At 53.1% G+C, this 57671-nt stretch carries 43 protein-coding genes (2 of these 43 only partly in view); 17 read left to right on the top strand and 26 right to left on the bottom strand.

Translation table 11 applies throughout. The features are described from left to right. The 8 genes from EL633_RS18925 to EL633_RS18890 form a co-directional block, all read right to left on the bottom strand. Positions 1 to 504, bottom strand: partial view of a universal stress protein gene (locus tag EL633_RS18925; RefSeq protein WP_126628681.1) — the 5' end (the start) only. 783 nt of this gene lie to the left of the window's left edge; the window shows 504 of its 1287 coding nt (coding positions 1-504); it begins with the start codon at positions 502 to 504; its stop codon lies beyond the left edge, outside the window. A gap of 199 nt (positions 505 to 703) precedes the next feature. Continuing rightward, positions 704 to 1297, bottom strand: a complete 594-nt coding sequence (kdpC, locus tag EL633_RS18920; RefSeq protein ID WP_161982338.1) for a potassium-transporting ATPase subunit KdpC — start codon at positions 1295 to 1297, stop codon at positions 704 to 706. 31 nt (positions 1298 to 1328) lie between these two features. Beyond that, positions 1329 to 3461, bottom strand: a complete 2133-nt coding sequence (kdpB, locus tag EL633_RS18915) for a potassium-transporting ATPase subunit KdpB (protein ID WP_126628679.1) — start codon at positions 3459 to 3461, stop codon at positions 1329 to 1331. 4 nt (positions 3462 to 3465) lie between these two features. Next, positions 3466 to 5205: a potassium-transporting ATPase subunit KdpA gene (kdpA, locus tag EL633_RS18910; RefSeq protein WP_174845170.1), complete on the bottom strand. Its 1740-nt coding sequence runs from the start codon at positions 5203 to 5205 to the stop codon at positions 3466 to 3468. Between the two features lie 41 nt (positions 5206 to 5246). Then, the gene (locus tag EL633_RS18905; protein WP_126628678.1) at positions 5247 to 5342 is read right to left on the bottom strand and encodes a potassium-transporting ATPase subunit F; all 96 of its coding nucleotides are present in this window, start codon (positions 5340 to 5342) and stop codon (positions 5247 to 5249) included. Between the two features lie 87 nt (positions 5343 to 5429). Next, positions 5430 to 5858 carry a response regulator gene (locus tag EL633_RS18900; protein ID WP_126628677.1) on the bottom strand — a complete coding sequence of 143 codons (429 nt, stop codon included), beginning with the start codon at positions 5856 to 5858 and terminating at the stop codon, positions 5430 to 5432. Between the two features lie 589 nt (positions 5859 to 6447). Further along, complete coding sequence (locus EL633_RS37855) at positions 6448 to 8229, bottom strand: helix-turn-helix transcriptional regulator (RefSeq protein WP_281275897.1); 1782 nt, start codon at positions 8227 to 8229, stop codon at positions 6448 to 6450. A gap of 365 nt (positions 8230 to 8594) precedes the next feature. Then, entirely contained in the window at positions 8595 to 12152 is a 3558-nt protein-coding gene (locus tag EL633_RS18890) for a LuxR C-terminal-related transcriptional regulator (RefSeq protein ID WP_161982252.1), read from the bottom strand. Positions 12153 to 13256: 1104 nt separating this feature from the next. On the opposite strand from EL633_RS18890, the gene EL633_RS18885 reads away from it, so the two are divergent. The 8 genes from EL633_RS18885 to EL633_RS18850 all read left to right on the top strand — a co-directional run bounded on the left by EL633_RS18885 (position 13257) and on the right by EL633_RS18850 (position 24780). Continuing rightward, positions 13257 to 14363 carry a LacI family DNA-binding transcriptional regulator gene (locus EL633_RS18885; protein ID WP_126628674.1) on the top strand — a complete coding sequence of 369 codons (1107 nt, stop codon included), beginning with the start codon at positions 13257 to 13259 and terminating at the stop codon, positions 14361 to 14363. Positions 14364 to 14453: 90 nt separating this feature from the next. After that, complete coding sequence (locus tag EL633_RS18880; RefSeq protein WP_126628673.1) at positions 14454 to 16181, top strand: ABC transporter substrate-binding protein; 1728 nt, start codon at positions 14454 to 14456, stop codon at positions 16179 to 16181. Positions 16182 to 16364: 183 nt separating this feature from the next. Beyond that, on the top strand, positions 16365 to 17354 hold the full coding sequence (locus EL633_RS18875) for an ABC transporter permease (protein WP_126628672.1): 990 nt from the start codon (positions 16365 to 16367) through the stop codon (positions 17352 to 17354). Between the two features lie 3 nt (positions 17355 to 17357). Next, a complete protein-coding gene (locus EL633_RS18870) occupies positions 17358 to 18338 on the top strand; it encodes an ABC transporter permease (protein WP_126628671.1) in 981 nt (326 codons plus the stop codon). After that, entirely contained in the window at positions 18335 to 19510 is a 1176-nt protein-coding gene (locus EL633_RS18865) for an ABC transporter ATP-binding protein (protein ID WP_218027518.1), read from the top strand. The genes EL633_RS18870 and EL633_RS18865 overlap by 4 nt, the downstream gene beginning before the upstream one ends. Then, on the top strand, positions 19507 to 20589 hold the full coding sequence (locus EL633_RS18860) for an ABC transporter ATP-binding protein (RefSeq protein WP_126628670.1): 1083 nt from the start codon (positions 19507 to 19509) through the stop codon (positions 20587 to 20589). The genes EL633_RS18865 and EL633_RS18860 overlap by 4 nt, the downstream gene beginning before the upstream one ends. A 15-nt stretch (positions 20590 to 20604) precedes the next feature. Beyond that, on the top strand, positions 20605 to 22005 hold the full coding sequence (locus tag EL633_RS18855) for a GH1 family beta-glucosidase (protein WP_126628669.1): 1401 nt from the start codon (positions 20605 to 20607) through the stop codon (positions 22003 to 22005). 765 nt (positions 22006 to 22770) lie between these two features. Further along, complete coding sequence (locus EL633_RS18850) at positions 22771 to 24780, top strand: APC family permease (protein WP_126628668.1); 2010 nt, start codon at positions 22771 to 22773, stop codon at positions 24778 to 24780. Positions 24781 to 24857: 77 nt separating this feature from the next. Here the strand turns inward: EL633_RS18850 and EL633_RS18845 are convergent, their stop codons facing one another. Beyond that, positions 24858 to 25556 (bottom strand): response regulator, encoded by a 699-nt coding sequence (locus EL633_RS18845; RefSeq protein ID WP_126628667.1) that lies wholly within the window; start codon positions 25554 to 25556, stop codon positions 24858 to 24860. Continuing rightward, complete coding sequence (locus EL633_RS18840; RefSeq protein WP_126628666.1) at positions 25549 to 27234, bottom strand: ATP-binding protein; 1686 nt, start codon at positions 27232 to 27234, stop codon at positions 25549 to 25551. Before EL633_RS18840 ends, EL633_RS18845 begins: the two co-directional genes overlap by 8 nt. A 109-nt stretch (positions 27235 to 27343) precedes the next feature. Between EL633_RS18840 and EL633_RS18835 the strand changes: the two genes are divergently transcribed. The 4 genes from EL633_RS18835 to EL633_RS18820 all read left to right on the top strand — a co-directional run bounded on the left by EL633_RS18835 (position 27344) and on the right by EL633_RS18820 (position 30157). Then, positions 27344 to 28726 carry a TolB family protein gene (locus tag EL633_RS18835; RefSeq protein WP_126628665.1) on the top strand — a complete coding sequence of 461 codons (1383 nt, stop codon included), beginning with the start codon at positions 27344 to 27346 and terminating at the stop codon, positions 28724 to 28726. An 89-nt stretch (positions 28727 to 28815) separates the two neighbouring features. Next, the gene (locus EL633_RS18830; RefSeq protein WP_126628664.1) at positions 28816 to 29484 is read left to right on the top strand and encodes a DUF1684 domain-containing protein; all 669 of its coding nucleotides are present in this window, start codon (positions 28816 to 28818) and stop codon (positions 29482 to 29484) included. A 21-nt stretch (positions 29485 to 29505) separates the two neighbouring features. After that, positions 29506 to 29877 (top strand): nitroreductase/quinone reductase family protein, encoded by a 372-nt coding sequence (locus EL633_RS18825; RefSeq protein ID WP_126628663.1) that lies wholly within the window; start codon positions 29506 to 29508, stop codon positions 29875 to 29877. A 73-nt stretch (positions 29878 to 29950) separates the two neighbouring features. Then, on the top strand, positions 29951 to 30157 hold the full coding sequence (locus tag EL633_RS18820) for a hypothetical protein (RefSeq protein WP_126628662.1): 207 nt from the start codon (positions 29951 to 29953) through the stop codon (positions 30155 to 30157). Between the two features lie 234 nt (positions 30158 to 30391). Here the strand turns inward: EL633_RS18820 and EL633_RS18815 are convergent, their stop codons facing one another. The 7 genes from EL633_RS18815 to coaE form a co-directional block, all read right to left on the bottom strand. Then, positions 30392 to 31096, bottom strand: coding sequence for an ABC transporter ATP-binding protein (locus EL633_RS18815; RefSeq protein WP_126628661.1), 705 nt, complete (start codon positions 31094 to 31096; stop codon positions 30392 to 30394). A gap of 57 nt (positions 31097 to 31153) precedes the next feature. Next, a complete protein-coding gene (locus EL633_RS18810) occupies positions 31154 to 32029 on the bottom strand; it encodes an ABC transporter ATP-binding protein (RefSeq protein ID WP_126628660.1) in 876 nt (291 codons plus the stop codon). Positions 32030 to 32053: 24 nt separating this feature from the next. After that, positions 32054 to 34102 (bottom strand): branched-chain amino acid ABC transporter permease, encoded by a 2049-nt coding sequence (locus tag EL633_RS18805; RefSeq protein ID WP_126628659.1) that lies wholly within the window; start codon positions 34100 to 34102, stop codon positions 32054 to 32056. A gap of 46 nt (positions 34103 to 34148) precedes the next feature. Continuing rightward, entirely contained in the window at positions 34149 to 35090 is a 942-nt protein-coding gene (locus tag EL633_RS18800) for a branched-chain amino acid ABC transporter permease (protein WP_126628658.1), read from the bottom strand. 136 nt (positions 35091 to 35226) lie between these two features. Beyond that, entirely contained in the window at positions 35227 to 36576 is a 1350-nt protein-coding gene (locus EL633_RS18795) for a branched-chain amino acid ABC transporter substrate-binding protein (RefSeq protein ID WP_126628657.1), read from the bottom strand. 483 nt (positions 36577 to 37059) lie between these two features. Further along, the gene (locus tag EL633_RS18790; protein ID WP_161982251.1) at positions 37060 to 38094 is read right to left on the bottom strand and encodes an alpha/beta hydrolase; all 1035 of its coding nucleotides are present in this window, start codon (positions 38092 to 38094) and stop codon (positions 37060 to 37062) included. Between the two features lie 20 nt (positions 38095 to 38114). After that, entirely contained in the window at positions 38115 to 38723 is a 609-nt protein-coding gene (gene coaE, locus EL633_RS18785; RefSeq protein ID WP_126628655.1) for a dephospho-CoA kinase, read from the bottom strand. 796 nt (positions 38724 to 39519) lie between these two features. On the opposite strand from coaE, the gene EL633_RS18780 reads away from it, so the two are divergent. After that, complete coding sequence (locus EL633_RS18780; protein WP_161982250.1) at positions 39520 to 41379, top strand: tetratricopeptide repeat protein; 1860 nt, start codon at positions 39520 to 39522, stop codon at positions 41377 to 41379. Positions 41380 to 41706: 327 nt separating this feature from the next. Here EL633_RS18780 and EL633_RS18775 read toward each other — a convergent pair whose 3' ends face one another. Continuing rightward, positions 41707 to 41961 (bottom strand): hypothetical protein, encoded by a 255-nt coding sequence (locus EL633_RS18775; RefSeq protein WP_126628653.1) that lies wholly within the window; start codon positions 41959 to 41961, stop codon positions 41707 to 41709. Positions 41962 to 42024: 63 nt separating this feature from the next. Beyond that, positions 42025 to 43926, bottom strand: a complete 1902-nt coding sequence (gene abc-f, locus EL633_RS18770; protein WP_126628652.1) for a ribosomal protection-like ABC-F family protein — start codon at positions 43924 to 43926, stop codon at positions 42025 to 42027. Between the two features lie 329 nt (positions 43927 to 44255). Between abc-f and EL633_RS18765 the strand changes: the two genes are divergently transcribed. Further along, positions 44256 to 44927 (top strand): orotate phosphoribosyltransferase, encoded by a 672-nt coding sequence (locus EL633_RS18765; protein WP_246039169.1) that lies wholly within the window; start codon positions 44256 to 44258, stop codon positions 44925 to 44927. 581 nt (positions 44928 to 45508) lie between these two features. Here the strand turns inward: EL633_RS18765 and EL633_RS18760 are convergent. From EL633_RS18760 to EL633_RS18750, 3 genes are all read right to left on the bottom strand, one after another. Further along, entirely contained in the window at positions 45509 to 47374 is a 1866-nt protein-coding gene (locus EL633_RS18760; RefSeq protein WP_126628651.1) for a MutS family DNA mismatch repair protein, read from the bottom strand. Between the two features lie 79 nt (positions 47375 to 47453). After that, entirely contained in the window at positions 47454 to 47999 is a 546-nt protein-coding gene (locus EL633_RS18755) for a hypothetical protein (RefSeq protein WP_126628650.1), read from the bottom strand. A gap of 308 nt (positions 48000 to 48307) precedes the next feature. Continuing rightward, entirely contained in the window at positions 48308 to 49252 is a 945-nt protein-coding gene (locus EL633_RS18750; RefSeq protein ID WP_126628649.1) for an RluA family pseudouridine synthase, read from the bottom strand. Between the two features lie 622 nt (positions 49253 to 49874). Between EL633_RS18750 and EL633_RS18745 the strand changes: the two genes are divergently transcribed. Continuing rightward, positions 49875 to 50855 carry a PAC2 family protein gene (locus tag EL633_RS18745; RefSeq protein ID WP_161982249.1) on the top strand — a complete coding sequence of 327 codons (981 nt, stop codon included), beginning with the start codon at positions 49875 to 49877 and terminating at the stop codon, positions 50853 to 50855. Further along, the gene (locus EL633_RS18740; protein WP_126628647.1) at positions 50852 to 52282 is read left to right on the top strand and encodes an acetate--CoA ligase family protein; all 1431 of its coding nucleotides are present in this window, start codon (positions 50852 to 50854) and stop codon (positions 52280 to 52282) included. The genes EL633_RS18745 and EL633_RS18740 overlap by 4 nt, the downstream gene beginning before the upstream one ends. A gap of 135 nt (positions 52283 to 52417) precedes the next feature. Here the strand turns inward: EL633_RS18740 and EL633_RS18735 are convergent, their stop codons facing one another. The 4 genes from EL633_RS18735 to EL633_RS18720 form a co-directional block, all read right to left on the bottom strand. Next, positions 52418 to 53419, bottom strand: a complete 1002-nt coding sequence (locus EL633_RS18735) for an NAD(P)H-dependent flavin oxidoreductase (RefSeq protein WP_218027517.1) — start codon at positions 53417 to 53419, stop codon at positions 52418 to 52420. Positions 53420 to 53534: 115 nt separating this feature from the next. After that, positions 53535 to 54503: a S1C family serine protease gene (locus EL633_RS18730; RefSeq protein WP_161982248.1), complete on the bottom strand. Its 969-nt coding sequence runs from the start codon at positions 54501 to 54503 to the stop codon at positions 53535 to 53537. Positions 54504 to 54612: 109 nt separating this feature from the next. Then, positions 54613 to 55254: a TetR/AcrR family transcriptional regulator gene (locus tag EL633_RS18725; protein WP_126628645.1), complete on the bottom strand. Its 642-nt coding sequence runs from the start codon at positions 55252 to 55254 to the stop codon at positions 54613 to 54615. Further along, positions 55200 to 57026, bottom strand: coding sequence for an amidohydrolase family protein (locus tag EL633_RS18720; protein ID WP_161982247.1), 1827 nt, complete (start codon positions 57024 to 57026; stop codon positions 55200 to 55202). The genes EL633_RS18725 and EL633_RS18720 overlap by 55 nt, the downstream gene beginning before the upstream one ends. A gap of 181 nt (positions 57027 to 57207) precedes the next feature. Between EL633_RS18720 and EL633_RS18715 the strand changes: the two genes are divergently transcribed. Beyond that, positions 57208 to 57671, top strand: the 5' portion of a protein-coding gene (locus EL633_RS18715; protein ID WP_126628643.1) for a hypothetical protein. The gene runs 94 nt beyond the window's last position; the window shows 464 of its 558 coding nt (coding positions 1-464); its start codon is at positions 57208 to 57210; its stop codon lies off the right edge, out of view.

Raw genomic sequence — 57671 nt, 5'->3', positions numbered from 1 at the left:
CACATTCAGCGTAGAGACCACATCGATGCCCGCATCCAGAATATCCATGACATCCTGATAGCGCTTGGGATGTTTTGAGCCCGCCACATTCGTGTGGGCCAGTTCATCGACCAGCACAATCTGCGGATGGCGCGCAATAATGGCGGCGGTATCCATCTCCTTGAGTTTCACCCCACGATACTCCAGGATCTGCGGTGGGACAATCTCAAGATCCTTCAACTGAGCCTGCGTCTGCTCACGCTGATGGGTCTCCACATAGCCCACCACCACATCCGACCCCCGCTCCTTGCGGCGATGGCCCTCATTCAACATCGCATAGGTCTTCCCCACACCGGCGGCCGCCCCCAGATAGACCCGCAAGCGGCCCCGGCGCGGCTTACTATAGAGATCCTGAGAATTTTCCGTCTCTACATCCCGGTCCCGCAAATTATAACGTGCCAGCAAAGCCTCAGGATCCGGACGTCCATCTGCCTGCACCTGCTTTTCCGGATGTTGACTTGCCATGATTACCCTATCCCCTCGTAACAGCGAGTAGCGGCAGGTCTTGCACCTGCAACCTGTTCACGTACGTAATGTCCTGCAAACACGTTATCGTGCGAAGGCAAACCCATTTGCGTAGCTTATGTGCCTACCTGATCGTACGTCTACAGGTCGCAGGTACAAGACCTGCCGCTACTCGCTGTTATCTCAACAAGGCCCGAAGCTACTTTTTGGCGGCATCGAGGGCAAGGTTGAGGTCGAAGACATTGATGTGGTCTTCGCCAAAGATACCCAGGAAGCGGCCTTGTACATGATCCATTACAATTTTCTTGACATCATTCTGACTCATATTACGCTCTTTGGCAATGCGCGGAACCTGGAAGAGTCCCGCCGCCACCGAGATGTCGGGGTCGAGGCCAGAGCCAGAGGTGGTCACCAGATCGACCGGGACAGGGGTGCCGGGATTCTCTTTTTGGAGATCCTTAGTGCTCTGTTTAACTCTATCGATCAAGGTCGCGTTGGTTGGTCCCAGGTTGGAGGCCGCCGAGTTCTGGGCATTGTATGGCTGGCTCTTGGTTGAGTCCGTCTCCGAGACAGTCGCAGACGGACGACCATGAAAGTACCGCGCCGAGGTCCAGTATTGTCCAATGATGTCGGAACCAATCTGCTTACCATCCGAGGTCGTATGGATACTGCCATTGGCCTGATAAGGAAAGATTAATTGGGATAAGCCGGTCACAACCCCAGGATAGATAAAGCCGGTCAGGACGGTCAGGAGCAGCGTCAATACGATGGCTGGCCGAATGTTTTTTTGCAGAGTCTTCATGATATATTCTTCTCCATCCACACTAAGCCAGATGTAATATGACTAGCAGGAGGTCAATGAGTTTAATGCCGACAAAGGGAACGATCAAACCACCTAATCCATAGATCAACAGATTGCGCCTCAGTAGCGGTCCGGCTCCCAATGGACGATAGGCGACACCACGCAGGGCCAGCGGGACCAGGGCGATGATGATCAGGGCGTTAAAGATAACGGCCGAGAGGATCGCGCTATGTGGTGTGGCCAGGTGCATGATGTTGAGCGCCTCCAACTGGGGGAACGCTACCATAAACATGGCCGGGATAATCGCAAAGTATTTAGCAACATCATTGGCGATACTGAAGGTGGTCAGCGCCCCACGCGTCATCAGGAGCTGTTTACCAACCTCAACCACCTCAATCAACTTGGTCGGATTCGAGTCCAGGTCAACCATATTGGCAGCCTCTTTAGCCGCCTGGGTACCGGTATTCATGGCTACACCGACATCTGCTTGCGCCAGCGCGGGAGCATCATTGGTACCGTCTCCGGTCATCGCCACCAGGCGGCCACCGGCCTGCTGCTCCTTGATCAAGCTCATCTTGGTCTCAGGTGTGGCCTGGGCCAGGAAATCATCGACGCCAGCCTCACGAGCAATCGCGGCTGCGGTCAGGGGATTATCACCCGTGATCATCACGGTGCGAATACCCATCTTACGCAACTGGTCGAAACGCTCACGCATACCACCTTTGACGATATCCTTCAGCTCAATCACACCCAGCACCCGGGCATCCTGGTGGCTACCATCCTGACCCTGGACATGGGTCTCAGCCACGACCAGCGGTGTACTACCACTACTGGCAATCGTGGTCACTAACTTCTCCAGTTCCTCACCAACGCTACCGCCGGCCTCCTGTACATAGGTCTTGACCGAGTCGGCCGCGCCCTTGCGTACTTTATAGAGAGAGCCATCGGCATGGCCGTTCAGATCAACACCACTCATACGCGTCTGGGCCGAGAAAGGCACAAAGGTCGCGTTCTCAGCGGCCTCATCATGCAAGCCATAGCGCTCATTGGCCAGGACTACAATCGAGCGTCCTTCAGGTGTCTCGTCGGCCAGACTGGAGAGCAGTGCGGCCTGCGCCAGGGATTTCTCTTCGACGCCTTGCAGCGGTACGAAGCGGCTGGCCATACGGTTACCTAACGTGATCGTGCCGGTCTTGTCCAGCAGCAGGACATCTACGTCACCGGCCGCCTCAACGGCGCGACCACTCATCGCCAGCACATTACGCTGTACCATGCGGTCCATACCCGCGATACCGATCGCGGAGAGCAGGCCACCAATCGTGGTCGGGATCAGACAGACCAGCAGGGCCACCAGCGTCGTGATCGAGACCGGATTCTTCGAGTAGATCGCGAATGGTTCCAGCGTCACGACGGCCAGTAGGAAGATAATCGTCAGGCTGGCCAGCAGGATATTCAGCGCAATCTCGTTTGGCGTCTTCTGACGAGCCGCACCCTCGACCAGCGCAATCATGCGGTCCAGAAAGGTCTCACCAGGATTGGCACTAATCTGTACCACCACCCAGTCCGAAAGGACACGGGTACCACCGGTTACCGCGCTGCGATCACCGCCGCTCTCACGGATCACCGGAGCAGACTCACCGGTGATCGCCGACTCATCGACCGAGGCCACACCCTCGACGACATCACCATCACCCGGAATAACATCACCGGCCTCAACCAGGACCAGATCGCCCTTGCGCAGATCTGGCGCGGCCACCTCCTCGTAGTCCTCCCGACGATTTTGCTGCTTCAAGCGTTTAGCCTGCGTGGTTGTACGCGTCTTACGCAACGCATCCGCCTGAGCCTTACCACGACCCTCGGCCATCGCCTCAGCGAAATTGGCAAAGATCACCGTAAACCAGAGCCAGACCGCGACACCAAACACAAAGAACGCCTCACTGGCAGGGCCCGTAATCAGGTAGCGCACAAACTCTACCGTCGTAATCACACTACCAATCTCAACCACAAACATCACAGGATTCTTCAACTGCCAGCGTAGATCCAGCTTCCTTAAGGAGTCCAGCAGCGCACGGCGCAAAATGGGTCCATTGAAGATAGAATTGTCGCTTTTGCGGCGTGTCTTCCAGGACTTTGTCTCTAAGGTATCAGTACTCATCGCGTTAAAATCTCTTTCCTGCCAGCATCAACAGATGTTCAACCACTGGACCCAACGCATAGGCTGGGAAGTAGGTCAGGGCACCTACAATCAAAATCACACCGATCAGCAAGACCACGAACAGGGGTCCGGTCGTCGGGAACGTACCGGCGTTGACTGGTACAACCTTCTTCTTGACCAGCGCACCCGCCAGAGCCATCACCGGCACCACGAAGGCAAAGCGTCCAAACAACATCGCGATCGCCAGCGTCCAGTTATAAAATGGCGTATTGGCACTCAAGCCAGCAAAAGCCGAGCCGTTGTTACCAGTTCCGGATGTGTAGGCATACAGTATTTCAGACAGACCGTGTGGCCCTGAATTCAGGATCGAACCTGTGCCGGCAGGAATAACCGTGGCGATGGCGGTAAAGCCCAGGATCAACGCAGGCAAGATCAGGATTGCCAGCGCGGCCATCTTCATCTCTTTTTGCTCGATCTTCTTACCAAGGTATTCAGGCGTCCGGCCAACCATCAGTCCGGCGATAAAGACGGCCAGGACCGCGAAGATCAACATACCGTAGAGGCCAGAACCAACACCACCAAAGATGATTTCACCCAGCGCAATATTCAACATCGGCACCATGCCGCCGATCGGCGTAAAACTATCAAAGAAACCATTGACCGCACCACAGGATGCATCGGTCGTGATCGTACTAAAGAGCGCCGTCTGGGTGATCCCGAAACGTACCTCTTTCCCCTCCATATTGCCACCAGCCTGATACTGTGTCACCGCCTGGTTGGCACCCGCCTGTGTCAGGAAAGGATTGCCAGACTGCTCGGCTGGCAGAATAACAAAGACACCGATCAAGAACAGGATCGCCATCGCGGACCAGATGGCCCAACCCTGCTTTGTGTTACCAGCCATCTTGCCGAACACATAGGTCAGGGCCGCCGGAATAGCGAAGATGGCCAGCATCTCCAGCATATTAGTAATCACATTTGGATTCTCAAAAGGATGGGCCGAGTTCGCATTAAAGAAACCGCCACCGTTGGTACCCAGTTCCTTAATAATCTCCTGCGAGGCCACCGGGCCCTGCGCGATTACCTGCTTGACACCTTCCAGCGTCACGACCTGAGTATAGGCATTAAAGTTCTGCACCACACCCTGCGAAACCAGGACGAGCGCACCAATAATCGAGATCGGCAACAGAATATAGAGGATACAACGTGTCACATCAACCCAGAAATTGCCCAGATGTTGCGCGCTACGGCGGGTCAGGCCGCGCACAAAGGCCAGTGCCAGCGCGATACCGGTCGCAGCTGAAACAAAGTTATGGAAAGCCAGGCCAGCCATCTGTGTCAGATAGCTCATCGTCTGCTCGCCAGTATAAGCCTGCCAGTTCGTATTCGTAGTAAAACTGGCCGCCGTATTAAAAGCCAGCTGCGGCTCCACCGCACCTAAGCCCTGCGGATTGAACAGTGATCCATGCCACTGTTGTGTGCGCTCAAACAAAAAGAGCAACAACATGCCCGCCAGACTAAACAACAACATCGAAACAACATAGCCAGTCCACTTCTGCTCCTCAGCGGCATCCACTCCAGACAGCCGATAAAACAGCCGCTCAACCGGAGCAAAAACGGGGGTCAACCAGGTCTTCTCACCCGCAAACACCCGGGTCAGATAGAGTCCCAGGGGTTTAGTAATCAACAACAGGATTACCAGGTAGATCAGAATCTGAATGACGCTATTTGGCGTAATAGGCATCTCTCTTCCTCGATTTCAAAAGCTATAAAGAATGCAGAATATTAGAACTTTTCAGGTGCCAGCAAGGCAACAATCAGGTAAACCAGAATGGCCAGGGTCACAATCCCGACCAATATATACTCAATGGGCGTATTCATCGTGCGAACTCCTACAAACGTTCACAGGCGGCGGTAAAACCAATGCACAAAACAAAAAATGCAATGCTCACCAGAATAATTAAGATATCAAGCATGAAAACTCTCCTCTCCAGCGCAATTCTGGCGCCGGATCGCAGCTTCCGCTGCCAGCCGTAGTACCGCCTCCATCGGAAACGGTTTAGGCAAGTACGCAAGAGTATGAAACTCAGCCAGGCGCACAGGACTGACGCGGACCGCGGAAAGCACCACCACCGGTAACTTCCCCTCTAAGCCAGCATTCTGCCAGGCACACCCCGCCGCATCACTCTGAATAGCCCGCAAGATATCCCAGCCCGTCTGATCCGGCAAATTGATATCCAGCAATATAAGATCCATTGGCTGAGTGTGCAGATAATGAAGAGCGCGCTGCCCATCGGGCGCACTGAACACCTCATGTCCACGCGCCAGCAGATTACGCTCAACCACATTCCGCAGAACATCATCGTCCTCAACCAACAGAATTCGTGCTCCAGCCATACCAGCAACACCCTTTTTTACTAAGCTATCCAGAACTTTTTTTCATTTCTCATCACCACCAAAATATACCCCACTCTAGCTCAACACGTTGTAAAGAGAAGAAAGCTACTCCTCAATATATGCTCAAGAAAATTCAAGCTCCTTTTCCTCATACACGTTCCAGGATAACGCGGCACCAATAACCATGATTCGTGTAGGCGCCACAGCACTGCAAGTCGTTCATGCACGCTGGCCCACGAAAACGCAGCAGTGCGGCCTTGCGTGTGGCGCCCACTCGACGTACACTCAGCACCAATCATGGATAGCGATCCTGTTCGCTATGGGACGGCGTGAAAAGCGAGCCGAGCGTACGCCGAGTGGGCGCCACACGCAAGGCCGGCATGCGGCTTAATCAAGGGCGGGACGTGCATGAAAGCATCGCATGCCTGTGGCGCCTACACTCGTCATATTTCGTGATCAGGTTCGTCCAAGAACGGGGATAATGGGACGTTTTAAGATAACTCCCCATCCCACGGCAACGTTAGCGCGGGGTTGATTGCTGCCCTGGCGGACCCTGAGGTTGGGTTGGACCAGGGCAGTGATGGGTGGACTAGTGTGGGTTGACGAGGGATAGGGCGAGCGATTTAGCTACGGCCTGGGTGCGGCTCTGGACACCGAGTTTGTTGCAGATGTTGGAGACGTGCTTTTTGACGGTGCCTTCGCTGAGTATGAGGTTCTGGGCGATGTCGCGGTTGGAGGCGCCATTGACCAGGAGATGGAGGACGTCGCGTTCGCGTCTGGTGAGATTTTCTGGCATGTCCTGGGGTTTGGGTTGGCGTGGCAGCTGTGGCTCGTTACTAACACGGCTCTCTTCGCTGGTCGGTTGTTGCTCCCTGAGGAGTGCGGGCGAGACAAGTTGGAGGGTTAGCGGCGCTTCAGGGCGAGCTGGCCGATGGATGTCCTGCTGAGCATACCAGCTACTGACACGTTGTTGTAGGTCGGTTAGCAGGGCGGGCCGAGTACGCCGGAGTTGCTGGTAGAGTGCGTTTCTGAGTAACTGGGGATATTGATAGCTGTGCTCTTGCTTGTCCTCACTGATCAAATTGAGCTGCAGCAACTGGTCAATCCAGGATTGGCCATCCTCTTTTTCACGCAGCGAGTTACATAACGAGGCGTTCAGCCGGTGCGCAATGCTGGTCTGTAACAAGAATTCCTGCAGCTCGTCGCTCTGTTTGAAGAGGATCTCTTCACAGATATAGTCCATGATGTAGCGGTTACGGGTAGTATTTGTCTGCTCACGGCTATCATACAGATCTTGTTCTTTGATATGCAGCGCGTACAACTGGATACCAGCGATCCAACCCTCGGTCTGGGCGGCGATGGCCGCGCAGGATTCCGCAGAGATTGCCAGTCCAGGCATTTTTTGGAGGAGTCGGGTTGTCTCCTCCGGTGTAAAGCGCAGGTTGGCATTGCGCAGCTCGGTGAGCGCGCCCTCGACCCGCAGGCGGGAGAGCGGAAAGGATGGGTTTGTGCGGCTGGCGATAATCAAGTGCAGTCTGACGGGCAGATGCTCCAGCATAAAGGTGAGTTGCTTTTTTAATTCGGTGGATTGAATACAATCGTAGTTATCGAGAATCAGTACGCTATCTGTCGTGATCTGCTGGCAGGCGCTTAGCAGTAACTTGAGAAACTGCTCATCCTGTACATCATGCATGTGACGGATACGAGTCAGGATCTCATCAAATGTGCCGGCATGGGCTATGTTCAGCGCCGTCAGCAGATGGGTCCAGAAGTCGCGCGGCTCATTATCATGGATATCCAGCGAGACCCAGGCCAGCGGCCAATTGGGCGCATACTTGCTGCTACACCAACTACTAAGCAAGCTCGTCTTGCCCCAACCGGCGGCCGCCGAGAGTAATACCAGTTTTCCCTTTACGCCCGCCGTGATGCGCTGGAGAAGCTGTGGGCGCTCAATCGACTCGATTGCCGAACGTGGAATAGAGAATTTCTCATCCAGGACCGGACTGTGCAGGGGCGTGGTCGGCTTTTTATCGGCCGGTAGCTTGACTTCTTTGAGCGCAAGGACAGAGGCCGCATGTGCCAGTCGATCCTTCGTCAACTCCTTTGGCCGACCCAGATACGTCTTCAAAACCTGGCCGGCACGCTTACGATAGGCATACCAATACCACCCGCGCCGCTGACGCTCCTGGCGGGCCGTAAACGTACCACCGGCATGCTTAAAAGAGAAAGATGGATGCAGCCCATCGGCCAACCAGGCATACCAATCAGGCGAACCAACAAAAACAGTCTGAGTGGCGCTACTCATCTGATCTGGTATATATAAATATTCGTCAACGACGACTGGAATATGTTTGCGAATCGTGGGCATCATCCTCTCCTCTTTCTCCATCGAAATGAAAAGTACGTGTCCCATAAATGTACCTGATCAAGGCCCTCCCCTGCATCCGCGAAAAAACGTACTTTTGGGCCGTGCCCGGCACAATCTCAACAATGACCCGCCACGGAGCGTACGCACAATGGCTGATACAACGTTGAACTGACACCGTTGAGCCGCTCACTCGGCATCTATGTGCATATAAGGGGAGGGTGGACGGAGATGGTCGCTGAGCTAGACGTGGTGGGAGGTGAGCTCGTGGTGTGTGCGGCTACGCTCGATGGGGGAGGTTCGCAGCCACGAGGGCAGCCGCTACGACTTGTTTTATCTCTTCTGACGTTTATGAGCGGATGGTGGGGTGGTCAGGCGAGGTTTTGTTCGATGGCGTAGCGGGTGGCGGCGCTGCGGGTGGTGACGCCAATTTTGGCGTAGATGGTGCTGAGGTGGGTCTGGACGGTGCGCGGGCTGATGACGAGTCTGGCGGCGATCTGGATGTTGGTGAGGCCGTTGGCGAGGAGTTGGAGGACCTCTTTTTCACGGCTGGTGAGGGTGGCGTTCGGGGTGGGTGGCGCGATGATGGGTCTGGCTGGTTGGCCTTCAGGGGTCTCCGCGATGGGGGTGATGGATGGTTGCTCGATTGTGATGGGCGTGCGGATAGAGTCGAGGACCTCTTCGAGGGTCATGAGTTCTCCAGTTTTCCATTCGGCGCTGAAGCGTTCGGGAATGAGTTGCTGGCGTACAAGGGCGAGCGTCTGCTGGTAAAGGGTTTGCTCGATCGGGGGCATAGGCGCACCGATCATGGCACGCATGGTACAGGCGGTCCCCCAGAGTCTGGCGGCGTGGAGGGGTTGGCCTTGCATGGCGCTAACCTCGCCAAGGCGTTCGAGGCAGGAGGGGATAAACCAGCGATCACCAACACGCTGGCAGAGGGCCAGGCTCTCTTCTATGAGAATTTTGGCTCGATCGTGATTCTTTTGTTGGATCGCTAACAGGCCAAGGTCGGCCAGAAAATAGGCACGCGTCGATCCACTGCGCATCTCGCTGTTGATGTTGAGACCTTCGGTGAAGCGCTGCTGGGCCATGGCGTAATCGCCGGTGTGCAGGCTCAGGAGTCCGTGGATGTGGAGCGTCTGGGCGATATAGCGCGGGTCACCACTCTCTTGCGCGGCCTGCATGCTCTCTTCGATCAGGATACGGGCACGCGGAATATTGCCCTGGTTGAGCAGGATTAAGCCAAGTTGGCCCAAGCGTGAGGCAAGATGCCAGTGATCATCGATCTCGCGCGTGATGAGCAGACATTCCTCAAGGTGGATACGCGCACGATCATAGTTGCCTTGATGAGCCTCCACCTGTCCTTGCATGTTGTGGACCGCCGCCTTCATGACACGGTTACCAAGATGCTGAAATATGGTCAGGCTCTCAGAGAGGGATTTACGCGCATCGCTGAAGTTTCCTTGCGAAAAATCAATGCAACCGAGCGCGAATAATTTGCTGGCAATACCTTCATCGTTACCGGTTTCTTTAAAGATCGCAAAGGTCTCAGTCAGGATCTGACTGATGGGCGTACGTTCCGTGAACTGCAATTGCGGGAGATCCCGGGTACTGCCGGAACGGGCCAGATTGTGCTGATTGCCCAGTTCGCGGATCACGACACGGAACTCCTCTAGTAGTGAGTGGGCCGTACTGTAATCTCCTTGATAGAGCGTCACAATGGCCAGCGGCAAGAGCGCAAAGGCCAGACCGATGCGATCGCCGATCTCACGATGCAACATCAGACATTCGCGCAAGTGCTGGTTCGCCTGAGGATAATCACCAAGATGGGCCGCGATCTGTCCCAGACTCTCCAGGCAATAGGCGATACTACGCCGATCCTCCAGGCGACGACAGATCACCAGCCGTTCTTCAAAGGTGGCACGGGCCTCGGTCAAGAAGCCAAAGGCAAAGGATTCCTGGGCCAGCGATTCTAGCGCGTCGGCAACCCCATAGTCGTCCATGTGCAGGCGGGCCAGACTCAGGCTGCGCTCGAAAAGCGTATGCGACTCCACCGGTGCCTTGCGGGCCGTGGCCGTACCCAGTTTATTGAGCGTGGCCGCCACACCAACCTGATCATCAATTTTCGCATAGATGGCCAGACTACGCTGCCAGAGTTCCACACTACGCTCATAGTGCTCCTGACTATCCGCCAGGGTCGCCGTGGCAAAGTACGCTTTAGCCTGTAAGGCCGGAGAGACATGGGCACTATGCAGTAGCGCCTTTTCCGCCCACTGATAGCCTTCCTGCTGACGATTACGGATCAGCCAGAAACGCCAGAGCGCGGCACACAAGCGTAGCGCCGCCTCCTGGGACTCGGGATCCGACTGGGCACTAAACCACTGTAGCGCAGCGCGCAAATTATCATTCTCCTGATCCAGGCGTTGCAGCCATTGAGCCTGCGTAGCCCGCCGCAACTCCGGTTCAGCCTGCTCGGCCAGCGCCAGATAATGAAAAGCATGCGTCCGCGCAGCCTTATCCTGTTCGCCCGCGGCCTGCAAACACATCTGTCCATATTCCTGAATCGTCTCCAGCATACTCAGCCGCATCTCCCCATCCGCCTGCTCACGCTGCTGGAGGAAACTTTTGTCGATCAAGGAAGCAATAATATCCAGGATCGCGGCATTACACGCGATCTGGTCGTCTTGCAGAACAGTACAGAAGGACTCGGCCGAAGCCATGGTACAGCCGCGTACAAAAACCGAGAGATAGCGAAAAATCTTCTGCTCATCCTGATTTAGGAGCTCGTAGCTCCAGTCCAGGGTATCGCGCAACGTCTGCTGACGGCGGGGAAGATCGCGGGCACCACTGGTCAGGACCACGAGACGTTGCTCTAAACGCGCCAATAACATGGTAGGAGAAAGATGCTTGCTGCGGGCCGCCGCCAGTTCCAGTGCCAGGGGCAAACCATCCAGGCAGGTACAGATCTCAGCGATCACCGCCGCATTGGCCGGCGTAATCTGGAAATCGTGCTTGACGGCCGCCGCCCGTTGCGCAAAGAGCAGCATCGATGGGTAGGCCGAGAAATCACCATCGGTTGGCAGATTTTGCAGGTCCGGCAGACTCAAGCAGGGGACCACAAACTCATGCTCACCACGCAGGTGCAGGATCTCCCGGCTCGTCACCATAATCTTTAATTGAGGACACAGCACCAGCAATTCCGCCAGCAAAGGGGCCGCCGGCATGATCTGCTCAAAATTATCCAGGACCAGCAGACTATGTTTATCGTGGAGATAGGCCGCGACACGCTCAAGCAGTGGCTCATCCTTCGTCTCAACAAAGCCAAGCTTTTGCGCAATCGTCGGTAGCACCAGATCAGCATCCGAGATCAGTCCCAGAGAAATATAGAAGATGCCACCGGGAAAACTCTCTCTAAGCGCACGCATCACCTCTAAGGCCAGACTCGTCTTGCCCACCCCACCTGGACCCGCAATCGTCAACAAACGCACATCACTGCGCTGAAGCAAAGCACAGATCTGGGCCGTCTCCTTCTCACGTCCAATCAGCGGCATTGGCTGCATCGGCAGATTATGATTATAGGAAAAAGACGGCTCCGTAGCAGGAAGATGCTGCTGCTCCTCGGCACTCTGGGCCAGTTGTACTGCGATAGCCTGCAAGCGTTCAAGCGAGAGCAGTTGAGACTTCCCAATATAAGCATGGAGCAACTTGCCTTTGCGCTTACTATAAGCTTTCCAGTAATCACCGCCGCGTTTATTACCGGCCTGCTCTTTACGAGCCGTAAAAGAGCCCGGAGCACTGGTAAAGCTAAAACTTGTCGCGCCAGCCAGCCAGATATACCAGTCCGCGCTCCCTACGGGCACGCAATAGGACTGATCTTGCTCCTGATAAAAGAGTGTGTCGTTCCGTACAGTGGGTGTCGAGCGTGTCATTGCTACCATTCTTATTGTTAAATAGAGAACTGCCTCAGAAGTTACACACGGCCTCCGTCGGCCAGGTGTACTTGTTCGGTAACTTTTAAAGAGAAACAACTGCTGTAAGCAGAATGACGGATACGAAAGAGAAACCCAAAAAGTTTCGAGGATATTCATCCTCTTACAACAAAATCGCGGTTTAGCGCCACCTAAAAAGTTACCTAACACCATCGCTCTTTTTTCGCCTGGGATAGCTCAAGTGTGCGTGATTCACCTGCTTTTTATATGCGAACATGGCCCATCGGTCGCGATTAGAGAGCTGTTTCCCAGTACAACAACTGTTACTAAAAAAGTTACATATGGTGTTGCCTGGTTATAGTATACAATAGATCGTTTTCTATAGCTATATTTCAGCAGCTATTTTCTTCCGCCAGGGGCACACAAACGCATTCCATGCGGTGTTTGCTTTCCACTCTCATCGTGAAGAGTGCAGGCAGCCGCACGCGGGCCCTGAAGGGCCCAACATTTTTGTACATGTGGTGTGAAATTGTGCGCACTGCGCACAATTTCACACCACATGTACAAAAAACTTAGAGCGCAAAAGGCGTTATAAAGCTTTATGGGTGGCGGTCAAAAGTGAGCATTGCTCACTTTTGACCGCCACCCATAAAGCTGTCGGAGCGCCAACGGCACTATTTTCCTGCATTGGAGAAGGGCCAGAGGCACTTTAACGGTTGTAAGTGTAGGGTCAAATGGGGCGCACTGCGCCCCATTTGACCCTACACTTAAAAGAAAGGTGGGCCCTTCAGGGCCCGCGTGCGGCTAATCAAATATCCCTCGACAAGAGTAAAAAATAAACACCATGATACACACGCAAAAACCCCTGTTAGGTAACCGCAAAAACTCCCCACAACCACAAAAGGAGAAAAAAGGAGTAGAAAAAATAAACCCCGAAAATACTACTTTCGTTATCTTTCTTTTATCCCTGGACGCTTTACACTTGCTCTATGAAATCGTTTCCGAAACCGCTAACAATGACGCAAGCGGGAAAGTTTCAGCGGTAGTCACTGATTTGCGAAGAACATTTTCTTCACTGAGTTTTTATGTCGAAGAAGGACGTAGATGGCAGGCAAGATCACTATACAAGATATCGCGCAACTGGCCGGGGTGAGCAAGACAACTGTGTCTCGCGTCCTCAACGAGCGACCAGATGTCAATCCAGAAACACGCGAGCGTATCTTACAAATTATGGACCAGCAGGGCTTTTTTCCAAGCCTGGCCGCCGCAGGACTGGCCGGCGGGCGGAGCCGTTTGATCGGTGCGCTGGTATCTGTCAGTCACTGGCCGTTGATCCCTGAAATCATGAAGGGAATCACAGAAGTGATTGATCAGAGTCCATATGAGTTGGTGCTCTATAGTGTGAATGCCAGCAACGACAAAAAAGACTTTAGTGAGGTCATTGATCGCATTTTAGCGACCAAGTTGACGGCCGGAATACTGGCGATTTATCCAGGACAGTCGGCTTCGCACCTGGCAGAACTCTGCCGGGAGGGTTTTCCTGTGGTGATGTTCGATGATCAGGTCAATCCACCAGAAGATATCTCCTGGGTTGGAGCGGACCAGCGTACAGGTGCCTATGAGGCAACACGCCATCTGCTACAACAGGGACACCGACGCATCGCGCATATCCAGGGTCCACTGAAATATCAAGTATCACTGGATCGCTACAACGGCTATTGTGATGCCTTAACGGAAGCGGGTATCGAACTGGATCCCGAACTAGTGTTACAGGGTGATTTCATGCCTACAGGTGGAAAGGAGTGTACCACTCAACTGCTCACGGCGTTGGGGAAGCGCCCCACCGCGATCTTTGTGGCGAGCGACCTGATGGCCTATGGTGCACTATCAACCATAACCGAATGCGGCCTACGTGTCCCCGACGATATCGCGCTGATTGGTTATGATGATATCCCATTCTCCATGCATGCGCAGCCCGCCCTCACAACGGTCCGGCAGCCTTTTTATGAGATGGGAAAGTGCTCAATCGAATTATTGTTAAGGATGATTGATCCACCGGAAACCAAGGTCCGATCCTGGAATCATAAGTCGGCGTTACGTCCACAGAGTGATATAGCCGCACCTGTTTTGCCTATGTCACCGGTACACATCAAGTTATCAACCAATCTGGTCGTACGGGCATCGTGTGGAGCGATACAGCCCGTTCAGTAAAAAGCGCGCTCATCTTCCATTTTATTGGTGTTATAGGTTTGTATTTATCGATCAATGATGATGTTTTTTTCCTATGTTTAGGAGGTTTGCATGTTATTCGGAGCTAAGAAGGCTTTCGAGAATTCTGCAGAGCACACACGCCGTCCCGGCAAAATGGTTGGGACCACAGTTATCTCAATGCTCGCAATCTTGATGCTTGTACTCTCTGCCTGTGGCGGTTCGGCGACCCAGTCGAACCAGCCTGGCAGTAAAAAGCCGGTCACCATTACCTATGTGCCCTCACCAAAGGGTGACAATGTCAGCAACTACAATCCATTTAGTCCAAATGCTGGTACAGGTGCACAGGGCTTCTTGTACGAGACCTTGCTCTTCATCAACCGCTACACCGGTGAGAAGAATCCCTGGTTGGCATCTTCGTACAACCAATCAGCTGACCTGAAGACCATCACCTTCAAGATTCGCGATGGCGTCAAATGGAATGATGGCCAGCCCTTCACCAGCGCAGACCCACTCTTCACCTTTAATCTGATGAAGAAGAATCCAGGTCTGGACGGCAACGGCCTGTGGGCACGTTTCATCCAGGATGTAGCGGCCCCCGATGCCAACACATTCACGGTTACCCTGAAGCAGCCTTCCTCAGTTGCCATCTGGTGGCTTGGTGGCGGCACCTTCATCGTACCAGAGCATGCCTGGAAGAGCGTTGCTGATCCTGTGAAATTCGCCAATGACCAGAAACCAGTTGGTACCGGTCCATATCTGCTGGACAAAAACACACCACAGCTGGTGACCTACAAAAAGAATCCAAGCTTCTGGCAGGCCAGCAAAGTAAATGTTGACCAGGTTCGTGTTCCTGCGATCAAAGACAACTCAAGCGCCGTCCTGATGCTTGCCAATGGTCAGCTCGACTGGCTGGGCGTAGCCTGGGATCCAAAATTGGATGCCTCCTACACACAGAAAGATCCGACCCACCTGCACCACTGGTTCACCCCAAGTAACGCAGTAATGTTCTACATGAACACCAAGAAGTATCCATTCAACATCCTGGAGGTTCGTCAAGCGATCAGTCTGGCGATTGACCGTGATGACATCTACAAGAAGGCCGCAGTATTCGCGCAGCCTGCTAGCCCAACCAGTGTCCTGCCTTCACAGAAGTCAACTATCGCTTCACAGTATGCTGACAGCAAGTTCACCGTAGACACCGCCAAAGCGGAGTCCCTGTTACAGAAGGCTGGTTTCAGCAAAGGTAGCGATGGCATCTATGCCGACAAGAGCGGCAAAAAGATTTCCTTCAGCATGGTCGCCGTATCCGGTTGGGATGACTGGGTCGGTTCAACCAAATTGATCTCAACCTATCTGAAGAAGATTGGTATCGACGCCAAGATCAACACCGTTGGTGACTTCACACCATACATCAATGCCCTGCAGTCAGGTTCATTCGAAGCCGGTATCTCCTGGACCAATCCTGGACCTACCCCCTACTACCAGCTCTCCGACCTGCTGGACGGCCGTAAGACCGCACCAATCGGACAGACCGCAACCGTCAACTGGGAGCGTTGGGACGATCCTGCCACCAACAAATTGTTGCAGCAGTACGAAACCTCAAACGATCCTGCCGTACAGAAATCCGCTCTGGAAGGTCTACAGAAGATCATGGTAGAGCAAGTCCCAGCTATTCCGCTGAACTACAACGTAACCTGGGATGAGTACACCACGACCCATGTGACCGGCTGGCCGGATGAGAAGAACCCATACGATTATGGTGCGCCAACCAATACACCGGACAACGAGTACATTATCCTGCAGTTGAAAGCCGCCTAGAGCTTACGTTGACTTCCACTGCCTTGTAAGTCTTCTTGTCTACGCTCCTCTCCCACTGGGGCGTAGACAAGAGTCCATCAAACATCCTCAAGCCACCGTAAATCAATCTACTACGTGCAACCCCATAAATAAACAGAACGATAGCAAATACTATCCAAAAATATGAGAAAGAGGAGGAGCAAGATGCGTCGTCTACTTAGCCGTATTGGCTTTTATGTGGTCGCATTATGGGCTTCCGTAACCATAAATTTTTTGCTACCACGACTGATGCCGGGTGATCCCGCCCAGGCATTTTTAGCAGGCATGCAGGGAAAATCCGTGACCCCGCAGTTACTCGCGGCACTACGGGCACAATTTGGTGTTACCGATGCACCATTATGGCAGCAATATCTTAGTTACCTGAATCAACTCTTGCATGGAGACCTGGGTATCTCAAACACCAACTATCCAGAAACGGTCAGCCAGATCCTTTCGACCTCGATCCCCTGGACCGTGGCCCTGTTAGGTTTATCGGTCATTATCAGCTTCATCATTGGTACCCTGTTAGGTATCCTGGTCGCCTGGAGGCGTGGCACCTGGCTGGACTCACTCCTACCACCAATCATGACCTTTATCTCCGCTATTCCTTATTTTTGGATGGCACTGGCACTGGTCTATTTCCTGGGCTTCATCCTGCACCTGTTCCCCATCGGGGGGGGTTTTGACGACATGCTGGACGTGGATTGGACCTCCTTTGACTTTATTTCAAGTGTGGTCAGCCATGCGATTCTGCCGGCCTTTACAATTGTGCTGGGCTCGATCTCCGGCTGGATCCTGGTCATGCGTAATAGTATGGTCACCACGCTCTCCGAAGATTATGTGCTGATGGCACAGGCCAAAGGCCTCCCCACCCGTCGTGTCATCCTCAACTACGCGGCCCGTAACGCGGTCCTGCCAAGTATTACCAGCTTCTCCATCTCGCTGGGATCGATCGTCGGTGGCTCGCTGCTCACCGAGGTGGTCTTTAACTATCCAGGCATTGGATATGCACTGGTTACTGCTATTGGACATCAGGATTATAGCTTGATTGAAGGCTGTTTCCTGGTCATCGCCATCACCGTACTGGCAGCCAATCTGATCGCTGACGTGGTCTATACCCTGCTCGATCCACGAGTACGGCAGGAAAGGTCATAGAACATGCAAGCAACATCCGAAACACTGCAGCCAAATAATTTTCCGAGCGCCCTCTTCAAAGGTGGACGATCCCTTTTCCAGCGCCTGACCGCAAATAAAAAAATGGCCATTGGTAGTAGTATCATCACTTTTTTCGTGCTACTGGCCATCTTTGGACCATTATTGACGCACCAATCGCCGGATGCGACCTCCAATGATATCTTCTTACCGCCATCCCTGGCGCACTGGTTAGGCACAACCAAAAGTGGTGAAGACGTTTTCACCCAGCTAGTCTATGGTGCTCGCGTCTCACTGCTGGTCGGCTTCCTGTCCGCCCTGGGATCTATCATCTTACAGATCATCATGGGACTGAGCGCAGGCTACTTTGGTGGTCTGATTGATAATGTGCTTTCATTCATCATCAACGTCTTCCTGGTACTGCCAGGTATTCCACTGGGTCTGGTAATCGCCTCATTCGCACCATTAAGAGGCTCGGTGGTAATTACCCTGCTACTGATCTTCACCTCCTGGAGCTATGGCTCACGCGTCCTGCGGGCGCAAACCTTGTCGATGCGTAACCGAGAATTTGTAGAGGCGGCGCGCTCATCAGGCGAAACGACGCTACGTATCATCTTCTTTGAAATACTGCCGAATGAAATCGCTCTGGTCGCCTCCAGCTTTATTGGCACATTTGTGTATACAATTCTGGCCGATGTGGTCTTTGAATTCCTGGGCCTCGGTGATGTCACCAAGACCAACTGGGGCGTCATGCTCTACTGGGCACAGGCGGGACAGGCCCTGCTGGCCGGCGGCTGGTGGTGGTTTATTCCACCTGGTCTATGTGTAGCCCTGGTCTGTGCTGGACTCACCTTATTGAACTCGGGTATTGATGAAGTCGCGAATCCTAAATTGCGTACAGAACCCAAGACAGAGAAACTGGCACGTAAAAAGCAGGCAGAGATCGAGAACGTGAATCCAACACAAAAAGAAGTGGTCGTGCAATGATGACACAAGATACAAGCAATCTGCTGCTAGACATCAAAAATATCAGCGTTGACTATTACGCGGCCAATGGCGCGGTCCACGCTGTACGGGACGTGAACCTGAGCCTGAAGCATGGTGAGATCGTAGGACTGGCCGGCGAGAGTGGTAGTGGTAAGTCGACCCTGGCGTATGCGATCTCACGCCTGCTACGGCCACCGGCAGCCATCACTGGCGGCCAGGTGATGTATTATCCACATATCCAAAGCGATGAACGCCGTACAGCATTCACGGCCGCCCTGGACCGTGCCAACATCAGTCGCGTCACGGATCCTGTTTATCAACAGCAGCAGGCCGGCGTCGATATCTTAAAGTTGACGCCAGCCCAGTTACGCGCATTTCGCTGGAATGAGCTCTCAATTGTCTTCCAGAGCGCCATGAACGCCTTGAATCCTGTTATGGATATTGGCACCCAGATCACCGATGTATTGCATGCCCACCAGCCTGAACGGAGCGCGCAGGCCTGTAAAGATCGGGCCCGCGAACTGTTAAAGCTGGTCGGTATCTCACCGGATCGTATCAAGAGCTATCCACACGAGCTTAGTGGCGGTATGCGCCAGCGCGTAATCATCGCCATCGCCCTGGCATTGCAACCGGAACTAATCATCATGGACGAGCCCACCACCGCCCTGGATGTAGTGGTACAGCGCGAGATCCTGGATCTGATCAGTTCACTATGTAAAGAGACCGGCACCGCCCTGATCTTTATCACCCACGACCTCTCACTGCTCCTGGAGCTCGTGGACCGGGTCGCGGTCATGTATGCCGGCAAACTGGTCGAGGTCGCGGACCGCAATAACTTTTACGCCCATGCACGCCATCCCTATAGTTATGGTTTGATGAACTCATTCCCTACCCTGCATGGACCACGGCGTAAAATGGTCGGCATCGCCGGCTCTCCACCGGACCTGAGAAACATTCCCGCCGGTTGTCCATTCCATGATCGCTGTCCCATGGCCTTTGATGCCTGCCACAAGGTCATACCCGTCCTGCGTACACCGGTTGCCAGTGCGCCAGAACAGATTGCCGCCTGCCATCTCTATGATAGCAAGATCACCGGTCGCACCGGCATTCCTGCCCCCTCAGATTTAGGTCGCAGCTATGAGATGCAGGCAGAAAGGAACGTCGTCAGATGAATTCCACCAACAAACCCATTCTCGAAGCGGAACACATCTATAAAGAGTTTCCCATTCACTCGATGAATCCCTTCACACCGTCGGTCTCAGTCAAGGCCGTAGAGGACGCCTCAATCGCACTCTATCCGGGACGAGCCACCGCGCTGGTAGGTGAGAGCGGTAGCGGCAAAACCACGGTCGCGCGTATGCTGGCCCGCATCTATGATCCAACGGCTGGTACCATGCGTTTCCGCGATGAAGAAGTCAAGTACAAAGGCCGCCGGGCCGCATCATCGCTGCGCGCCTATCGCCGTCACATCCAGATGGTCTTCCAGGATCCATTTTCGTCGCTGAACCCGGTTCACAATGTCCGCTATCACCTCAGCCGTCCACTGCGAGTACACGGACACGCCAAAACAGAGCAGGAAGTTACCGAACAGGTCCTGAGCTTGCTCAGAAGGGTCAGCCTGAGTCCCGCCGAGCAATTCATCGAGAAATTTCCGCACCAGCTCAGTGGTGGTCAACGCCAGCGCGTCGCCATCGCCCGCGCCCTCGCCGCGCGTCCAGAGGTCGTACTGGCCGACGAGCCAGTCTCGATGCTCGACGTCTCGATCCGGTTGGACATCCTGAATCTACTGACCCGCCTCAAAGACGAAGAGCAGCTCGCCTTCCTGTTCATCACCCATGATATCGCCAGTGCCCGCTACTTCGCCGAAGACACCCTGGTCATGTACGCAGGCCAGATGGTGGAGGGTGGTCCCAGCGATGAGGTCATTCAGACACCCAAGCATCCCTATACCCAGCTCTTGCTCTCAGTCGCCCCTGATCCTGATCGTGTCCAGCAAGTGATCGATCATGGGAACACAGCTGTCCCCACACGGGGAGAGATCCCAAGCCTGATCAAGCCACCAACTGGTTGCCGCTTCCATCCACGCTGTCCACACGCCATGCCGATCTGTAGTGAGCAGAAACCCGCCCGTACAGAGGTCTCACCGGGACACTGGACCCACTGCTTCCTTTATGATCAACCAGGCGAAAATTCACAACAACAGCAACGGACTCCTATTATCAGTGCTGAAACCATCCAGCGAGCGAAATAAGAAAAAGAGACCACCATGAATAAAGAGCAGCAGACACACATACTCAGTAGCACGGACGCCGCGCTGGCGACCAGCTTCCCCAAAGATTTTCTCTGGGGAGCCGCTACATCCGCGTACCAGATCGAAGGGGCGGCCGCAGAAGACGGTCGAGGCCCCTCCATCTGGGATCGCTTCGCCGCCACCCCTGGTAAAACCTACCAGGGCGAGACCGGCGAGATCGCGACTGACCACTATCATCGGATGGAGCAAGATGTCGCCTTAATGGCTGAACTGGGCCTGCGCGCCTACCGCTTCTCTATCTCCTGGTCCCGCGTCCTACCAACCGGCACAGGCGCAGTAAATCAGGCGGGACTGGATTTCTATTCCCGCCTGGTCGATTGCCTGCTCAAACACAATATACAGCCCTTAGCCACCCTCTATCACTGGGATCTACCCACGGCCCTGCAAGATCAAGGTGGCTGGGAGAACCGCGCCACGGCCGAGGCTTTCGCAGATTACGCTGAACTGATGACCAGACACCTGGGTGACCGCATCGATAACTGGATTACCCATAACGAGCCCTGGTGCGCAACCTATCTGGGCCATGGCAATGGCGTCCATGCACCGGGCATCAAGAATATTTCGGTGGTCGGCATCGTAGCCCATCATTTGCTGCTCTCACACGGACTGGCCATGCCGCGTATGCGCGCGCAACTCAAGCCCGGTGCCAGAATCGGTATCGCGCCAAATCTCTTTCCAGTCTATAGCACCGAAACTTCTCCGGCCGTACTGGAACGCGTCGAGCGCGAACTGGACTTCAGAAATCGCTGGTTCCTGGATCCAGTCTTCAAAGGTCACTATCCCGAGCACCTGTTCAAACACCTCGGCTGTCAGGAGCCAGACATCCAGCCCGGGGACATGGAACTGATTAGCGCCCCCATTGATTTCCTCGGCATGAACTACTATAATCCGCTCCGCCTGCAAAGCGAGCAGCAAGCAGGAGGAGAGACCACCTTCGAAGTCCTGAATGCCGCCCCCGGGATCGCAACCACTGAAATGGGCTGGGAAGTCTATCCTCAAGGACTGATGGATCTGCTCGCCTGGTTGCAGCAGAGCTATGAGATTCCCGAACTGATCATCACCGAAAACGGATCAGCCTATGTTGATCAACTCACCAGCATCGACGGTGAAGAACGCATTGTTGATGAGCAGCGGCTCCAGTATTTCCGTGGCCATATCACAGCTATCAGTAGCGCCCTCGCCCAGAAAAAGACGCCACCGATCACCGCCTATTTTGCCTGGTCCCTGATGGACAACTACGAATGGGCCGAAGGGTATAGTAAGCGCTTTGGGATCATCTATGTGGATTTCGCTACGCAGAAGCGTGTCATCAAAGACAGTGGTCGCTGGTATGCAGCCTTCCTGGCCGCGCGCTAGCTCATGCCAGCCTGGGGGCGCTGACGCCCCCAATCATTAAATAAATTATACTGTGCGAAATAGGCGCTGCGGCGCCTATTTCGCACAGTATAATTTAGTAAGCAGGTCCCATCCTATTATAATTCAGTAAGCAGGTTCCATCCCATTTTATTCAGGGGTGCCAGCCTCTTTTATTCAGCAGGTCCCATCCCATTTTATTCAGGGGTGCCAACCTCTTTTATTCAGCAGGTCCCATCCCATTTTATTCAGGGGTGCCAACCTCTTTTATTCAGCAGGTCCCATCCCATTTTATTCAGGGGTGCCAACCTCTTTTATTCAGCAGGTCCCATCCCATTTTATTCAGGGGTGCCAACCTCTTTTATTCAGCAGGTCCCATCCCATTTTATTCAGGGGTGCCAGCAAGGTGCCGCAGCACCTTGCTGGCACCCCTGAATAAAATAGGCAAGTCCCCGTCAGGGGACGAGTGTGGCCGCGAGGAGGCGCAAGGCAGGCGCAAACACCACGCACAAACGAATTCTATAAACACGCTATAAAGAAAAAAGCATCAATACTCAAGATTCAGTCAAAAGCCACATAAAGATCCTAAAAATCCCGTCAAAATTTACCACTGGGGGGTTTTACTTGTCCTATCTAGCTGTGCTACACTATGTAAGCATACATTGTTTCGACTACGTATATTGTTGTAGGACTACCGAATGTGGTAAAGGTAATCCGAGCGTTGTAGGAACATGAAGAATTTCCCCTTTCAAAGGACGATTAAATAGTATGGCACAGGAATCTGTGACACAAAACACGCAAACCATTATGGATGGCCACGAGGACGAACATGTATCAAGTAAAAACATGCTCGGCCCTCTGCTCTGTTGGGCAGTTGTCTTTGCTGACATCGGAACCTCTGTGTATTACACCCCGGGCATTCTGTATCAGACAGTCCAGGGACTAGCGGGCTTTTTCGTGTTTCTGACAATGTCAGTTTTTATCTTGCTCGCATTAAAATACGCGGAAGTCACGCACCGCTTTCCCCAGGGTGGAGGTGTCGTCACCGTAGCGGCTCAGGCCATCAATCCCTGGTTTGGTGCGATTGGCGGCATGTTTATTCTGGTAGACTACTTTCTCACCGCGGCGATCAGTAGCTTATCGGGTATTTTGTACTTGAGCGTGGTCTTTCCTGCCATTGGCGGCATGCCCCTCGCTCTGTTTATTACCGTTGGCGTACTGATATTACTGGGTGTTCTAAACTGGGTTGGCATTAGTGAGAGCGCCAAGGTGAGTCTGGTTGGTGCCGTCGTTGCTTTTTTCAGCAATATCGCCATCCTGGTAACAGTTTTTACCCATATGTCACTCGGTCAGATCTTTGAGCTCATTCCAGAGATGTTTAAGAGCCATACCCTGACCCCTCTCTCATTTCTAGCCGGCTTCGCAGGCTCGTTCCTGGCATTCTCGGGTCTGGAGAGTATCTCGCAGCTATCGCCGGTGATGAAGCAGCCCCATAAAAAAGTGGCCGGCATCGCCCTGACACTGGTGGTCCTGACGATTGGTCTGACCAGTCCCATGCTGACCATATTCTCGACCCTCTTACTGCCAGATGCCGCGAGAAGTGAGGTACAATCCGCGCAAATTATTTCGCTACTGGCTGGCCACTGGGGCGGACAAATCCTGCAGACAGAGGTAGCCATTAGTGCCAGCGCCTTGCTGATCTTTGCCAGTAACACTGCCATCATTGGTGCCTATCACGTCTTTATCGCGCTATCACGCATGGAGTTTTTACCGAGCGTCATTCTACAGCGCAACAAGATGCGTGGCACACCACACATTTCAATCGCCCTGGCAACGGGTATTCCGATTATCATTCTCTTCCTGGTCTGGGGACAGATTAACATTCTCGGTGAAATGTATGCCTTTGGCTTGCTGGGTGCCTTCGCCCTGACCTGTCTGGGACTGGACATCGTACGTGGTCGCGAACTCAGACGTGCGCGCAGCCAGAAAAGAACGGCCAGGATCGTGGCCGCGCTACCGGCCGAGGAGCATAAAGCGACCGAAGTCCATGACCTGATGAAGTCAAATGTCCAGCCAGCCGTCACGACCGAACATGGGAATATTGGTGGGCAGGTCAGTGAGGTCGATGAGGCCGGCACCCTGTGGTTCAAAATCAACTTTGGATTGGGTATTCTTACGACGGTCCTGGTTGTGGTTGCCTGGGGCACAAACCTGATTACCAAACCGCTCGCCACCGCCTTCGGTCTTGGCGTAACCGCGATCGGTATGAGTATCGCCTACTACAATCACACTCGTCATCAGAAAGAGGGCAAAGTACCGGTACCAGTTGTGGTCACGCACATACGCGACACCTATCCCGATACCACTCTGGCCGTGCTGACCGCCGGCAACCCGCATAACGGAGCAGTAATCCGCGCGGCGATCAACAACGCAGACGAACATACGCCTATCATCTTCCTCTACCTGGCCGGCAAGCGACCACGGCAAGTCGCGCCACGAATGATGGAGATTATCGACCCCTACCTGGACGACCAGGATGCCAAGGACACATTTAGTAAGGCCGAGGCCCTGGCCATCAAAGCTAAAGTGCCTAACCGCACCTATGTCTATCTCCAGGAAGAGCCCGAACTGGCCACCCAGATCTGGCAATCGATCCATCCACGCGACACCCTGGTTGCTATCGAAGACGACGCTCAATTCAAAGATATCAATCCAGACCGCGTACGCTACGAACTCACCCCCGAAGGGAAGGTTGCCCACCTGCTGAAACGCTGGTAAAAGGGTAACACACAATAACAAGAGAGCAGCGCTACGGCTATGATGCCGAGGCGCTGCTCTCTTGTTTGTTGGAAGGATTAATCCTCGGTGGTGAAACGATAGCCGACCCCGGAGACGGTCAGGATGAAGCGAGGATGGGTAGGATCAGGCTCGATCTTGCGGCGCAACTGGCCAACGTAGACATGGAGGTAATGGGCCTCGGTGCCGTAGCCGGTTCCCCAGACCTGGGTCAGGAGCATCTGACGCGTCATGATCTTGCCCCGGTTCTTGATCAGAGCCTTGAGCAGGTCGTATTCAGTTGGTGTGAGCTTGATCTCTTTGTCATCAACCTGGACGTTACGGCGGGCAAAATCAACTTTGAGCGGTCCGGCAGTGAAGATAGGTTCGGTACCCGATTGGATCTGGGCGGTATGGCGCAGGGCCACGCGCACACGGGCCAGTACTTCATCCATGCCAAAGGGCTTAGACACATAGTCATCGGCGCCCAGATCAAGGGCCAGGACCTTATCACGCTCGGTATCTTTCACAGAAAGGACAATGATCGGCAGGTTGGATTGCTCGCGTACTTTACGGCAGACATCCAGTCCACTCATGCCCGGCAGGCCAAGGTCCAGCAGCATCAAGTCAGGACGATGCTGGCTCACCTCTTCAAGCGCGGCCTCCCCGGTATCGGCGGTAAAGACATCATAGCCGTGGGCCGACAGACTCCGCTGCAAGGCCCGCAATATTTCAATCTCGTCATCAACTATAAGAATACGAGCACCACTCTTACTCATGACTCTGTCCTTCTTCTTCTTCTTCTTTATTCTCTAGCGGCAAGGTAAAACGGAAAATAGCGCCACCCTCAGGGCGATTCTCAGCCCAGATACGACCACCATGCGCCTCAATCAAGCCGCGACAGACCGCCAGGCCCAGACCAGTCCCCATAATACTGGTCGCCCGACGCTGCGCCCCCGAAACACGATAAAACTTATCAAAGATACGCTCCAGATCGTCCGGAGGAATTCCGGGTCCGTGGTCGGCGATACTGACCTGGACCATATCCGCGACGACCTCAACCGTAATATCCAGAGGAGAATCTGGCGGCGTATAGCGTATAGCATTCTCCAGGAGATTGGTAATCACCTGATCGATCTGCAAATAATCTAAGAGCACCGGTGGCAGGTCCTCGGGTATGTGTGTATGCACCTCACGATCCTGTAGGACGGCCCGCATATGGCCTAGCACATCATGGAGCAACTCATCCAGCGGATACCATTCTTTCTCGGCCTGTAGTGCCCCACCCTCGATACGTGACATATCCAGGATATTACCAACCAGGCGATTCAAGCGATCAGCCTCCTTCTCAATAGCCAGCGCGAAGCTACGTCTGGCCTCCTCATCCCATTCTACATCCTGCTGTAGCAAGCTACTGGCCGCCGCCTTGATCGAGGACAGAGGGGTACGTAGATCATGGGAGACCGAGGAGAGCAGGGCTGAACGCAGCGCATCCGTACGTCTGAGTAGTTCAATCTGCAACGCCTCCTGATGCAGACGGGCCCGCTCAATCATCGCCGTCGCCTGATCCATAAAGGTCCAGAAGAATGCCGCCTGATGATTGAGATCCCGGTGCGGGTCGAGTAGCGCACGCTCAACGGGAAAACGCCGCAGACCATTGTTCAGCAAGAGCCGCGCCACACCTACGACACGCGGTCCCTGGTGGAGAGGTACCAGGCGCACATAATTCTGCCTGGTCGGAGTCACACTCAGGATACGGCGGAAGCGGAACGGCAATTCTTTGGCCTCATCGACATAAAAATCAAAGATACGCCCCTCCCGCATCACTGACTCCGCCGTACGCATCTCGTCCGGCGACAGTTGCATATGCACCACATCCTGGCGCGCGTCCGATTGCAGGGTCAGCTTACCATGCACATCCGGCAACAGGATCGCGCAATCGGTCACGCCAGCCGTGGCGAAATTATTGACGATCGCATGCGACACAATATCCAGTTGCAGATCCAGATCATTCTCATTGGTCGTCGCGTTGACCAGTTCATACAGTGCCCGCGTCTCTTTCTCACGGAGCAACGCCTGTTCGGCCCGTTGACGCAACGCAGAGGCAAGCTCGCCCGTAATAATCGCAGTAACTAAAAATATGAAGAGCGCCAACCACTCTTCCGACTTATTAATCGTAAAGGTATAGAATGGTGGCACCAGAAAATAATCAAAGCTCATAAAGGCGACCAACGAAGCAATCACGGCCGCATAAAGCCCGCGCATCGTGGCCAACCCTAACACGACCAGCAGGTACAGAAACGAAATGTTAGGGATAGACGGATAGAGGCCGGCCAGATAAATGATCGCAGTCACCAGCATCGGTAGCAAAAAAGCCAGAACGGCATCAATCACAAAACGCTGGCGGCGCTGCTCCTCGGTAACGCCAAGGAACAGCAAGTGCTGAATTTTTTCCATTACACTCTTCGGGTCCTTTAGAGAACACTAGATAGTTCAAGAAGACACATTTGATATTTCCTCATGAGGATATCACACAAGATAGAGAAAAAAAAGGAGAGCACTTTTTATGCTCAGTCGCTTGACCAGGCACCGCTATCAACAACACTATACACGACACATGCAACAGAAATGCATACTCCTGCTCCTGTGTCTGGGATTACTGGCGGCATGCGCACCAGGACATTCAGGGGAGCAGGTGGTCGCATTTATACGCGATGGCAAGCTCTGGACTATTGATGCCAACGGCAATAATGCCTTCGCGATAGTCGCGCAGAGCCAGCCTGTGGTTGGCTACGCCTGGTCACCAACGCATCAGATTCTGGCCTTCCGCATGCTAGATCCGGACTACAACAAAACAGCAGAGGCCAAAACACTGGTCAGTCAGAACGACGCCCCCGTTATCCCGGACGCCCCCAGCACCCTCAACACCATCGGAGTCGACGGAGGCTCCCCGATCACCATCGCCTTCTCCAGTCCCGAAGTCAGCTACAACGATCCATTCTGGAGCAGCAACGGCAGCCGTTTAATGTATCGGCAGGCCCCAAAGAATTTCGCCGCCAACCCATCAAATGTCCAGTGGTGGATCGCCCAGAACGACCAGCCTGGAGGGATCGCCGCCAAAGCGTTCGCCCCCACCTTCTCTATCCCCTCTATTTCAGATGCCCCCCAAAATTACATGATCCTGGGCAATAATAGCAATGAAGTCTTTACTACCAACATAACCGCTGGCGACAAAACAAACAAAGGTCAATTTCTGGCAGGACATCCCCTACCCGCTACATTAGAGCGCCTGCTCTGGCGGCCAGCACACCGAAATCAAAGCTTTCTCTACGCCAGCGAAAAACAGACACAGGAGAGCGAAGCAAAAAACCAGCTCAACGTCCAATTGATCTGGCAGACCCTTGAAGGTCCAGCTACACCGATCGCCACCTGCACCTGCACCCAGTTCGCCTGGTCGCCGGACGGCAACACGATCCTCTACAATAGTGGCAACCAGTACACCCTCTATAATGTCCAGAATAGTAGCCACTTCACCATCAACGCAGAGGATGGCGCAGTACCATCCTGGTCGCCGGACAGCAAATTTCTGCTCCTCGACGGCAGCCATCAGCTCTCGCTCGTCAACATAGCCAGCAAAACACACACACAGCTACTCAGCGCAGGCAACAGCAGCCCTGATAAGGCGCAGCAGGCGGCATTGGGCAAGACCAACACCCTGCTCCAACCCGTTGGCAACAGCCCCTGGTCCAGTGATAGCCAGCGCTTTATCTTCCTGAGCCATGGCCGGCTCAACTGGCAAAACCAGACCCTGTCCGACGACAAAGGCCTCTACGTTGTCAGCATCAACGCGCAAGGAGAGATCCAAGGCAAACCCGGCTTGATCACCAGTGGCCAGATCACCCAGCCCGGTTGGACCCACCAGGATCCCAACACATCATTTTTATACTGACGTGAATATGTTGGGTCGGACGCTTGCCTTGACCCGGCAGGAAGCGCGATGATATGATCAGATTTTGCGACTAAGGGGAGGAATAGAGCATGTCTGACTATCTTGATCTATATGACTATCGCGGCCGCGTGATGGTCCTCTATCAGGAGCGCAACCGGGCATTGAGCGCCGGTGAGGATGCGGAGGCAATCCTGCAACGCTTTCGCGCGGGAAAAGATGCGCTCTTCGCGCAGCATCCGCAGTCCGCGCTGGATGCAGAGCAGCGCCGTCAGTTCCAGGGTCTGCGCTACTTTCCTTATAATCCAACCCTGCGCCTGACGGCTCCGATTGATACGGATGTCGAGCCGGTCCAGCAACAGATAGCGATGAACGGGCACGAAAACATGAGCATGACCACCATCGGCAACATCCATTTCAGCGTCGATGGTACGGATGTAAAGCTCTCAATCTACTGGCTCGATATCTACGGCGGTGGATTGTTTCTGCCATTCCGCGACACCACCTGTCCCGCGGAGAGCTATGGCGGTGGGCGCTACCTCTTCGATACCATCAAGGGCAGCGATACGCAACTGGATAGAGAGAAGCAGCAGATCACGCTCGATTTTAACTATGCCTACAATCCATCCTGCGCCTATAATAGCCGCTGGGTCTGTCCGCTAGCGCCACTTGAGAATCGGCTCCCCGTAGCGATCCGGGCCGGCGAACTGGCCTACACTCAGCATGATATGATACCTGAAGATACTGATACGTCTAAATAATAGAAAGAGCGGAAAACAGCTATGGGTGTAAATATTCAGAGATTTGCTGAGGATGATTTTTGTTATTTGAGTACCGTCGGCCGTCAATCGGGTAGAGTACATACGATAGAGATTTGGTTTGCGGCACAGGATGAGACACTCTACCTGCTCTCCGGTGGTCGGGATAAATCTGATTGGGTCAAGAATATTCAGCAGCAGTCAGAGGTACAGATCAAGCTGGGAGATGAGCATTATCAGGGGGAGGCCCATATTATCGAGGCAGACAGTGCTGAGGATACGCTAGCACGCCAGCTCGTGGCAGATAAATATGTACCACGCAGCAGCGACGACCTCACAGAATGGTCACGCGACTCATTGCCCATTGCTATTGTGATACGAAATAGGATACAGTAAGAACCAGAGGGTTGCGCACATGGTCCAGGATACCATGGGTACAGGCGCAAACAACGGAAGATTGGAGCATACAATGGACAAGAAAAACACCAAATTACACCTTGTCAGCAATAACGATGAGCCCGAAGAGGACGATTTCGATGAGATGAACGAATATAGCGAAATGGAACTGCTTGAGCAGCTGGAATCGTTGCGCGAAGACATGGAAGACCTCAAGGTGACCACACTCGCCGAGGTAATTGAACGCATCAGTGAACTCCATCGCCAGCTCGACAAGTAACGCAACAAGAAATACGAGTCGTAGCGGCAGGGCTTGTCCCTGCTCCAGTCGGCGTACGACCATGCATCAACAATACGCCGCACGCGCCTGAAGTTGCTCGCCTGCACACAAATATTTGCTTGAAGGGCATTTCTTACGTGTACTGGTCGCAGGTGCAAGACCTGCCGCTACAACTCTTATTTCTCGTGGCTGCGCACGTCCCTTTACGTGCGCAGCCGCAAGGGCGTGCCGTTACTAGCCTCCAAGATAGGCCTGGCGGACCAGGTCGTTGGTGAGGAGGTTTTTGGCGGTGTCGCTGAGCACGATTTTTCCGGTCTGGAGGACATAGCCACGGTCGGCGAGGTTGAGGGCCATCGAGGCGTTTTGCTCAACCAGGAAGATGGTCATGCCTTCATCACGAATACGCAGGATGGTGTCGAAAACGGTTTCGACGAGCTTGGGTGAGAGTCCCATGGAGGGCTCATCCATGCAGATCATTTTTGGACGCGACATCATGGCGCGGGCCATGGCAAGCATCTGCTGCTCACCACCGGACATGGTACCGGCAACCTGCTTGAGACGCTCCTGCAAGCGTGGAAAGATCTGGCAGACATGGTCCATGTCATGGGTGATCTCCTGTTTATTGGAGCGGCTATAGGCCCCCATTTCCAGGTTCTCACGCACCGTCATACGTCCAAAGATGCGGCGCGCCTCAGGGACGAGCGCCAGTCCTGATTTGACAATATCACCGGTCATTTTGCGCTCAATCGCTTCGTCATTAAAGTTCACGGAACCACTGGTCGCGCGCACAAGGCCGAAGATTGTCTTCATGGTCGTTGTCTTACCAGCCGCATTTGCACCTAGCAGGCAGACAATCTCTCCCCTCTCAACCTCAAGTGATATATTCTGCAACACATGGCTCGGACCATAGTATGTGTTGACATCGGTGAGTCGTAACATCTTAGACCTCTTGATTTACTTTGTATGTAGTATGGTAGACGTTCCTTTAGACCTCATCTAAACTGCATCATCGTCCGACTCGTCTGTGTCGTCCGCCTTTGTCTCTGATTGCCGGCCCAGATAAGCAGCGATGACACGTTCGTCATAGCGAACCTCATCGGGCAGGCCATCGGCGATCTTCTGGCCATAGTCCAGGACCGCGATATGATCAGACATGCCCATGGTAACCGCCAGTTTATGCTCAATCAAGAGGATCGTGAGACCGAGTTCGTCGCGCAAACGGCGAATATATTTGACGGCCTCCAGGGTTTCGGCCTCGTTCATACCGGCCGTTGGCTCGTCCAACAGGAGCAATTTAGGGTCGGCGGCCAGGGCGCGCGCGATCTCGACACGGCGACGATCAGCATATGAGAGATTCATCACATACTCATCCTGTCGCGCCACCAGGCCGGTGCCAAAGAAGCCCAGCAGCTCGATCGCCCGCTCACGCGCCATACGCTCCTCCTGCACCACCCGTGGCGTACGGAAAAGCGATCCCAACACCGTCGCCTTCAAACGCGTATGCTGGCCCACCAGCACATTTTCCAGCACCGTCATGTTGTTGAAAAGACGGATATTCTGGAAGGTACGCGTAATCCCCTGCAACACAATCTTGTCCGGCGAAAGACCAACCATCGAACGGCCAGCCATCAGGACCTCACCGGATGAGGGCTCATAGATACCCGTGATTAGATTAAAGACCGTCGTCTTGCCCGCCCCATTCGGACCAATTACACTCACAATCTCACGGGGCCGCACAATCAGGTCCACTTTAGAGACCGCGGTCAACCCACCAAAGGTTTTGGTAACGTTACGCAATTCAAGCAAGGCATCCGTCTGACTGGCAACGACGGTTGGGGTCTGAGTATTTACTTTTACCTCTTCAGAACTCATCTTTCATAACCTCCTTCGTGGAAACTACTCCACACGCATCTCAGCTTCAAACTCAGGCGTCCCGGGAGGTTGATCCAACGCGGAAGGCTCGGCCTCTTCATCCTCGTTTTTGGTATGATGCAATTCACGGCGGCGGCGCGCACTCGGAATCAAGCCTTCAGGCCGGAAGATCATAATCACGATCAGGATGATACCAAAGAGCAGGTTACGCACATTGGAGAACGTGAAGTTGTGAATCAACTGTGGCAGGAAGTGCAGGAAGTTAGTAGGATCACTGGCATACGTATCTAACTGGTTCAAGATCAGCAGGTTGATGGCATACACCACGACCGCACCGACCAGCACACCTGGAATACTACCCAGACCACCGATAACCACCATGGCCAGATAGATAATCGAGTCCGTCGAATTGAAGTCGCCAGGCGCGACCGTTCCCAGTTTAGCGGCGTGATAGACACCGGCAATACCCGCGAAGAACGCACCGGCCGCAAAGGCAAACAGTTTGGTATTGACCAGATTGATACCAGACGACGAAGCCGCAATCTCATCCTCACGAATCGCGATCCAGGCACGACCCATACGGGAATCGCGCAGGCGTACGTTGGCGAAGATACAGGCACCGATCAAGATCAAGATCAGATAGTAGTATGGGGTCGGACTGGTGATCCAGTTGACACAGAAGGAGCCGATACAGGGTGTGGCAGGTGGATAGACGCCGGCAATACCATCGGTACCGTTCGTGTATTTATCCATCTGCGTAAAGACAATCGGGATAATTTCTCCAAAGCCTAGCGTCACAATCGCCAGGTAGTCACCACGTAGCCGCAATGTCGGTGCACCCAGCAGGACTCCCCAGAGTGCCGTAAGCAGGGCCGCGATAATGATCATCGGCCAGAAGAACCAGGAAAACAGCTCTGGCCGGGCAATGATACCGGTCAACTTATAGAACTGGGGTGAGCCCACCATCGACCACGCATAGGTGCCGATGACAAAGAACGCCACATAGCCCAGGTCCAGCAGGCCCGCGAAACCCACGACGATATTCAGACCCAGGGCCAGAATCACATAAAAGCCCAGGTCGCCATAACTGGTAATGCGACCCTTAGTGCCCGAGCCAAACAGGATCGGATCCAGAACTGGATACAGGATCACAAAGGCCATTAAGAGTATGAGATAGACGCGGGCCGCGCCACGGCTCTGCAACGGTTTATCGTTCGGCACCACATCACGTGCCTCTTCTTTAGCACGGCCGGCCGACAGACTCTGCAACTGCTGCTCGCGACTCACCTTACGCGCATTTGCACGCCAACCCTGACGTCCACGCTGCTTCTCCTCGACTTGAGCGACCTCCACGCCGGCATCCGGCTTCACTGCATAGCGCAGCGCCAACTGACCACCCAGGCGACCCAGGAAATAACCGGCCAGCGGCAGCAGAATGGTGCGAGCCACCACCCAGATCATAAGCAAAGGAGCTAACTGATCGGTCGCGTAAAAGATCAGGTCCGCCACCAGCGTAATCACCGCAAAAATGATGCCAAACCAGAGTCCAGCCTGCTGGGCCAGACGCAGGCGCGCCCCACTCTCCTTATCATCAATCACATGCAGACTATCCAGAGGAGCGGGCGGTGTATAGTGCATCGACTTACGAACCTGGTTACGCACAAACATATAGAGCGCCCAGATCACCACAGCCAGACCAATACTGATCAAGAGATTCGCGGTCGTGGCCAATAATATCAGAGGCACAACAGCCGCAAACACAACATCTAACCAGACCTCCAGTATACTACGGCGACCACTATCCGCCGCAACCAGATAGCCGGCCAGCGCAATCACCGATCCATAGAGTAAGAGCAGGAACAGCGACTGAAAGATCAAGGACGACGGATCATGGTCCAGATAAGAAATGTCCGGATACAACATACCGAGCAGCACATTATTCACCATCTGCTCGCCCACCCAGACATAGGTAAATACCAGAATTGGCACAAGCAGGGCCACCAGCCACTTTAACAAGAGCTTGCGCGTCTCAGTTCCTGGGAGCAAAGTACGGGGGATTTCTGATACAGCCACGTTTAATCACCTCGCTTTGACGCTTGATTTATTATAGAGTGCGACACTACACTTTCTCAGGTGTATTTTGTCCAAACAGGCCAGAAGGACGGAAGACGAGGATCAAAATTAAGATCGCAAAAATCACGGCCTTGTTCCAGGCATTACCACCATGGGGTAGGATCGTATCAGGAATCAAGGTCACCAGCGAATAAATCAAGCCGATGATCAAGCCACCAAACATCGCGCCCACCAGATTTCCAATACCACCCAGGACCGCAGCGGTAAATGCGATCAAGCCTTGCTCAAAGCCAAGATAGAAATAGGTATTGGGGAACTTGAGACTGTAGATGAAGGCCGCAGCCCCGGCCAGACCAGCACCGATGAAGAACGTGATACCAATAACCAGATTCACATTGACGCCCATCAGGGCCGCCGCATCACGATCCTGTGCCACCGCACGCATCGCACGTCCAATGCGCGTCCGTGTCACCAGCAGTTGTAAGCCAATCATCAAGACAATCGCCACCACCAGCACAAAAATGTTAATCACATCAACATTCAAAGGACCAAGCGCCACGCTACCAATTGGCAACGAAACAAAAGAAACATTGGTGTTACCAAACCACAACTTACCAACGTCCTGCAAAACCAGCGAAACACCAATGGCTGAGATCAATGGAGCCAGGCGGGGAGCGTTACGCAGCGGACGATAGGCAACACGTTCAATCAGCACACCCAGTACAGCACAAAAGAGAAATGAGCCAATACAGGCCAGAGCAAGCTCACTGACCAGCACCCAACTCATCGTGTCAGGAGGATTAGCCGCCGTCACGCCCAGCGCGCTCAGAATAGCAATCGTAACAAAGGTACCAAGCGTAAAAATATCGCCATGAGCAAAATTAATCAGCTCGATAATACCATAGACCATCGTGTATCCCAGCGCAATCAGGGCATAAATAGCACCTGTGGCCAGGCCAACGATCAACAGGTTTAAGAAAGTAGCCATAAAGCTGGTTACTCCTTATCTTCGCGAGTCAATGGACTACAAGGACAATGAAAAGGGGGAAAGAGAAAAAGAAAAGCCTGGAAAGGCATCAGACGGAAAAAAAGAATTCATCCCGCTAATGCCCTTCCAGTGCAACTTATTTCAAGCTACTGGTATCAACCTGTTCAAGGAACTTCCAGCCATCGCCGCTACCCAGATCACCAATGGTGTACAGGGAAACGAAGTGGTTGGAGGTATCGCCGTTCTGATCGAAGCTATGATGGCCGGTAACACCATCATACTGGATCGCCTGAACAGCATCAATGACAGCCTGACGGAACTTGGAAGCCGCGGCATCATCACCGGAATCCTTTGGAGCGACAGCCTTTTTGTCAGTTACAGCTGTTTTGATCGCCTGCAACAAGATCTTGGCATCATCATAACCACCGGCACTATACGCACCGATCTTATCAGCGCCATACTCCTTGGTATAAGTATCAAAAAAGGTTTTGGAAGCAGGAGACTGACTAGGATCAATACCAGGGATAGATGAGAAAACTGGTCCGCCGCCCAGAGGCTTGACAGCCTTGGCCAGGGCCGAAGTTTTAGCACCATCACCAGCCAGGAAAGGCGTATTGGCCAGGCCTGAGACGCTCTTCATCTGCTGACGAATGGTGATACCACCAGTCGAGTCATTACCACCGAAGAAGATCACATCAGGTTTCTTACCAGCGATCTCAGTCAGAATATTCTCGTATGAGTTCGTCTGTTTGATACTGGCATTACCAACAACCTTGCCACCAAGTTTCTCCCAATAAGTGGTAAAGTTTTTGGCCAGACCAACACCATAGGCCTCGGTATCATTGATCACATAGGCGGTTTTATACCCCTTGGTCTTGTACCCATATGATGCCAGAGCCGCACCCTGATACTGGTCAATCGTCGCGGTACGGAAATAGGTTACTTTTCCGCTTGGGCGCAACTGCTTTACCTTGCTATTCGCGCCACCGCACTCGAAGTCAGGGGTCTCTTTGGTCAGACAGTCATTGGTATTTGAAGGACTGATAAGAGCAATACCCGCCTGATTGGTGGTTGGCATCTCAGCCAGAGCCACGCTACTATTGATCGGGCCCACGATACCAGCAACCTGAGCATCACCAATCAGATCGGTGACATTCTTCTGTCCCACTGTCTGATCATGGGTACCACTGGCACCAACATCATCTTTGTTCACGGCCACAAACTTATAACCAGGCAATAAATTGGAGTCATTAGCCTCTTTAATGGCCAGGTTCGCGCCATTTTGAGCCGGTAAACCGGTTGAAGCATCACCGGAAGTCGTGGGGAGTTCAGTCCCAATTTTAATAGTAATGGTCTCTTTCGTACCGGTATTACCTGTACCGGGATTTGAGGGAGCCGGAGTACCAGCACCACACGCGGCCAGGATGCTGAGAATGAGTGTGAAGCCTACCATTGAGGCTAAAATACGAGACGGACTTCGTCGCATAATGTAGTCAGCCTGCCTTTCACTGAGTGTCCACCGTTTTACCGTGAAACACCTTCCACCTTCAAATAGCTAATAAAAAAACAATGCATAAGAGGGGTCACAGGTTGCTGTACTAATAGTAAGGACGTTATTACCCTACAAAAATAAATACGTCATGGAGAAAGCAAATCTCACCAGTCTTCCCGCCTGTTTTGAAAGCAAGCAGCCACAATTGTTAAAATTGTGTTGAAAAGAGCGATTACATCTCCGCCGTTTTTATTTTATAAGCAAGGGAAAGAGATTGAGGGGATTATAAGGGCAGTTATGCGGTCTGTCAAGAGAGGGTCGCGGCTACCGGTCTCACGCCTGCAGCGCGAGACTTGTGGAGATGCCGGGTGGAATGGGCGATCGCGGTCGCCCATTCCACCCGGCATCTCCACAATGAATAGGGGTATAATATATTACAAAGATGGACCGGCGTCAAAGAGCCGGTCCAGGCTGGGGTTAGTCGCGGAGGTAGGTGTCAAAGAATTGGTTGACGCGTTTTTCGTAGTCGGAGGTGGCGATAGAGTAGGATTGGGCGTGTCCGGCTCCGCTAACGACCCAGGATTGCTTGGGGGAGCCGGCAGCCTGATAGAGATTGTTCATACCGGCGAGCGGAGTCTGGCTATCGTTATCTCCGTTGACAAAGAAGAGCGCGGTGCGGCCGGCGAGTTTGTTGACAACGTCGATTGGGCGCGCCTGCGTAATGTCAACACCATAGACTTCTTCGACAAGCTGGCGGTCAGCGTCCCGGACCTGGTCGTTGGGAACATCGCCCGGCACACGCGTAGCATCCACAGGACAACTGTCGGCGACCAGCGCACTGATATCATTACTGCGGGCCGCGGCCAGCACGGAGGCTGTAGCCCCCATCGATAAACCGAGGACACCAATTTTACTATTAGTCGTATCTGGATAGGCGTGCAAGAAATCGATGGCCGCTAGAATATCGCTTGATTCCACCATACCTAGAGTAGACATGATGCCCTGGCTTAAACCATAACTTTGAAAATCAAAGAGGAGCACGGTATAGCCATGGTTATATAGGAAAGCGGAACGCTGCAACATATCGGCACGATCCCCAGGTGTGCCGTGGGTTAAAATAACGATCGGAGCCTGAGGGGCACGTACAGCCAGCCAGCCAGAGATCAAATTACCACGATCATTGTAAAAAGAAACATCAAAGGCCGGGATGACATGGATATCTCGGACCGGAGGAATAGGCGTGCTCTGGCCCGGACGTAGACCCTGGGTCAGTTGAAAAAGCTCTGACTTCTCCGATTGATTTAAAGTCGAAGCATTGTTCGTATCCTGCGTGTCCGACGAAATAAGCGGATCAGATTCTAGCGCCCAGGTATTCTGGCGCGCCACCTGTTGCAACGTGGCGGCGGCACCATTTACAGGAGACACATAGACGGCATGCAAACACCAGGAAACTGACAGCACAAACATCATGCTCAGAGCGAGTCCTAATCGCCACTTATAAAATTGCTGCATCTCAGATCTCCACCAAATAATCATTTATGCACAAATTGTGCGCGAAAGCGATCAAATGCTGCGGAAACCTGGCGCTGAGTTGCCTCCAGCGTTCCCCCATTATCAATTACCTCATCGACCAGAGGTCGTTGAACATTAGGGTCAGGTTGTGCCCGCAAACGTGCCTGTGCTTCAGATAGACTCAAATGATTACGCTGCATCAGACGTTGCAACTGTTGCTCGACAGGGCAAATAATCAGCCATTTGGCCTGACAAAAAGCTGCCGAGCCGCCCTCCAGCAACTTCACCGCATCCAGGACCACGATGCCATCCCGGCTGATCCTGGACAGTTCGGCCCGAATCACCGCATGGACCGCGGGATGCACGATCCGTTCCAGAGCCTTCAGAGCCTCAGGATCATTAAAGACAATCGTGCCCAACGCCTTACGGTCCACACTACCGTCCGCCGCCACGACTGCCTGGCCAAAGCGCTCGCCAACCTGTATCGCAATCGGCTGGCCCGGCTCATACAAACGATGTACCAGCGCGTCCGCATCAATATAGCGCTCACCCCCCAGTGCCAGCACCATCTGTCCCACCGATGTCTTGCCACAAGCAATATTACCAGTTATTCCAAGCACATATGCCATAAGAGAGAAACCTCATTTTACTCATATAGTAAACAGTATACGGCAGAGATAAAGCAGAAAATAATACGATATTCCCATGTCATTATAGCAGCACGGAATAGTTTAACATATCTTGGTGGCTTGAAAGGTTGCACATGTGTCTATCTCAAGCCAAAAGTCCTCATAGTTTTATTAGCGCAATAGCTGATGGTGTATACTTGCAAAGTGCATAGTAATTGTTGTTAATAGCTACAGGGTATTATAGAACAACAATAAAATTGGTCGTTTATTAGTACAGGTAAACTGGTATAATTACAAAGTTTGTGCCATTGGGTGGCACGCACATATAGATCTTTCTTATTATATATACTTCTTATTTTGCAAGAGAGATACAAGTACTACGGTAGTTTATTTTTTTGGTAAATGATTTTGGCTAGCCTGATGCCGCGCGCCTACGGCGCGCGCTGTTTTTATGTGAGCGGGGAAATTGAGCGGCGGTTGCGACCGCCGCTCAATTTCCCCGCTCACACAATAGGGTTGGAGAGGGTCGCGCCTTACAGGTAGAGGTTTTGAAAGCGGGGTCCAGTCCAGGGGCAATGTCCCTGAAAAACCTCTATCTGCAAGGGGCATCGCGCACAATAGGGTTGGGGGTGAATTGGATAGTTCTGATAGAGGATCAAAGAAGTACGAATGAGTAGTTTCGTTGCCAGTTCATATAAACACGGGTACAATGGATGCATATAACTGTCACTGACATATGCGTCTGGAACACGCAAGCCAGTCGATAGACCACGGAATCAAAACTGGAAGGAACAAAATGTATTCTGGAGAGTTGACAAAAACGCCACCACAGAGAGGACTGCCACGGCATATCGGCCTCATTATCGGCATGAATCAGTATCAGGACAGTACATTTCGTCCACTCCAAAGCGCCGAAAATGATGCCCGCGCCCTGGCCCAGTGGCTGGTAAATAATAAAGGGGGAAAATGGTCTCCCCCGGATGTGCAGCTCGTACAGGGTCAACATGCCACCAGGGAACTTATAGAATCACTGATCACACAAATATGTCTCCATAAAGCAGAGGAGGGTGACTCAATCCTGCTCTATTTCGCAGGCCACGCTTTTGTGGATGAACGCTCAGGTGAGGGATATCTGGCATTTACCAATTCCCGCTATCAAGATCCATCCACCTGTTTGAGTCTTCATTCTTTCTCCCAGCATGTTTTAACCCAAAGTCGAGCCGCACAGATTCTCTGTATCTTCGACTGCTTCCAAACAGGGCCAGTCTGGAGTATGCGCCGCACGTCCGCATATGATTCAAAGCCACTACTTGGCAATGCGGTACTGGGTCTTTTGCAGTCACTACCGAATCGGCTATTTATGTGCTCATGTCGCGGCAATGAGATTACAGGTGAGAGCAGTCCACAGGGCATTGGCCAGCTCATGCGTAGCATGATTATGGGATTATCTGGTCCGGCCGTTGATGAAGCCACGGGCACAGCTACCCTCTCGAAACTCCATGCCTATTTATTTGGCGTACTCGATGAGCAGCACCGCCCACAGCTCTTTGGGCAGCAGCAGACACCATTTATGATTCTTGGCGACCTGCCAGACGTAGGACCGCGCGGTGTAACCGGGGCATTTCCCCAGATGGGACAGACCAATACACTTACAAATCCAACTGGTCCTCAGACCAGCGGATCACTGTTAAAGAGAGGTCTGCCTTTTGGAGCCTCCGCATCAACGGCAACGGCGGTTCCACCACAGGCGCCCGCACCATCGACGTCGGGACACATAATGTCCTCGGCTCTGGATCCACACATCGACCAGCAGAACCAGCAGGTGGTAGCCCAGGCACAGCAATTATTCCAGGCCCAGAATTATGGGGAAGCCTTCAACCTGATTGAGCAGGTTCTGCAAGGCTCGCCCAACGACCTGCCCGCCCTGATCCTGAAAGGCCAGTTACTGGGCACAGCCGGTCGTTATGTTGAAGCCCAGCAGACCATTGAACATATCCTGCAACTGGAGCCAGATAACGCCATGGGCTGGAGCATGCAAGCCGTCGTGCTCAGTAACCAGGGACAGCATCAACAGGCCCTGAACGCCATCGAGCGCTCACTGGAACTGGATGCGCAGAATCCAGAAACCTATGTGATCAAGAACAACATCATGGGCAGCCTGGCCGTCGTCCAGACGCAGACAGGCGAACATACATCCAGCAAATTAAGAGCGGCCAGATCGGCCGGGCCAGCCATCAAGGGCAGTCAGGCCTTTATGCTCGGCCTCGCCCTGAGCATCCTGGGAACCGTCCTGGGATTCGTTGGTGTAGGTTTACTGGCCTTCATGGCCAGCATCCCTTATATTGGCCTCTTGCTCATCAGTATGGGTATCGCAGTTCTCTGCGTCAATGCTGCTCGCGGCTCATTCCGCTATGGCTTCATTATCCTGCTTGAGACCGCCATCTTCTCGATCCTGTTCGCAGCCATCCTGGGAGGACTCGGCATAGTTGGCCAGAGATTTGTCATCAGCCAGATCAACCTGCGCCCAAGCCTGTTTATGCCGGTCATCACACTAGGCATCTGGCTCGCAATCGCGGCCGGAGTCCCCTTTGTACTCGCCCTCATCGGCTTCCTCGGTGGCATCCCGGCCCGAATGAGAAACAAGAAACGCTCATAGCCAGACCAATAATAAAAAGGCTCTCCCTTACATATGGGAGAGCCTTTTTATTATTGGAGCCACAGACGGGGTATGGAATACCAGCCGAGCATGAGTCAAATGGGTATGGAACGCCAACGTTGCGACGTGAATTGGGTATGGAATGCCAGCGTGGCGTACGTGGAGTGGGCGTGAGATGCCAGCCGATCATACGTGGAGTGGGCGTGAGATGCCAGCCGATCATACGTGGAGTGGGCGCCACACGCAAGGCCGGCATGTAGCATGTTCAAAGGCGATACGTGAATGAAAGGCATACATGCCTGTGGCGCCTACACCACTCTTGTTTCTTCAGGCGTGATCGCTGCGGAAGGTTTTGGGTGGCGATCGTGTCCCCGAATCATAGTTCATGATCGCCACCCAAAACGGTTCCCCAGCACTTCGGCAACCTCCACCGTGATTGGTGTAGGCGCCACAGCACTGCGAGTCGTTCTGACCCGTTGGCCCACGTAAACTCAGCAGTGCGGCCTTGCGTGTGGCGCCCACTCCACGTACGCCACGCTGGCTGGTGGCGCCCACTCCACGTACGATTGGCAAGCTAAACATGTCGCGCCAGCCACATCACATATCGCTTGCATGAAACGAAACGCCCGCTGGGGGGCAAAGCTACTAGCTGGCCATGTCGGCGACTTGTTCCCATTCGGCGAGGAGCTCGTCGACGCGGGCTTTGGCCTGGTCGTAGTCAGCGGAGAGCTGCGTGAGCTTCTCGGCGTTGGCTTCCAGGGCGGCCTGGGAGAGTTCTTCTTCCAGGAATTTGACGCGGGCCTCGGCTTTTTCGACGTCGCGCTCGACATCTTCAAGGGTTCTGGCTTTGGTTTTGCCACCCTTCTTATTGTTGCCTTTGGTGGGTGCCACGGGTTTGGCGGGTGCGGCCGCCTTGGGAGCAGCTTTCCCCTGGCTTGCAGTTGTGATCGGCTGATGACGGGTACGGTATTCGGTGTAATTACCCTGATAAGCATTCAGCACGCCGTCCTCGATGGCCCAGACTTTGGTGGCCAGGCTGTCGATAAAGTAGCGGTCGTGCGAGACGAAGAGCAGGGTGCCATCGAAATCGCTGAGCACTTCCTCCAGGAACTGGCGCGAGCCAAGGTCCAGGTGGTTGGTGGGCTCGTCAAGCACCATCAGATTGGAGCCTTGCAGGGTCAGTTTGGCGAGCGCAACACGGCTGCGCTCACCACCACTGAGCATGCCGATCTGCTTAAAGACATCATCGCCAGAAAAGAGGAAGCGACCAAGAAAGCTACGTGCGCCCTCTTCACTCAGCACGCTGACCTGACGAATCTCGTCAACGATGCTACGCTCCATGTTCAGGCCGGAATGGGTCTGTGAGTAATAGCCGATGCGCACACCATGACCAATATTGGCATGTCCACTCAGTGGCGTCAGCTCACCGATCAATGTGCGCAGCAGCGTCGTTTTGCCGGCACCGTTAGGACCAATCAGGCCCACGCGATCACCACGCAACATCTCAAGGTCCGAGACCTGCACCAGCGCCTTTTCGGCGCCACCCTTACCATAGCCGGCAACGAGCTTCTGCGTCGAGATCACCACCAGGCCACTATTGGTCACCGAATTAAACTCAAAGGTCAGCTCCGGCATATCCTGTGGACGCGACACACGCTCCATACGATCCAGCAATGTCTGACGACCACGCGCCTCACGGCTACGCTGACCCGCTTTATAGCGGCGAATAAAATCTTCGGTATGCGCGATATAGGCCTGCTGAGCCTCATACTCACGACGGCGGCGCTCCATGCGCTCCTCACGTAGCGAGAGATACTTACTATAGTTACCTGGATACTCCTCGATACGCTCAAATGCCAGCTCAATGGTACGCGAAACCACCTTATCCAGGAAATAGCGATCGTGGGCCACAATCACCATCGCCCCCTTCCAGGCAGAGAGATAGGTCTCCAACCATTCCAGGGTCGCCAGATCCAGATGGTTCGTCGGCTCATCAAGCAGCAGCAGCTCAGGTTCCTGGAGCAGCAGTTTGCCGAGCGAGGCACGCGTCTGCTGGCCACCACTCAACTGCATTACTGGAGCCTGCTGCTGCTCACGGGTAAACTCCAGGCCATCCAACACCTGCTCAACACGATTCTCATAGGTATAGCCGCCGGCATGCTCATAGCGCACCTGCAACTGATCATAACGCTGCAACACAGCAGGATCAGCCTGATCCGAAGACATCTTAAGCGCCAGCTCGCCCAGTTCCTGCTCCCATTGCCGTAGTTCAGCAAAGACAGACAGCATCTCTTCGCGCAACGTATTAGCGGGATCGAAATCAGTAACCTGAGTCAGGTAGCCAATGCGCGTATTACGAGCAAGCGCAATCGAGCCCTCATCAGGCTCCTCGCGACCAGCCAGAATATTCAACAACGTCGACTTCCCTGCCCCATTAGGTCCAACCAGACCAATGCGATCCTGTGGATCAATCTGGAAATTCAGATCAGAAAAAATCCGCTCCGCCCCAAAAGATTTCCCTAGATGTATTACACTTACGACTGGCATATATCTTCACCCAGTTTTTTTCAAGCAATTTTCATCATACACATTTGGACTAGCGTACCATAACAACCCATCCAGTGCAAGTGTGTAATTGGGACCTGTCGTAGCAAGCCACACACCTGCGTGTGAGCGCTATAGGCATGAGGTAGAAAAAAAGTGGGCACAACTAAAGTTAAGGTTGAACCGTACAAGATATTTAGTGTAGTTATTTTCCAGGTGGGAAGAGGTCCAGAAGGTCATAGTTTGGTCAAGATTTGACGACATTGGCTGAACATATGCTATTATGTTATACTAAGGAAACAAATCCTTCTGTTGAGAGAAAGGATGCTGAGGTGGCGAAAGAGCAGTCTCTGGATAATTTGTGGTTGGCCCAAACATTATTTGACCTTGGGGGCGTACAATTTGGCAATTTTACAGTGAGCGAATCAACTGTAAGTTCCCCGGTTTTTGTAAATCCAAAGGTCTTAATTAGTAACCCAACCGCCCTTCGTGTTGCCAGCAAGCTGATGCAACAAGAAATCGATTTAGCTCAATCATTGCGTCGTCCGCGTGTTCACCCCTTCTCGCTGATCGCGGGAGTGCCGGTTGGTGGACTCTTATTGGGGACGGCTTATTCATTGGAAACAGGTATCCCCCTTATTTACGCACGGAGCCGTCCGGAAGGTACGGGCAAGCGCGGAATTGAGGGACATTTTACTCAAGGCGATACGGCGATTATTATCGACGATCTGATTACACGTGGAGGAAGTATCCTCGAAACGTCAGCGCTCCTTGAAGAAAATGGCCTGAAAGTAAAAGATGTGATTGTCCTTGTTGACCGTGAACATGGCGCCGCCGAGCGCTTACACCGTCATGGATATAATTTGATAAGCATCTTGAAACTGGATGTTATGCTCACCCATTATATGTCAAGGAGCCTCATCACTGAGGAAACGTATCGCAGGTGTGCTGACTATCTGCGCGGCAAACAGGGTGAACCCCATACCGGTCCGCTCGGCCTGTAATCTAATCGACGTGAAACAGGGACGAGGCAGAGAATTCTCTGCCTCGTCCCTGTTTTGCGTTGTGGGGTTAATCAACCGCAAGGGTCAATACGTTTCGGTGAAAGGGGAAGAGGAATGCCTCCGACTCCATGGCGTGGCGTTGTGTATGTCGAGTGACACCATGAGCCACCCGAGCGTACGTCGGGTGGGCGCCACACGCAAGGCCGCACTGCTGAGTTTATGTGAGCCATGGTGTCAGAACGACACGCAGTGCTGTGGCGCCTACACGAATCACGGTGGATGTTACCGCATTGATGGGGAACGATTGACAGGCCCCGTGCCCGTACGCATTGGATCACCACCCATGATTCGTGTGTTTCCACGTTGCGGAGCGATCATGCTTGAAGAAATATGATTGGTGTAGGCGCCACAGGCATGCGATGCTTGCTCAACGCGTATCGCCGTTGAGCAAGCATCGCATGCCTGTGGCGCCCACTCGACGTACGTTCGGCTCGCTTATAGCGTCGTTCGCTCGATGTATGGTTCGCTGCTTTTTACGCCATTTTCGTGAACACAAAAGTACTTAACCGCAAGGGTCGAACCTACGAGGGGATGGCGTCCCATTTGACGGGTAGGCCGGCCATTTGCATGATGCGCAGAGCGTTACGGGTCGGGCTGGGGCCTTTGCGCAGGCGGTATTCAAAGATCATCTGGTCGTCGACAATGTTTTCTTTGAAATGATAGTTTCTGATGAAGGAGAAGAGTTCGGTAAGACGGACAAGTTCAAGGTCGTGCGTGGAGATGGCTCCGACGCATTTCTTTTCAACGAGGGCTCGGATGTAGGCTTCACTGCCAATGAGGCGCTCGTAGTTGTTGGTACCCTTGAAGATTTCGTCGATCAGGAAGAAGATGGGGTATGGGGCGTCGGACTCCAGACGATCCAGCAGGCCTCGCAGGCGTCTGACTTCAGCATAGAAGTAGGAGTAGCCATCGGCCAGCGAGTCGGTCACACGGATACAAGCGTAGAGTTCGAAGATTGAGGTGCGTAGTGAACTGGCACTTACAACACTACCCGCATAGGCCAGACAGAGATTGATGCCGATGGTACGCAAAAAGGTGCTCTTACCAGACATATTGGAACCGGTAATCAGCATAATTTCACCTCCATCCGCCAGATTGAAATCATTGCTGACCTTGCTGCTCCTCTTAATCAAGGGATGTCCAAGTTGCTGGGACTGAAATACAGGGCTGGATCCAGATTTGCGGGCCGCTACGATTTCGGGAAAGGTGTAGTCGGGATTCATCTCGGCGAAATTGGCCAGGGAGCAGGTGGCTTCAAGATCATACCAGACATCCAGCCAGATCGGCAGATACTGGGCAATCAAGGCCTTACACTGATCCAGTTGATAGGCGGTAATCGCGCCAAGGGGGAAGAGGGCGTTGACAACCAACCACGTTTCAGCACTGCGCGAGATCGCCGCCCGGCCGGTAATACTCTCTAACCGCCTGAGGAGGTGCGAGGGTCGGCGATCACCATGTTCAAAGAAAGGCTCACAATGCTTCCTGAGCTGTGAATTACGCGCGTAGCGATAGTTTTCCAGATAGCCAAAGATCTGCTTCAACTGGTCAAAGGCCCGGCGCTGCTGATAGGTATCCTCTGCCAGATTGCCTTGCTCCTTCTTAGTGGTCAAATACCAGATCAACGAGGCGAGGAGAGCGCCAACACAGTAGAGCGGAGAGGTATGCTGGAAAACATAGAACAGGACCGTCAGGGCGAGCAGGCCAGACAGGACGAGCGCAATCACCAGTGTCGAGAGCTTTTGTTTGGATGCCGATTGTGACTCTAACCATTCCAGCAAACGATCACCATCAACGGGCTCGGTGAAGCGGGTCGCGAACAAAGAATAGAGTTGGAGCTTATGGCGGAAACGCGTCATCGGGATCAACTCACGCACCAGTGCCTGGCGGGAACGAATAGTATCAATGTCAGGCTCAAGCTCTAATAGCCAGTCCCTTAGACGTAGCATGCCCTCAAGAGAGACACCAGTATTGAGCAAGCGATGGAGCGAACGCTCCCCACTGATATCCAGATCGATCTCAAAGGGATGATCCATATCTTCCTGTTCTTCGCGTGGTGGCACCGGCGGCATGGCATCCCAATTCAGATTCAGGCGTGCCCGCTGCTCATCCAGCAAGCGCAGCCAGACCTGATAGCGTAACATGCTCGTATTGACTTTAGGTTGAAAGCGGGACAGCATAAAAAATGCCAGGCAGGTCAGCAGGATAAAGACAAATCCCAGTACAGGGAACGTCGCCAGGCCCATAATAGTCAGAAATACACCCGCACCAATCACACTCAGGGTACGCATCTTATTACTCTGATCAAGCGCCTGCGTTTTGGCCAGCCGCCGCTGGATGCGTGCATATTGCCGATCAATTGCTGATTGCTGCTCAGACATCGTCTCCATGCTTTATTCTTCTTCCTTCAAAGGATCACTATCTGTGACATGCTAAAGTCAGAGTTAACCAAATGAGAAAAACCAGGAACTACAGGGCATTTAAGAGCGCATGGACAAAACCGATGCCGACCGCGAGCCAGTCAAAGGACTGTGTCCATTGCACCCATTCCTGCTGGGTCGGCCAACCGGGCTTGTAACGTGAGACCAGATCACGGGGCATCACAATCGCCCATTTGCTGCCCTCACCCAGGCCAGCCGGCGTTAAACGTACAGAAATATTAAAGACCGTCTCAGCGGGGAGCCGCTGCTTCCAATCTGGCATCTTTTGTAGCAAAGGATCATGACGCCACTGACTAAATAAGACCGGCACCTGCTGTCCCTGTGGGGAACGTTGCAGCGTAATCACCTGTCCTACGACGGCGCTCCGTTCCCATTCGGGGAAGCGCAGCCAGATTGAATAGCGATACTCATCCAGGCCGGTTGAGGTGATAAAGGTGGGCAGGCGCTCTGGCTGGCAACGTTTCTCGGTATCACTTTGCCAGATTTTGACCATCGCATCCAGGCGCTTCTTTTTGTCCTCGGCGCTCAATTGGGCCATCGGACCGGTATTGGGCGGATAGGATTCAGTTTGCATAGTTATGATGAACCTTTTTTTCAGTTTGTTCCACGCCTACGGCGTGGAGAGAGAGGGGTAATTTCTGGGGACACCCCAGACCCCGGCAGGGATGCTGCGCTCCCTGCACCCTCGCTTTTGGCGGGGTGATGCACTCCTGGCGGGAATGCTGCGCTCCCTGCACCCTCGCTTTTGGCGGGGTGATGCACTCCTGGCGGGAATGCTGCGCTCCCTGCACCCTCGCTTTTGGCGGGGTGATGCACTCCTGGCGGGAATGCTGCGCTCCCTGCACCCTCGCTTTTGGCGGGGGTGATGCACTCCCTGCACCCTCACTTTTTGGCTCCTGGTTTATTTAGAGTATGCCATAAGTTGGGACAACATGCACGAAGCCAGTTGTTGATGTCGGCGGGTAATGGTGCGGTGAATGTATAGGGATCGTTGTGTGGGTAACGGCGCAGGGTCAGGCGATAGGCATGGAGAAACTGCCGGGTTAAGGGGAGTTGCGCCGTTGCGCCGTGGTCGGGGGGCGCATACATTTGATCTCCAATAATCGCATTACCGGATGCCGACAGGTGGGCGCGGATCTGATGGGTGCGACCGGTAATCGGGCTGACTTCTAGCAGGGCGAACGGCTCTTCGACTGCCAGCACACGAACAGAGGTCTGTGCCTCCTGCCCACCAGGAATGACGATACAGCGCCGACGCTCATCTGGATCACGGTCCAGGGGACCATCCAGCAGAAACTCGTCTGCGGGCGTAGCCGAGTAGAAACTGTTGCCATCAACCTGTTGTGGCTCACTATCAGGCGAGCGTTTCGTGATCGTGAAGGGCGCACGAGGTTCTGCCCAGGAGCCAGCACCACGTGTAATCACGGCCAGGTAACGCTTATCAATCGTATGATCATGAAACTGCTTGATCAAATGACGGCGCGAACGCTCCGTGCGTGCCAGCGCCACCACCCCCGAGGTATCCTTATCCAGGCGATGGACCAGACAGGGACGCAGCAACAAACCATCTTCCTTCCACAAACGTTGCAGGCGCTTCTCACGCAACATCGTCTGGATAGCAGGAGGCGCACCCGCCCACTCCGGATCATCCGGAAGAGAGGGTGGCACCCAATTATCTCCATTCTGGGTCGCCAGATATGCCAGCACCGCATCCCACATGGTACCATCGGCATGCTTATACGTGGGATGAATGACCAGGCCGGCAGGCTTATTCATAATCAGGAGATAATGATCTTCATAAACACATGAGACGTCAGCAATATCCATGCCGTGAGTATAGGTGTTTCTCGGCCTAACGTCAATATATGGAATGTAGATGAGATGTCATACATTTTTTGCCAGCACAACCATGGACCAGGGATCCATACCCCATACATCCCACATCGCGAAATTGCATCCCTGACATGATCATGATCAGCAACCTTGACGTAGGGCGAGGAGACGGCAACCCGCAAGGGGATTGCCCTACAATAGTCATTTCCAGGTTCGTTTATCATCCATGAAAATTGATAAGATCAATACATATTCCAGAAGAAAAATGAACAGGAAACACGTAAAAGTGTAGGGCAATCCCCTTGCGGGTTGCCGTCTCCTCGCTCCACGTCAAGGTCCCTGTTTACGATCATGATCTTCATCTCCTGGCCGTTTTGTGCGGGGGCTCAAACATGATTGTGTCCATCCGTTTCGGGTGGTTAATCTTCATGAGATGGATTGTGGCCAGGGGGATCGGGAATTTGTGTGGGTATGGGACAATTGGTCGTATAAAATGCTTTAATATGGCTTGAGAAGCGGTTTTATGTGGATAAGGGATTGTATGAATGTGATAGAATGTTAACAACATATTTGCTTGGGAAAGAAACCCCCAACGGGCAGATAAAGAGGGATGGACATGTCACAAATACGATATTATGATCAGCAGGAAGAGTTACGCGAGCCGGTGGTGGTGGTGGCCTTTGGCGGCTGGAATGATGCTGCGGACTCTGCTACAACAGCTATTAAGTTTTTAGTCGATCGGTGGTCACCAGAGAAAATTGCTGAAATTGATGCGGAGGACTTTTTTGTTTTTACGGAAACACGCCCGACGGTCAAATATGTTGATGGTGCACAGCGCAGTATTAGCTGGCCCGATAATCAATTCTTTGCCCACACGGATCCCGAACTTACCCGTGATGTGATCCTCTTTCTCGGTACGGAACCACAGCTCAAGTGGAAGACTTTTAGTGAGGCGTTCATTGAAATATGTCAGAAATTTCATGCCTCTGAAGTGGTTTTCCTGGGAGCTTTGCTGGCCGATGTTCCTCATTCATTGACGGTTCCCATTACGGGGGCTTCAGCCGATAATGAAATTATGGAACGCTTACGCGAGATGGAGGTTCGTAACTCAGGCTATGAAGGTCCTACCGGTATGGTGGGTATCCTGCATGATGCCTGTCAGCGGGTGAGCCTGTCATCAGCAACAATATGGGCGGCGGCCCCGCATTATCTGGCGGCTACCCCCAATATTAAGGTAACGTCCGCGCTACTGACCTATCTGAATCAGTTCCTTTCATTGGGGCTGGACTTGCATGAGATTCAATCGGACGCCGTCCGCTTTGAGGAGCAGGTCTCGGCACTGGTCGCGAAGGATCCTGAGGCCCGCGAGTATGTGCGCCGGCTGGAAGAACAGGTTGCGAATGGTATTGAGGACGATGAGGATGAGGATGACGACGACGACGATGAGGATGATATCCTCCTGGATCCGGATCGCGCTCCCAGCAGCGGTCCCCTTCCCAGCGCCGATAGCTTGATTCGCGATGTTGAAGCACTATTACGCGAACAGCGAGCGACCGGCCAAGATTCAGACGACGACGAAAACAAGGAGAGTGAATGAGTATTTCACCCTATCCATTAGAAGAAGTACTTCAGCCGCGCTCAGTAGCGATACTGGGCGCGTCACGTGCCCCCCAGAAGTGGGGGCACGTGGCGGCTAAACAGTTGATCACCGGAGGATTCGCCGGTGATATTTATTTAATTAATCCAGCGGTCTCGGAGATCCTCGATCGACCTACCTATCCCAGTCTGCGCGATGTGCCCGGACCCGTGGATCTGGCGGTTATCGCGACGGCGTTCCCCCATGTGCAAAAAGGCGTAGATGATTGTATCGCCCATGGCGTCAAGGGTATTGTGATCATTACCGCCGGCTTCAGCGAGACAGGTCCTGAGGGGCGCGCACTGGAGCAGGCCTTAGTGGCACGTTGCCGTGAACATGGCATTCGTGTGATTGGTAGCAACTGCATGGGACTCTATGTCCATCGCTCCAAATTGAATGCCCTGGGTATGGTCTTTCCCTTGCCGGTTGGTCCAATTGGACTGGTCTCACAGAGCGGCAACCTGGGTATGTACTGGTATGCGCAGGCCCACCTGGATGGACTTGGCTTTAATACCTTCTTGAGCGTCGGAAATGCCGCCGATGTCTCGTTTCCCGAGTGTATGCACTACCTCTCACGTGATCCCGACACGACCGTCATCGCCGGTTATGTTGAGGCCATTCAGGAAGAGACATTGCGGCAAGCGACCAGGGAGATGTATCAGCAGGAACGCTACAAGCCGACCGTGATCTTCCTGAGTGGAGCCACCGAAGTCGGAGTGCGGGCCGCGCTAGCCCATACCGGCACCCAGGCCATGGTTCGACCCGATAATGACACAGGACTCCTGAACAGCGGAGTAGTACGTGTCATCCGCTCAGACGAACTCTTTCCAGTCGCCCAGGCCCTGGCAGTCCAGCCCCCCACCCCTAAAGGTGGACGGCGCATCGCCATCGTCGGAGATGGTGGTGGTAGCTCAGTTGCCACCGGTGACGCAGCCGTACGAGCCGGCCTGGCAGTCCAGGTACTGGCCGAAGAAACACAGCAAGAGCTGCGCAAACTCATGCCAGATCGCGCCACGCCCGCCAATCCAATCGATGTAGCTGGAGCCACAGACGAAGATCCACTCTCCTTCGCCACCATCACCGAAGTCTGCCTGCAAGATCCCGAAGTTGATGGCGTCATCGTCACCGGCCTCTTCGGCGGCTATCGCATGCTACTCTCAGAAGAATTCGGGGCCCGCGAAGAAGCTGCGGCCCGCATGCTCGGCCAGCTGGTCCAAAAATATAAGAAACCAGTGCTGGTGCAGACCGTCTATGCCCGCCACGACATACCCGCCCTGCAACTCCTGCGCGAAGAAAAGATTCCCTATTACGAATCCGTCGAGATCACCTGCCGGGCCATGGCCGCCCTGACAGAGATCGGCCAATTCCTGGCCAACGCTCCAGAATAACAGGTGAGGCATACGTCAGCCTGGGGAGCGCAGGCGCCCCTATTCATGTTTTTATTATTGATGCAGCCATGGCGCAATGCGCCATGGCTGCATCAATAATTTTGTATCGTGGTTCAGGCACGCATTGCACCATGGCTAAAACATATGCTGGAGCCGCTGGGACTGTGCGTAGGCTTCGCGCACACTGCGCTCGATCAGTTCCCGAGCATCGGGTATGTCATTGATCAGACCAATCATCTGGCCGGCCCAGACAAAGCCTTCATCCAGGGCCCCTTCAAGCGAGGCGCGAGTATTGACCTTCCCGCTAATATGCGGGAGGAGCCGCTGTAAACGCTCCTCGGGGGTCACCTGTGAACGCTCAAGTTCTTCCTCGATGGCCAGGATCTCCGTGGCCTTCGGTCCTTTGAGCACACGGGCAGGACGCCCAATGGCGCGCTCAATGATGACGGTATCGGTCTCTTTAGCCGCCACCAGAGCCTGCTGATAGGCGGGATGGGCATTACTTTCCTGCACCGCCACAAAGCGCGTGCCGAGTTCAATGCCATCGGCCCCGAGGGCCAGGGCCGCCGCCAGGCCACGTCCGTCCGCGATGCCCCCGCTGGCCAGCACCGGAATCTTCACAGCATCCAGGATACGTGGCACCAGCACCATGGTCCCGATATCGTCACGGCCAAGGTGTCCACCGCCCTCAAAACCAACCGCGATCACGGCGTCCGCGCCCAGACTCTCGGCCTTCTGGGCCGCGCGCACACCGGCAACCAGCACCATCGTGCGCACCGCCACCCCACTCTGCTGGATACTACGCAAGAGCTTCTCCGGATTACCGCCAGTAATACTGATCGCCGCCGGAGCCTCCTCCAGCGTCACATCCAGGAAACCATCCAGGGGAACATGACCAATCGGAAAATTCACACCGAAAGGTCGATCCGTCAACTCCTTTGTACGGCGGATATCTGCCCGCAGCTCCTCGGGGGTCGCAAAACAAGCACAACCAAGCTGGCCGAGTCCGCCCGCATTCGAGACGGCCGCCGCCAGCTTTGAATACGAGAGATGGGAAAGACCACCCTGCACAATTGGATAACGAATATTCAGTAATTCCGTGAAACGCGTATGCATCTTCTCTGGCACCATAGACATAGACGAGCACCCACTTTCTCATAGAAGCAAAAATATGCATGCCTGAACACAAGAGGAACAGGCACGCGGTTTGGAAAAAGCAATCGCTATTCTATAGTCTACAACGAAAGAGGCACTAAAGGACAATCGTTACTTTCCGTTGTGTGCCACCGCGCAAGAAGGTGAGGATAAGTTTATCGCCGGCGGCATGCTGGCGCACCACCCGTTGCAGGTCACGTGGCTCCGTCACCGTCGCGCCATCGGCGGCCAGAATGATATCCTGGCGCCGTAAGGCCGCCAGTTCAGCAGGACTGCCAGAGCGGATTTCCAGAATCTCCATACCCTGACGCTGGGACAGGCCAAGGCTGCGGCGTACAGCCTCATCTAACTCAACACGCATCCCACCAACACCGACTGACACACCCGCAGGAGTCGCCGCCGCACGCTTCTGGGAGATACGAGCCACCACCGACTTCATGGTATCCAGAGGAACCGAGAAACCGAGTCCCTGCGCCATCGGCAACATGGCGGTCGTGATACCAACCACCCGGCCCGCGCTATCGACCAGTGGACCACCCGAATTACCAGGATTAATCGAGGTATCGGTCTGGATCAGATTCACCATTTTACGTGAACCTGGCACATCCAGTGTACGACCGAGCGCACTAACCACACCAGCCGTAACCGTCCAGTTCAAGCCATAGGGATTACCAACCGCAATCACCAGCTGGCCCACCCGCAGTGGCTGGCGACCAAGCTCGGCCACCGGAAGATGATCGGCCCCAATACGCAGGACCGCCACATCGACATCTGAATCGCTCCCGACCAATCCGGCCGGAAACTTGCGACCATCGGCCAGCGTCACATAGATACGACGCGCCTTATCAACAACGTGAGCATTGGTTAAAATCTGTCCATCGGAAGCAAAAATGAAACCCGATCCCAGACCACCACCACCCGGAGGAGGAGCATAGCGACCATGGCGAGGAGCCATATCGCGTTCAATATCGATACGTACAACAGCCGGGCCCACACGCTCGGCGGCAGCGGTAACAGCGTTGGAATAAGCATCCATAGCCAGCGCATCTCGCTCATATGTACTCATAAATTCGCTAACTTTCTTGTGGAACCCGGTCAAAGTATGCACGTGCGAGGTCATGACTCAACAAGGTTGATATATATGTTATCACAGATAACACTACCAGCGCCATTTTTTATTTCGCCAAATCCTCATCATAAATACTGAACTCTTTTGGAGAGATACCCAAAGTTCTGGCGATAACCGTTCTCAAGGAGAGCAAGTAGCGGTAGCGCTGCGTTTCCTCATGCAAATATTGATCATAAGACGCGCTTTGTACCACGCTCACGACGGCTCTGATCAAAATCTCTGCCGTCTCCTGGGGAAAGTCAACGTCGAAGACCCCTTCCCGGACCCCTTGCTCAATAATTTGAGCAAAGGGTGCAACCATTTTTTGTGCCATGAGCACATAGTATTTATATTGCATCACATCAGATTGGATCAGCGTGCCCAAAAGCGTTGCATACTCTATTCTAGAACTTTGAAATTCCGCTTTTTTCGTCATAAACAGCTTGAATTTTTCTAGAGCGCCAGTCTTTTCATCATCAACCAGCGGCTGGAGATAGGCCAGCGCGTCATCGATGATATTCTTAATACTTTCAGACAGCATTTCATCTTTTGACTTGAAGTAGTGATAAAACCCGCCTTTCGAGATACCACACTCTTTTAGTACATCATCAATACTCGTCTGCTCATAGCCTTTTGCGAGAAAAAGCTTTTCTGCTACTGCGAGGATTTCTCTTTTCTTGCTTTCATGATTATCGGCTGGTCTGGCCACGTTTGTTCCTCCTCGTCTACGATTGTATTCATCAGGATGTTGTAGCCTTTGGGATCATGCATGACCATAGAGTCCCAAAGATACCGAGATCCTCCTGACATAGGATGCTTTACAGTTAGATAGAATAAGATATTCAAAGGTTGGGCAAGGTAAGGTAGCACACCACCAGTATGGGTCAAAATCAATTGCGACTGGCTGAAGTACTTTTTATAGGCTCCCAGGTAAAATGCTTTTGCCACAAAGTAAATCGCGTCAAGATAATTCTCATTCAGGAGAGGAATACCTGTACTATCCACCGGATGAATGAGCACTGGAACATGCAGTGTGGACAGCTTTGCCATAATGCGTTCATCCAGCAACTTCTCAAATGGGGTTGCTGAAATATCGATGCTCAGGCAAATACCATCCAGTTTCAGTTCATTCAGGCAGTAATCTATCTCACTGAGCGCGTACAGCGGCTGCTGCACATCGACTGCACCGAAGGCACCCAGCTGCTGCGCGTCCTTCTGACGAACCTTCGCCACCTCCTCATTATAGACGCGCAAGATACGCACGAGGTCATAGCCGCCCAGCTGCCACACCTGCGGCAAATCCAAAGATACCATCACCTTATCATATCCATTTTGCCTCATCCACTCCAATGTTTGTCGTTCATCCCACGCGCTCACACCAGCAAAGTCAAAGGAGGGATCGATAGCTTGTACGGTATCGATCACCTTTTGTGGAACACAGTGATAGTGATATTCGACGTTTCCAACTGCTCTGGCTGGCCTGGATTGACTGCTAATAACAACGGGCCGCTCTGTTTGCTCTACAGCCACCATGTCCGGACCAAATAAGCGCCGGGCATTACCGATAAAGATATCTTCAATCTGCGCTTCCGACAGGCCAGACTTGCTATCCAATGCGCTATAACTCTTCACAAGGGTAGCCACAGCCATCTTGTTAGCCCAGCCCAGGTCGCTCCCAAAGACAACATGTCTTTCATCAGAGAAATTGAGAAGTTGAGGAATCTGCTCATCAAAAGCCTTGGATGCAGTATCCAAAAAAAGCTGCGACTTCCACCGTGCAAGCTCCGCCTCGATATGCGAATGTTCACCTTGCAGGGACCGAATGAGCGTTTTATAGAGAGGTGGCAATATTCCTCCTCCATGAGAAAAAATCCAGCGGATATGTGGATAGTCCCTGTGATAGCCGCTTTTGATAAAGTCGATAACCGTCCTGGTCGTGTCATTTTGCCACAGATATAAAGGATTCAGGAGCCGATGATCTTCCTGCCGGGCTCTTCCATTGGGATGGAGATAGATAATGGCGCCGCGCCTGTCAAGCTCGGCATAAAATTCACGATAAGCCTTATCCCCAAGATATTTCCCATCGACATTAGACATCAGACCAACACCATCAAGTTTCAACGTATCTAACGCATATTCCAGCTCTTTAAGTGCAGCTGATACATCAGGCAGAGTCGTCGATGCAAAGCCCCCGAATTTGCCAGGATAATCCTGCGCCATTTGCGCTATATATTCATTACATCTACGGCTAAGCTTCTGACTATAGGCCCCATCCTTGAAGAAGATACCTGGAGATGAGATCGACAGAAACGCTTTTTCGATGTGAAACATCTCCATCATCTTCACCGAATATTCAGGGCTCCATTGCGGCCATTTGATCTTACTCACATCGGCAATCCCAAGGTTCTTCAATTCATTTACATAGAAATCCGGCACAACATGATGATGTACATCCCATTTTTGATAGGTTTTTCCTTTCACAGTCATCCGTCCTTTCCATTTCACGAACATGAGCAGTTTATACTAATTAATATACCGACGTCGGTATATTAATTAGTATAAATCCATACGAGGCCGCAGGTCAAGAAGAAAAGAGTAGCCGCATCCACACCTATCGTTTCTTATTACTTTTTTGTGGTATTTAATACAAAATATCTTGCAGATGAGTTATAATGAGGTCTACTACCTATCTATTGATAGCCAGAGAGGGCTTGATATGTGGTTTAAAAATTGGAATTATTGGTTGCTTCTGCTCATTTTGTTGTTTTGCATGATGATGATAGCTCTTTTCCTGTATTTCGGACAATATGAACTTTTAGTGAATATTGTTCTGATATATGCAAGCTTCTGGATGCTCCTGATAGGAATACCACTGACTGTTGTAGGCATCAAACAAATACATAAGATGCGAAGAAAAAATCAAAAAGTTGTCTGGTACACGAATATATTGATCGTGCGAGGAATAGCTATGATATTGCCCGTTCTATTTGGCATGGTGAGGCAATTTGCTGGCACAGAATATTTTCCAAAAACCGCTAATTTCGATATATTCGATATTCTACGGATCGTTATTTCGATAGTCTTTATGCTGCCTGCTTTGTTCTTAGAAATAGGCCTGACAATTGG

Source organism: Dictyobacter alpinus (assembly GCF_003967575.1).
Classification (GTDB): Bacteria; Chloroflexota; Ktedonobacteria; order Ktedonobacterales; family Ktedonobacteraceae; genus Dictyobacter; species Dictyobacter alpinus.
Note: the sequence above shows the minus strand (reverse complement) of the source record. Positions and strands in the feature narration are given on the sequence as shown.

Coding starts and splice junctions, on each gene's coding strand:
- kdpB (WP_126628679.1), bottom strand. CDS start 3,461: ATGAGTACTGATACCTTAGAGACAAAGTCCTGGAAGACACGCCGCAAA.
- kdpA (WP_174845170.1), bottom strand. CDS start 5,205: ATGCCTATTACGCCAAATAGCGTCATTCAGATTCTGATCTACCTGGTA.
- EL633_RS18905 (WP_126628678.1), bottom strand. CDS start 5,342: ATGAATACGCCCATTGAGTATATATTGGTCGGGATTGTGACCCTGGCC.
- EL633_RS18900 (WP_126628677.1), bottom strand. CDS start 5,858: ATGGCTGGAGCACGAATTCTGTTGGTTGAGGACGATGATGTTCTGCGG.
- EL633_RS37855 (WP_281275897.1), bottom strand. CDS start 8,229: ATGATGCCCACGATTCGCAAACATATTCCAGTCGTCGTTGACGAATAT.
- EL633_RS18890 (WP_161982252.1), bottom strand. CDS start 12,152: ATGACACGCTCGACACCCACTGTACGGAACGACACACTCTTTTATCAG.
- EL633_RS18885 (WP_126628674.1), top strand. CDS start 13,257: ATGGCAGGCAAGATCACTATACAAGATATCGCGCAACTGGCCGGGGTG.
- EL633_RS18880 (WP_126628673.1), top strand. CDS start 14,454: ATGTTATTCGGAGCTAAGAAGGCTTTCGAGAATTCTGCAGAGCACACA.
- EL633_RS18875 (WP_126628672.1), top strand. CDS start 16,365: ATGCGTCGTCTACTTAGCCGTATTGGCTTTTATGTGGTCGCATTATGG.
- EL633_RS18870 (WP_126628671.1), top strand. CDS start 17,358: ATGCAAGCAACATCCGAAACACTGCAGCCAAATAATTTTCCGAGCGCC.
- EL633_RS18865 (WP_218027518.1), top strand. CDS start 18,335: ATGATGACACAAGATACAAGCAATCTGCTGCTAGACATCAAAAATATC.
- EL633_RS18860 (WP_126628670.1), top strand. CDS start 19,507: ATGAATTCCACCAACAAACCCATTCTCGAAGCGGAACACATCTATAAA.
- EL633_RS18855 (WP_126628669.1), top strand. CDS start 20,605: ATGAATAAAGAGCAGCAGACACACATACTCAGTAGCACGGACGCCGCG.
- EL633_RS18850 (WP_126628668.1), top strand. CDS start 22,771: ATGGCACAGGAATCTGTGACACAAAACACGCAAACCATTATGGATGGC.
- EL633_RS18845 (WP_126628667.1), bottom strand. CDS start 25,556: ATGAGTAAGAGTGGTGCTCGTATTCTTATAGTTGATGACGAGATTGAA.
- EL633_RS18840 (WP_126628666.1), bottom strand. CDS start 27,234: ATGGAAAAAATTCAGCACTTGCTGTTCCTTGGCGTTACCGAGGAGCAG.
- EL633_RS18835 (WP_126628665.1), top strand. CDS start 27,344: ATGCTCAGTCGCTTGACCAGGCACCGCTATCAACAACACTATACACGA.
- EL633_RS18830 (WP_126628664.1), top strand. CDS start 28,816: ATGTCTGACTATCTTGATCTATATGACTATCGCGGCCGCGTGATGGTC.
- EL633_RS18825 (WP_126628663.1), top strand. CDS start 29,506: ATGGGTGTAAATATTCAGAGATTTGCTGAGGATGATTTTTGTTATTTG.
- EL633_RS18820 (WP_126628662.1), top strand. CDS start 29,951: ATGGACAAGAAAAACACCAAATTACACCTTGTCAGCAATAACGATGAG.
- EL633_RS18815 (WP_126628661.1), bottom strand. CDS start 31,096: ATGTTACGACTCACCGATGTCAACACATACTATGGTCCGAGCCATGTG.
- EL633_RS18810 (WP_126628660.1), bottom strand. CDS start 32,029: ATGAGTTCTGAAGAGGTAAAAGTAAATACTCAGACCCCAACCGTCGTT.
- EL633_RS18800 (WP_126628658.1), bottom strand. CDS start 35,090: ATGGCTACTTTCTTAAACCTGTTGATCGTTGGCCTGGCCACAGGTGCT.
- EL633_RS18795 (WP_126628657.1), bottom strand. CDS start 36,576: ATGCGACGAAGTCCGTCTCGTATTTTAGCCTCAATGGTAGGCTTCACA.
- EL633_RS18790 (WP_161982251.1), bottom strand. CDS start 38,094: ATGCAGCAATTTTATAAGTGGCGATTAGGACTCGCTCTGAGCATGATG.
- coaE (WP_126628655.1), bottom strand. CDS start 38,723: ATGGCATATGTGCTTGGAATAACTGGTAATATTGCTTGTGGCAAGACA.
- EL633_RS18780 (WP_161982250.1), top strand. CDS start 39,520: ATGTATTCTGGAGAGTTGACAAAAACGCCACCACAGAGAGGACTGCCA.
- EL633_RS18775 (WP_126628653.1), bottom strand. CDS start 41,961: ATGTTTAGCTTGCCAATCGTACGTGGAGTGGGCGCCACCAGCCAGCGT.
- abc-f (WP_126628652.1), bottom strand. CDS start 43,926: ATGCCAGTCGTAAGTGTAATACATCTAGGGAAATCTTTTGGGGCGGAG.
- EL633_RS18760 (WP_126628651.1), bottom strand. CDS start 47,374: ATGGAGACGATGTCTGAGCAGCAATCAGCAATTGATCGGCAATATGCA.
- EL633_RS18755 (WP_126628650.1), bottom strand. CDS start 47,999: ATGCAAACTGAATCCTATCCGCCCAATACCGGTCCGATGGCCCAATTG.
- EL633_RS18750 (WP_126628649.1), bottom strand. CDS start 49,252: ATGGATATTGCTGACGTCTCATGTGTTTATGAAGATCATTATCTCCTG.
- EL633_RS18745 (WP_161982249.1), top strand. CDS start 49,875: ATGTCACAAATACGATATTATGATCAGCAGGAAGAGTTACGCGAGCCG.
- EL633_RS18740 (WP_126628647.1), top strand. CDS start 50,852: ATGAGTATTTCACCCTATCCATTAGAAGAAGTACTTCAGCCGCGCTCA.
- EL633_RS18735 (WP_218027517.1), bottom strand. CDS start 53,419: ATGTCTATGGTGCCAGAGAAGATGCATACGCGTTTCACGGAATTACTG.
- EL633_RS18730 (WP_161982248.1), bottom strand. CDS start 54,503: ATGAGTACATATGAGCGAGATGCGCTGGCTATGGATGCTTATTCCAAC.